This is a genomic window from Spirulina sp. LEGE 11439 (genome assembly GCF_059821285.1).
Window position 1 is genome coordinate 1 of the sequence record NZ_JCAMRX010000037.1, and the last position, 57,671, is coordinate 57,671.

Here is a 57,671-nt window from a genome sequence, read left to right on the forward strand (position 1 = left end):
TCTCAACCGCGCATTTACTAAGGTAGCCACTTTTTCTCCACTTGTCAACCCTTTTTGGGAATTTTTTCTGAATCTTTTTTCGGATTTCTCTGCATCCCTTATTGGATAGGCTTTTTCGGGTTTGGAAAAAACAAGACATTAAAAAATGACATTGGAATGCTAGGAATCCAATGTCATTTTTTTGAGGCAGGACTGACGAGGTAATGCTCTAGGGGGCTAAAGCATTACCTCGAAGCAGGCTTCCTAGGGTTTTAGCGGTAATCTTCATTTGGATGAGAGGATTGGCTGGGACGACAGTTTTATAGAGATAGCTGTCGAAGGTTAGACGTTGTACGTCTCGATCCGCACACATTTCGACGAAGGCTTCTCGGGTTGCATCGGTTTGGTAAAAGACTCGTTGCAAGAGATCGAGGACGAAATAGGTCATGCCATATTTTTTGTCCCATTGTTTGAGATATTGTTTGAGGTCGTTCTCTGTGGGGACACGTTGACCGTTGTTGCTGGTGGCGACAATGGTTTCGGCACACATTCGCGCGGATTTAGCAGCGAAGTAGATTCCCTCTCCGGATGATTTGGTTACGGTTCCGGCTGCATCGCCAACGAGGGCTACTCGGCCAACTACTCGCCTCGGTCTGGGATGTTCGGGAATGGGATGAGCCTCTACTTTGATGATTTGTCCTCCTTCCAGTTTACGAGCTGCTCGGGTACGAATTCCTTTTTGCAGGTCTTTAATGATGGCTTTATTGACCTTCATTGTTCCTGTTCCCACGGCTACGTGGTCGTATTTAGGGAAAACCCATGCGTAGAAGTCTGGAGAGACATCGTTTCCGACGTACATTTCGGCAAGGTCTTCATAATAGTTCATTTGACCTTCAGGAAGCCGGATTCTTTCTTGGAAGGCGATCGCATAGTTATAGTCCCCAGCATCGATCGCTTTGGCAATGCGAGAGTTGGCTCCATCTGCACCAACAACAACGTCAACCTGTAAGGTTTTCATCACCCCACTGGTGCTGCCATCGGAATGGTCGGCATAATGCAGGGTATAAGGTTTGCTTTGACTTTGAGGGATATCAAGTTTGTATACCGTTCCATTAATTAAATGAGCGCCTAATTCAACGGCACGATTTCGCATGAAGCCATCGAGGATTTCCCGACGACACATCCCAATATATTCTTCTTCTTTATTGATATTGATATCCACCTCAACATTAGAGGGTGAAATCATTTTCATTTTTCTTACCTGACGATCTATGATTTCTGGAGGAAGATCGAATTCATCCACCATACATAATGGAATTGCTCCACCGCAGGGCTTAGCATTATCTAGTTTGCGCTCGAATAAATAGGTTTCGATTCCAGCTTTGACTAATGTTTCGGCGGCTGATGACCCCGCAGGTCCTCCTCCGACTACAGCAACCCTTAATCCCACGACGTTTCTCCTTGTTTCTCAATTTATTGGTTTGCATACTAGCATGAAGAATTCCAGAGAGTTTGGACTCTCTCGAGCTTTACAGAATTTTGCAATAGACCTTAACAGCTTTCGTAATATCTTTTAATGTTTTAGGTCTTATTTTGTGCTTCTAAAATATTTCTGTTTGAGGATGATATCGATCGCATTTCTCGATAAATTTACCGATCCAGACTGCGATCGCGACTCGAAAAGTTAAGAAACATCCAAGCCTTCCCCAGATCAGAACAATTGCGTTACGATCCGAGGATAGATGTCCCCATAATCCTTGGAGATAAAAAAGACGAAATCTATATAAATTCTGAATGACACAGCAAAACCCCAACATCAATCCATCCCCGCTTTTCGTTGTATCTACGCCTTCAGAAGATTCAAGCCTTGCTCTTGCGCGTACCATTGCCGAAGCAGCCGACGATCGCAAAGCTGAAGAAATTCTTTTGCTCGGGGTAACAGAAATTTCTTACCTTACCGATTATTTCATCATTGCGACGGGTTTTTCTCGCGCTCAAGTTCGTGCGATTTGCAACTCAATTGAAAATGCGGTTGAGGAACAATACGAACGTCTTCCCGATCGCATTGAGGGCAAAACCGAAGGAAGTTGGATCGTTCTCGACTATGGCGATGCGATCGCTCATATCTTACTGCCAGAAGAACGAGAATACTATAATCTAGAAGCGTTTTGGGGTCATGCCGAACGCATTGATTATCAGTTCGATCGCGCAGTCGGAGAATAGACAGGAGAATCAATGAATAATGCCCAAATCTTCGGCTTCCTTTTGTCCTGTCCCGGAAGAACAACAACCTCTTAATGAATACGAACAATTAAAAGAGTCATGGTTATTTAATTGGGCGATACAAACTCCATTCAAATACATCCGCAAGTTAATCTGGGTTGGAGGATTGGGCAGTTTAATTTCCGTTCCCATTGCTGCAACGAGTTTTCCTCCCAGTAAACATCCCTTTTACTTTATTCTTGCTTCTGCGGGAGGAGCTTTGATTTTTGTCGTTCTTCTCCTTTTTCGCCTTTATTCGGGCTGGTCTTATATCTGCGATCGCCTCGATCGAGAAACTGTTACTTATGAGGAGTCGGGTTGGTACGATGGACAAACTTGGGAAAAACCCGCAGAAGTTCTCCAACGAGATCGGCTTGTGGTCACCTACCAAGTGAAACCAGTTCTCCATCGTCTAAAAAAGACCTTAGCAATTTTGGCAGCTTTTGTCGCCCTTGGTAGTGTAACGTGGATAATCGTCTGAAAAAAATATTATGACTCGAGGAATGCGAAATCACTCGCCAGAACTAGAAGTTCAACTTTTAAGAGAAGGGATTGTCGAATCCATCCATCGTATTACAGCAGTGGTCAGTGACGATCGCGGGCGCATCTTGGCTCTGGCTGGAAGTGTCGAGACCAGTACATTTATTCGTTCTGCACTCAAACCCTTTCAAGCGATCGCGGCGATTTCAACAGGAGCGATGGAGCATTACAATCTCAATGATAAAGATTTGGCGATTATGTGTGGCTCTCATCAAGGGAGTGTCGAACACGCCCGACAAGTTTTTAATATTCTCTGGCGCTGCGATATCGAAGCTGATGCCCTACAATGTCCAACTCCCAAAGGAAAAGAGAGTCGGCTTCAGCATAACTGTTCGGGCAAACACGCCGGAATGCTAGCAGTTTCTCAACAACGTCATTTTCCTTTAGATAATTATCTTCATCGTTCTCATCCGATCCAAAAACTAATTATTAGTAAAGTGGGAGAAATGTTAGGAATGCCCGGTGATGAATTTATTCGCGCCCGAGATGACTGCGGTGCCCCGACTTACTCGATGCAGATGGGACAAATGGCTTCTCTCTACGCCAAATTAGCTTCTGGGTCTAATCTGGATTTAGAACGAATTGTGCGGGCTATGACCTATCATCCCCGCATGGTAGCAGGAGAAGGTGCATTTGATACAGAATTGATGCGGTTGACCGAAGGGGAATTAGTAAGTAAGTCTGGCGCAGAAGGAATACAATGCGTGGGACGAGTGGGAGAAGGAATGGGACTGGCGTTAAAAGCTCGAGATGGCGCAAAACGAGCAAAATATGCAGCCGCTATTAACCTTTTATTACAATTAGGCTGGTTAACTCCTTCTGTCGCCGAGAGTTTGGCAGAGCAATTCCTCAAAATCGATGATTATAAGCGTTTAGAAGTTGTAGGAGAATTGTCAATGATCTAATCAGCGAACAATAATCAATTTTTGCGTACCAATTTTATATTTTTCAACTGCTTTTTCATTCCTTTGGCAGCTAATGCGTAACCTCCATCTGCACCATCCATAAAACCAACGTGATAGCCTTCTCCTGAAGCAACCAAGCAAGTCATTAAAGCGCGATCGGAAATATGTAAACCATAGACTAGATTGCCAAGTTGATATTGCTTTTCAAGATAACTTCTCAAATTTTCGATTTGTTCTGGAGTTGCTGAAATTATCATCCGCAAAGTATCATCAAATTTACGGTAATCAGCATCTGCAACTGTTTGTTCTTTTGCTTTTTTAAAGTCATTCGTTCCAATTTTGATATTAAAGTTAATCAAGACAAGAAATAATAAATTAATTGCTCTCAGTTGTAAAAGCTGTAGTTGGCGAATAAACCAATTTTTGGATTCTGCTTTAACTTTGGCAACGGAATATAAATTTTTGCCATTCAATGCGATCGCTAGATTATCTGCAGCAATGGGTTGAAAATTATCATTAAAGAGCCTTTGATTGTATTCAGCAAAATTATAATAGATTTGATTATTATCTTCTGTAGTTTTCCCAGTTGCTTTCACTAACAAACTAACAATCTTACCTTCAGAAGATTTAATATCTTGCCAAGGACAAACTAAACCAGAAAAATCAGCGTTTATATCGGTTTCTTCCTTTTCTGGTTGGAAAAGATATTGAGAACCGAGCATAGGATCTTTAATTAACGTTTCCGCATAGTCTAAGCCACCGCCAGAAAACATCGCTTGCTCGTATTTCTGAGAAAATCTAACTTTAGCAACTTGAACGGAAAAGCCCGCTTTTGTCACTAGAGAAGTGGGAATACTTCCTATTCGTAAATTTAAATTAAATTCTTCTTCGGCTAATTTTTTTGTAGCCAATAAACTTTTTCTTGCTTGAGATAAAAGAGATGCTGGAATCACAATCGAAGCTCCATCACCACCAAAAATAAAAGGGATTTTACGCTTTTCTGCGAGATTTAAAATCGCAATAATTGAACAAGCTCCAATAATATTAACATCTTTATAATGTCCTGATTCTATTGCTTGTGTAGAACTAATAACATCAGTCACTAAAATATGCCAATCATTAGGAATAGAAACAAAACAATCTTCGTGAGTAATAATCTGACAAAAATTGGTCGTTGCTGGCAAATCGCAATAAAAATTTTCGGTAGACATAATCAGAAATAGACTAAGAAGATAGCGATCGAATAATCGTCTATAACGCTTTACTCTCTCAAGCTGCCACTTTCAGGAAATTAATCGCTTGATAGGCAGGTAAAGGCTTAGCAAACAGATATCCTTGCACTAACTCGCATCCCAAGCGCCTCAGTTCTGCCAATTGGAGATGAGTTTCTACTCCTTCAGCAATAACATTGAGTTTGAGGTGATGTGCTAAGGTAATAATCGTTTTAATAATCGCGAGGTTTTCTTCATCTGTGAGGAGACTTGTTACAAAAGATTTATCAATTTTGAGCGTACTTAAAGGCAAACAATGCAAGCGACTTAAAGAAGAATATCCCGTTCCAAAATCATCAATACTCAGTTGAATCCCCCATATTTGTAATTGTTTCAGGCTGGCAATTGCACTTTCTTCATTACGCATAATTGCACTTTCGGTAATTTCCAGATGGAGCGAGCAAGGATCGATACCCGTAATTTCTAAAAGATGTTGAATGCAGGAGGAAAAATTCGGATTTGCGAGTTGTTTGCCGGATAAATTGACACTCACCCAATAAGAGGAATTAAGCTGCTGTTGCCATTGTTTGAGTTGTTGACAGGCAAGCAACAAGACTTTCCTACCTAACGCTACAATTAAATCGCTTTCTTCGGCAATGGGAATAAATTGAGCGGGATTCATCAATCCTCGGGTGGGATGATGCCAGCGTACCAAGGCTTCAAATCCGGCGATCGCTCCTGTTTCCAAAGAAACGATCGGTTGATAGTACAATTGCAGTTCATTGCGCTCGATCCCTCGTCGTAAATCGGCTTCAATCGCTAACTTTTCCAAACAGCGATCGCGCATGGCTGGCTCGAAAATAATCGATCGCGCTTTTCCTTCTGCTTTAGCTTGATACATGGCAATATCTGCATCTCGGAGAATTTCATCGCTGTTTTTATAACCAATAGAACTGGGTGCAATACCAATACTGGCAGTAGTCAACATTTCTTGCTTGGCAAAGAAAATAGGCTGTTCGAGAAGAGAATGAATCGCTCGGGAAGTATGTTTGATTTCATCCCAATTATCCAAATCCTTTAAAAGAATCGCAAATTCATCGCCACCGAAGCGAGCGACAGTATGAGGAGAGCAAATGCAACTTTGCAGACGAGAAGCAATTTCACATAAGAGTAAATCTCCTGCATGATGCCCCAAACTATCGTTAATCGCCTTGAAGCGATCTAAATCTAAAAAGAGAACGGCGAAGCGAATATCGGGGTTTTGCTTGGAACGGGCGAGAATGCCATAGAGTTCTTTGAGAAAGTAGGTCCGATTGGGTAAATTCGTCAAAGAATCGTGAAAAACGGCTCGGCGCAATTCTTCTTCTGCCAGTTTGCGAGCGGTGACATCTCGTTGAATGCCCAAATAGTGAGTGATTTCGCCGCGATCGCTACAAATGGGTTCGATATGCCACTCATTGTAAAATTCCGTGCCATCTTTGCGATAGTTGATGGTTTCTCCATAAAACACTTCTCCTGCTTCGAGGGTTTCTCGCATTCGTCGCAATAATCCGCGATCGGTTTTCGCTCCTTGGAGAAAGCGAGGCGATCTCCCGATAACATCTTCAGAGGTGTAACCTGTCAATTTTGTAAAAGCTGGATTCACAAAAACAATTTTGGGATGCGGTGCGTCGAGAACGGTAGTGGTAATAATAATGGAATCTTCTGCATGGTAAACTGCTGCTGCTAATAGCCGTAGCATGTTTGTTTCTTCTTCGGCATTGAGGGCGATCGGATTATGTTGCATCCAGTTTTCATACATGGGTTATTTTTCGAATAGAATTAAAATCTTTAGATTTTCTTTATATTTTAGCGGATATGCTGCCAGAATTTCCTTTTTTTTGTCTAAGTGAGAATGTTTCTTGTTTTTTTGATGATGCTCAAATAATTTTGACTGCGTTTGCTTTGTTTTAGGGATGCGGTGCGATCGCTGCAAATTCTCAAAGGATTCCTAGAAACTTTACTGGTTTTTCTGATTTGTACAAAACTATGTTTTTATTCAATATCCATTAACCGATGTCCTCGCCAACGCAGTAGAACAGAGGCTTGTGCTTTTCGTAACATAAATAGATCCACTTCTTTGCGTAATGCTGTTAATTCTAATTGTTCTTCATTGGCTAATTCTTCTTCACGATCGCGTTCCAATAAGTCATTATACCGAACTATCTTTTCTGGCTTTCTCTGAGAGCGAGCAATGTTCCGTAGTTTATCATCATCTAAACGATCTAAGGACGCTACATCTGCTTGAAATTCTTCAGGAACATCTATCCAGTCTGGAGGACTGCCAATTTCTAGGGCGCGTAAAATGATATCATTAAAAGGTTTTTGCATTCCTTCTGCCATTAGTACCAGTCGTTGATAGCTGCGATCGGGTATAGCAATAGTGATTGTTTTTGTCATGAAGGTTAGATTTAGAACCAACTCATTAAATTATGTTCTTTATTTTAGTCCTCTTGGTAACTTTACCAATCCCAACAGGCAAAAAAATTTAATTCTCTACTAGCTGTAAATGTACTTCCCATTGCTAAAGCGCTTTGCCAACTATCAATTTTAACGATCGCTTCTAATTCGTATTTTCTTGAACATAAGCCAAATAAGTTTGATATTCGATCGCTTTTTCTCTTGCCGTTTCGTATTGAGGATGATTTTCACTCACCGTATCCATGAGTTCGATTGCCCGAGTCCAATCTTTTTCTGCTTGACTCCACTCATCGGGAAAACGAGCAATTTGTGTGGAATTTACGGCGGCGATCGCCTGATTGATCGCCGCCCGAAATACCCCATCGGGATTCTGAGCTTGTTGGGTGGCATATTCGAGATAGCCCTGATATTCGATTACTTTCTTTTGGGCTACGGTGTAATAGTCATCATTCACAGGAACAACTCGCATCAGAGCGATCGCTTGCTGCCAATTTTGGCTCACGCGATCCCATTCTTCCGGAATTGCTGCAATTTGGGTTAACTCTGCCGCACTCATAGCATAGTTAACAGCGATCCGAAAAGCCTCTTTTTTAGGCACGCCAAGAGTTTCCTCAGAAGCGATCGCCCGTCCCGAAGGTGGGTTATTTGCTTCTGTCCCTCGCGAGAACGGATTCTCTTGCGTCCCGAAGCCAAAAAATGCTCCGATCGACCAGCCTCCGAGGGCGAGGGGAATCAGAGCCAGAAGGGCGGCTTCTCGAAGTCTCAAAGGCTTGTAACCGTGCCACGATTTAGCTGTTTTAATATTCACAGGTTCGGTGAGTTCTTCCGACTCGGCGGCGATTGCCTCAAAACTCACTGAATCTGAAACCTCGATCGCTTCTTCTTTAAGTTCCTCTATTTTAGGAGTAGACTCTTCTCGTGAAGGAATAATAATTTCGGGCAGATCGCAATCCGGCGAAAAATTCAACGAGGCAGACTCTTGTGCGATCTTTGCTTCTAACCACGCCTCAAATCGTTGAGCTAAAAGGCGTTGACGCAAAGCAGTATCAAATTTGGTGGGAATATAACGTTCCAAACGCGCGATCGCCACCCATTTTTCCACTCGAAACGGTGGGGAAATTTGTCCGGGTTGGGAAATCTGCAACATTTGAGCGAGTTTGGGATGGAGGTTTTGCAGTTCGATGGGTCCCACTAAGCCATGACTGTGAGCCTCTGGACCTTGGGAATATTGTCCGGCTAGCTCCCCAAAAGCAGCCTCCTCCTCTTGCAGGCGAAAATAGAGTTCCTGAATGACCTCTAATTCTTCGCTTTGAATGATGGAGAAAAGAACGCGATCGTATTTTTCCTTATTGCTGAGAAATTCTGCTTCGACTTGCGCTCCCCATTGTGCCTCTTTAAACTTTTCTAGCTTCAGTTGTCGCGCTGCAACTCGGGGGAGTTGTTGCCGAGAAATGTTGCGATTTTGAGGGTTTTGGGCAAACTGGCGACAAAACTTTTCTAATTCTTCTCGCGTGTGGGTAATCGACGCGATCGCCTGTTCGAGAATGACTTCGCGCAGGAGATGGGGGAGAATTTGGGGGGAAGTGAGTAAGGAAATGATTTGTTCGGCATCCAGTTGGCGATCGCCGACCTGTAGAACTGCACTCATAGCTAGAATTGATTTGGAGGCTCTGGGGTTCTACGGTAATTGTATGTCAGGTTTTCCGTTTTGGTAACAGAGAATTGGCCAAGGGGAAATCGGGGCAACATTTCCCGATCGCCCATTGACTTAATTCGATTTATAGGGCGGGATCAACACCCAACACAAGATCGGCGATAAAATCGCACAAGATCCGGCAATAATCGCGATCGCTAACAAACTGTGAATCATTTCTGCATTCATCATTTTTTCCTCCGCTTGCAAATGGGCGTATATTGAACGCAATTTCGCCCTCATTTCGAGCTTAACCAAAATATTTACGCTTCGTGTATTTTGTTACAGAAATTAAACTACTTTTATGAATTCTTGAAAATATGACAAAGTTATTGTTGAGTAATTTGCCTTGAATGTATTATGTTGGCGGTCGTTTACCTTTAAATGCTTCTAGTTATGTCGTGCGTCAAGCTGATGAAGAAATCTATCGGGCATTGATAGAGGGTGAGTTGTGTTATTTGCTCAATTGTCGTCAGATGGGCAAATCCAGTTTGCGCGTCAGAGCCAGCAAGCGTTTAATGGATGAAGGGATTGCTTGCGGTGCGGTAGATCTGTCGGGAATTGGCGGAGATCGCGTGACTCCTCAACAATGGTACGCCGAAATCCTTCGCGCCCTCACCCGTAGTTTTCGACTGCAAAAACAGATCGATCTCCACCGTTGGTTGGAAGAGCGTTTATCGCGATCGCCGATCGCCAGTTTAAGCGAATTTCTTAAGGAACATCTCCTCAGTTTAACCCAACGCCCGACGGTTATTTTTATTGATGAAATCGATATTACTCTCAGTCTTCCCTTTAATACCGATGACTTTTTTTCCTTGCTTCGTTCTTGTTATGAGTTAGAAGGACTGGCCTTTGTTTTGTTGGGAGTAACAACACCTGGAGATCTCATTGCCGAGAAAACTCGCACGCCGTTTAATATCGGTCGCGCCATTCAACTGCATGGGTTTCAACCCCACGAGGCACAACCCTTAATCACGGGTTTGCGCGATCGCGTCGAACAGCCGGAAAACGCTTTACAAGAAATATTGGCTTGGACGGGAGGACAACCTTTTTTAACCCAAAAAACCTGTTATCTCCTGCAAGAAGCATCGGCAGAGTTGGGAAAATTAAGCGATGGTGCGATTCCTCAACTAATAGAATCTCATTTAATCAATAGTTGGATGGCTCAAGACGAACCTCCTCACTTGCGAACGATCCGCGATCGCTTACTGAGAGACGATCGCCAAGCCGGAAGATTGTTAGGCATCTATCAGCAAATCGTGCGCCAAGGAGCAATAACCGCCGATGACTCCCCCGAACAAATCGAATTGCAACTATCCGGATTAGTGGTCAAAAAAGACGGACAATTGCAAGTATACAATCGCATTTACGAGCGAGTTTTCGATCGCCTTTGGATCGAGAAGCAACTCAATAACTTACGTCCTTATGCGGCAATGTTCTCGACTTGGATGAGCGGCGATCGTCAAGATACCTCTCAACTTTTGCGAGGTCGGATGCTAGAAGAGGCGCTAACTTGGTCGCGGGATAAAAGTTTGAGCAATTTGGACTATCAATTTTTAACTGCTTCCCAAGAATTAAACCAACAAGAAATGCAGACGCGATTGGAACTCGAACGAAGTCGGGAAATCGAGGCGCGACTGGTTCAAGAACAAAAAACCACTCGCATGCAAAGAATATTACTTGGGGTAGCGAGTGCAGCATTAGTAGCAATTTCAGGGTTGGGAATCTCTGCATTGTGGCAATATCGCCAAGCTGTTATTAGTGAAGTCAAAGCGATCGCACAATCTTCTGAAGCCCTCTTTGCCACCGACCGACAATTAGAAGCCCTCGTGACGGCGATCGAGGCGCAACAACGGTTACAACAATTGGGATGGGGAAATCCTACCGCCAAAATTCGCGTCGAAGATGCTTTGCGACAAGCTGTTTATGGCATTGTTGAATCCAATCGCCTTTCAGGACACGAGGATATCGTGTACGGAGTTGCCTTCAGTCCAGACGGCGAGATTATAGCCTCCGCCAGTCGAGACAAAACCGTTCGACTTTGGAATCGGGATGGAAGAGCGATCGCAACCCTCAACGGTCATCAGGATTTCGTACTTAATGTTGCTTTTAGTCCAGACAGTCAAACGATCGCTTCCGCCAGTCAAGATGGTACGGCAAAACTCTGGGATCGCGAGGGAACTTTATTGCAAACTCTAAAGGGACATGAATCCATTGTTCGTGATGTTGCCTTTGCGCCGGATGGTCAAACGATTGCTTCCGCAGGTCAAGATAGTGCCGTCAAACTCTGGCGACTGGATGGTAAGCTACAGGCGACACTTGCGGGACATCAAAATGGTGTAGAAACCTTGGCCTTCAGTCCTAACGGAGAGATATTGGCTTCCGGGGACGGAGAAGGAAATATTTGGCTTTGGACTCCAGAAGGAAAAGAAATTGCTCGTTTTCAGGGGCATCATTCTTATATTCGAACGATCGCCTTCAGTCCAGACAGTCAAAAGATTGTCTCGGTCAGTCCGGGAAATTCGCTGAAAGTTTGGGCATTGGATGGTACGTTACTCGCATCAATGGAGGAAAGTGGAGGGGGCATCTTTGCTGCGAAATTTAGTCCGGATGGCAAAGCGATCGCTTCGGTCAGTGCGAACGGAACTCTCACATTATGGACTCCTGATGGCGATCTGTTGACAAAAATCGAGAACAATGAAGGCTGGCTCTCGTCAGTTGCTTTCAGTCCCGATGGTCAAACTATTGCTGCAGCCAGTCGAGATCGAACTGTGAAGCTCTGGCAACCCGAGAGGCGCTTGCTAAGGACTCTCAAAGGGCATCAAAAGGCCATTACTAGGATGGCGATCGCGTCGAATGGTCAAAGGTTTACCACAACAAGTCTAGATGGAACCGTGAAAGTATGGAGTCGAGAAGGAACTTTACTGCATACTTTAGCTGGCGATCGCTTTTTTCCCAGCAGTATCAATATTAGTCCGGATAGTCAGCTGCTGGTTTCTGGCGGCAAAGATGGTCGGATTAAACTCTGGGATCGAGAGGGTCACTTATTAAAAACTTTTTCTGCTCATGGCAGTATAATTCGCTCCATTGTTTTTGCTCCAGACGGCGAGAAGTTTGCTTCAGCAAGTTGGGACGGGACTCTGAAATTATGGCGATCGGATGGTCAATTGCTCCAGAGTTTCTCAAGCGATCGAGTTGGCGTGACAAGTCTTGCCTTTAATCCTGACGGCACTCTCCTTGTTGCGGCGCATCGAGACGGTACGATGAAGCAATGGCAATTAGATGGGACTCTGTTGCAAGCTTTCCAAGCTCATCGCAGTGAAATTTATGAAGTCATATTTGCTCCCGCAGGAAAGACTTTCATTTCTGCCTCTGGAGATGGCACTGCTAAACTCTGGCAACTCGATGGAACGTTGCTGGCAACGATGGAACATCAAGGTAGGGTGAATAGTATTGCCTTTAGCCCCGATGGAGAGACAATTGCCTCGGCTGATGAAGATGGTAGTGTTAAGCTCTGGCAATTGGATGGAACGTTACGAATTGCTATGGAGGGACACGAGGATGCCGTGCAAAAGGTAGCATTTACTCCCGATGGTCAATATCTTCTTTCTGCTGGTACCGATCGCGCTGTCATTCTCTGGGAATTAAAACGGGTTCTTGATATAGATACGCTACTCGATTTTAGCTGCGATTGGTTGCGGGATTATCTGCGGACGAATCCAGAAGTAGAAGAACGCCATCGCCATGTTTGCGATCGCTAAAAAAAGGGACGCTACAACGAACGTCCCGACCAATAGATAGACAGTATGAAAAATTAATTATTTGCGTTTTGAGATAGAACGCACACCCAATAAACCAAGAGTCAGAAGACTCAAAGCCGTAGCGGGTTCGGGAATATCTTGTTCGGTAATGGCTGTAGTGCTTAATTCTACAAAATCGATCGCGAGATAAGGTTCTTTAGGTGCAACTAATTCTGCACTTAAAAAACCATCATAGCCATTACCATTATTGACAAAGATATCATCGAAGGTTAAATCAATAAAAGCCGATTGAATTAAACCATCATAACCGCGACTGTTATTTTGCTTGGTGAGGGATTTGGTAAATGTCGAACCATCAGCGCGAGTGAATTTTACTTCAGCTGGAGTAACATCGTAGTCTCCAAACACTAAGTTGAAAAAGAACGGTGCATCTTCCTTAACAGTATCCGCAGAAAAATCGAATACGAATAGACGTTCGGGAATTTTGTTGGCTTTTTCATAGCCTAATTCGACCAATTCATTCATTTTTGAGGTATAGCTAGTGGACAAAGAAATATCTGTTAAAACAGAGCCACTACTTCCTTTATCTGTAAAGCCGCGTCCGGTTAGATAGTTATTTCCGAGTTCGTTGTTGCGATTATCAAAATCATCCTTACTGTAAGTAGCAATCCTTTCTTTACGTTCTTTTCCTTGTGCGACAGTACTACCAAGATTGGGCAGGAATTCTCCAGATTCTAAAATTCCATTGCCGTTGGTATCGGCACTAACACCACTTGCGGATTTTAAGCCCGCAGGAGAAAATCCAAACCCATCAATGTCACCAATTCTAATTGTTTTAAAAGCAGCTGCTTCAGCAGCAGAAGACGATGCAAAAATCAAAGCGATCGCGGTGAATGTGGTTCCAATAGCAGTGCGAGAAAGTTGTTTAGGCACGGTAGTAACTCTAATTTTTTTAACCTACGCCATTATGCTAATTCGATCTAATTGAATGTCGCAATTTATTTGGGGCAACTTTATAAAAACAAGACTATTTACCTGATTTTTCCAGCAATTTGTTTATCGCATCTTCAAAAAACATATTTACTTTCTTGGCAATAAATAGATATTGCGTGCTAATACTTAAGCCAAATCAATTAAGTCAAATTCTCAAAATATCTTTAACTTTAAACTCTCGCTTTTTACCCACGATCGCAATAATTTTCTAGGAAACTAAACCACGCGATCGCGGAAATACTGACGATAGAGTTCACAACTCGGGAAGACGGCATCGCCTTGGATCGGTGCTAATCCCATACTATTGAGCTTGAATCTCAAAATCGGTTCTAATTCTATGGGTTCGGCGGAGGAGAGAACGCGATCGTAGGCGACGGCTAAATCGCGATGTTCTTGTAAATTGGCAAGGTGTTGGTGCAGGAGGGCACGATAGATGCCGCTATCGGTGGCTGCGGTTTGTATCAGTTCGGGCCAGATAATGTCCCCGATCGCGAGATGATAGAAAGCTAAGCGAACCAGATAGGGATGACCCCCGAGCAAGCTCATTAATTCCTCGAACTGTTGGGGGGAAAGGTGCAAACTGTGACGTTTTGCCAATATTTCCACCTGCGATCGCGAAAAAGTCTGTAATTCGCTGGCAACGCCGACATTAAAGGGCGATCGATTGGTTTCGAGAGGAAGGTAAACTTCAGTAGAATGAACGATAATTAAGCGTAAGGATTGCCAGCATTCGTTTCCCATTTCCCCATAGGTTGCTTCTTCATACCAAGAGCGCAATAAGCTAAAGAATTCTGCGGCGATATGGGGGTGAGAAAAAATTGCATCCAGCCAGTCTAGGGCTAAAACTAAGGGCTTATCGGTATTGGCCAATATATATTCTTCAAAATAAGCAGTACAGTTGCTCTTGCTGCCGTAAATTTCGCTCCAACACTCATCCACCGGGAAGGGTAATTTCAGTTTGCGGGCGATCGCGGCACAAAACCATTGCAGAAAGCGATCTAAGTCGTCAAACAATTGACTATCTGCTTGTCTGAGGTTAATTGATACCGTCTGATAGCCCTGTTGTTGGGCATGGGCAAGGATTCTTAGCATCAAGGATGTTTTGCCCATTTGTCTCGGTGCTTTGAGGCGAATCAGGCTTCCCGGTTGCGCGATCGCCGCTTTAGTTTGCGCTTCGAGGGGAGAACGTTCGATATAAAGAGGAGAGTTGAGGGGGACGGGGCGATTGGGAAATTCGAGAGGTTGGACGGGGACGAGTTTGCGATCGCCAAGGGATTGTTGTTCTTGCGAGTTGAGCGATCGTCGTTCTAAGATAACGCGCAGGGTCTTTTTGCTAATCGGAGTATCAAAAAATTTTGAGAGGAATGGCCACAAGCGAAAAGCCACTTTTTTTAAATAATCCTCGCCGTAGTGTAAGGTCGCAGCCATTTCCGCATAGGTTTGTCCCTCCCACGTTTGACGCAGCACGAGTTCTTGTAAAGTCGTCAATTCGTACTGTTTGGATTGGGTACGAATAAGATGGATAATTTCATCAACAGTCATGGAATGGATAATCTGTTCGCAGTTCAGGAGAGCTATTAATCTATTTTATCGAAGGCTAGAGAATATAAAAGTCACGCTTGCCTCTTGATAGAAAAACAATAATATGTATTGCAATTAGAGATTACTCGCTATCAATAGTTTGCAGAGGGAAAAAGGAGGCGATCGCGATGATTGTTCGGAAATGTTTCCTAATGCGATCGCTTTGGCCACCCTTTTTTACGATCGCGAGAGAAAAAAGTGACCTTTTCCCTCCGAAAACGCTACTTGCTCAATTCCCTAAAGGTAACTTTTTGCCTCTGGGTAGAATTTTTGGCGGCGGCTAAAAAATAGGTAAAGACTCTCTCAAAGTGTTTCTCATGGCTTCCAAACAGCGAGTATATCAATCTGCCTTATTGCGATCGCAACAGAAAACCAGTTCGAGTCAAAGTAGCTTGCAACGACGAAGCGTTTTTTCCAGAAAAGAAGAAGAACGGTTAGAAGTTGCCAACCCCCCAGAGAATGCCCCGAGCATGATGGATAATGTTATGCGATCGCCCGAAGCCAGAAAACAGCCTGCAACACCGCCGCGAGAATTTATTCAACCTAAACTTAAAATTGGTGCAGTCGGGGATAAATACGAACACGAAGCGGATCGTATGGCGAAAACAGTGGTACAGCGAATTAATGCTTCTCAAGCGTCAGAATTACCGCATCCCGGAGGAATTCAACAAAAAGCCATCCCTCGCGATCGGCGTGAAGAAATGCGAGAAGATAATGAAACAGTACAGCGAAAAATAGACGCATTTCAGCAAATTTGGCGCAAAGATATGCAGGTAAATGCGTTAAGTGAAGGAATTGCGAGTCAAGAATTCGAGCAAGAGTTGAGCAATGCTAAAGGAGAAGGACAACCTTTAAAACCCAAGATACAAGCAAAGATGGAAGCAGGGTTTGGGACGGATTTTAGCGGCGTGAAAGTGCATACAGACGGGCAAAGCGATCGCTTGAATCAATCGATTCAAGCCAAAGCATTTACCACCGGAACAAATATTTTCTTCAAACAAGGAGAATATAACCCCAATAGTCGAGGAGGGCAAGAGTTACTCGCCCACGAATTAACTCATGTAGTACAGCAGAACAGAGACTCAATACAGAGAATGAGAGAGAGCAAAGGTGAACAAGAATGTGTCCCTTTAGCGGAAAAAATAAAGGCAAAAGGCAAGGACAATATTCAAAGGTTGACCGTACAGAACACAGACTGGGATAAAGCGATTTCTGGATATGTGACGACAGGAAGCGGTAAAGGGGTGGCAATCATCTCAGATGGTACAACACCAGTGGTTGTAAAAGCAGGGGAAAGATTCGGAGATGAGATTATCGTTGCCGGAAATTTGATCGGAGCTGTCTTAAAACAAGGAGAAACAAGAAAAGGAAAAAAAGGGAAAAAAGGCGGGGAGACAACAGAGGCAAGAATGTTAGATAAGGATGAAAAGCAATCGGTTAAAGAAATAATTGAGAATTACATGATTATTAACGAAGATGATACTGAAGAAAGTGAGAAAAACCAGAAAAAAAATAAGTTTTTACAGGATATTCAACAGGATAAGTTTCCTTCAGTTGTATTTTCATTTACAGGAGCAAAAGATGTTCAAGACTATTTTGATCAAACGCCAAAGAAAAATAAACCTAATAAAAATATTAAACTGACGAAGAAGAATTGGTTCGGAAGGAGAAAGCTGAGAAAGACAGTAGTAAAAAGCATGATCAAAAACAAAACTACGATGAGAACACTAGGCAGAGTAGCAGCAGTCGATCTATTTATAGGAAATAGAGATCGAATCATAGGGTATATAAATCTGAAAAACTTTCAGTATCATGAGGAAGAGAAAATAATAAAATTTATAGATAATGTACATCGTATTGGTGCATCAACTCTGCATAATAATGATATTTTAACTCAGAAACAAGGGTACGAGGAATGGTGCACCCAGAACTATATGAAAGAATTCATTGAGAGACAAGAAAATAAAAAGGATAGCCTAACATCTTTTGTAAACAAGCAACTTACAAAGATAGGAAATTCGGAGATACAAGGCTTACGAGCAGAAGATGAGAACGTAGTGAAACAAGAATGGTCGGCAGGCGTGCCGTCAATGACTTCGTGGTTTATGAAGGGACTTAATGAAGGAAGAGAAGATTTATTGCAAGTCCTTGCCAAAGGAATAGCTCCCTTATTGACAGGAGCACACGATGAAAACAAGGATGAGATAATAAAAGGCATAAGTATAAGATATTTATGTTTGAAACAAGACAAGATATTAGATTATGATGAGGCGCTTAAAATGTTGCCTTCTGACAATGAGGCACTTGCAATATTTAATTCCGATGGAGAATGATAAGATAGCAATGTTTTGAGGAGAACTGTAAAGCGATCGCGTTCGCAAAGTTCGATTCGCGATCGCAGACTGGAATATAAAGGAAAGGCGATCGCGAATATTGTCGATTGGATTACGATATCGAAATCCGATTAAATCAACTAAAATATCTCTCAGTGTATAGAGATGAATGATGAGAAAAATTATTGTTTTGGGTTTATTCTCGGTTCTGGTTGCAAGCCCGATCGCAAAAGATGTATCTGCAAGATCGGATCGCTCACAAACTTTTGACACTTTTACAGATTGGTGTAAGAATCAAGAATATCTAACGCCAGAAGCTCGACATACAGTAGAAAGATTATTATGGATAGCAACAACTCAAGAATGCGATCGAGCCGAGGCTGAACTCGTCAATAAAACAGAACTTTATCTTGCTAATTATGAGATTGAAAATATCTCTCCTTTAGCAAGTTTGACAAACTTAAAATCTCTGAATCTGAATAACAATAAAATTGTAGATATTACCCCTTTAGCCGATCTTCATCATTTAACGGCGTTATTTTTGGGGAGTAATGCGATCGCAGATATTTCGCCTCTCGCCTATTCAAAAAACTTGACATCACTTAATTTTAGTAATAATGCGATCGCAGATATCTCGCCTCTAGTTAATCTAAATAACTTAACCGAATTGACACTGAGTAATAATGCGATCGTAGAAGTTCCTCTTTTAGATCGCTTAACTCAGCTAATTGTGCTGAAACTTGATGGCAATAATATCAAAAATGTGACTTCCTTAGCTTCTTCACTCTCATTAGATTCTCTTTATCTTAAAAACAATAGAATTGCAGATATTACACCTTTAGCGAGTATACTTAATCTAAGTTATCTCGATCTAGCTAACAATCAAATTAAGAATATTACTGCTTTAGAAAATTCAACGAATTTAAGAGAACTTGCACTAGCTGGAAATCAAATTGAGGATATTGACTCTTTAGCAAATCTAACGGATTTAAGATGGCTTGACTTAACAGATAATGACATTAAAAATATAACTATTTTAACCAATTTGATAAAATTAACAGCACTCACTCTTGATAATAATTCAATTAAAAATGTCTCTCCTTTAGCTAGTCTCATCAATTTAGAGCAGCTTTCTTTGAATGGCAATCAACTTGAAAATGAGTCTTCCTTAAGGAACTTGACCAACTTAAAAAACTTGGAAATACTATTTCTCGATCGCAATAAAATTAGAGACGTAACTTTCTTGGCGAATATGACCCATCTAGGGTTACTGTCCCTCACTGATAATGAAATTGAGGATGTAACTCCCTTGGGAAATTTAACTAACTTAATCTGGCTTAATCTGGCTCAAAATAAAATCAAAAATATTGTTCCTTTACAACATCTAAACATCCTGAATATGCTTATTCTTGCAAACAATGAAATTGATGATGTTACTCCGTTAGCAAATTTGACTCAATTACAAACACTAAATCTCAATGACAATCAAATTGAGGACATAATACCTTTATTAAATTTGAGACATTTGTTAGCCTTGGAACTCTATGGAAATCCTTTAAGCGATCGCAGTTGTCCGTCACAAATCGAGCATATTTGTAGATTTTAGGTTGAGAAAATAAAAAAGCTTGGTATGCGATCGTCTCGATATCAAGTTTTTCTTAAGCAAGTGTGGGATTGAAGATTGCCAACTGTACACGATAATCATCAATTTATCAAGATGCTATTCTATTAAATCAAAAATAGAAAAATAACGATCTTTTTCCAGTTCTTCTATTCTTTGTTTCGCATTTTGTATTTCTTGAGAAAGATATTTCATTTCTTCTAGATCGGCGATTGGATCGAGATTTTTCCATCGCGCCAAACAATAGTTAAGATTTTTCTCATAAGTCACTTTTTCTAAAGCTGCGATCGCGGCTCGAATCAGCAAAGGAACTCTCAAAACAATATCATCTGCTTGCTTTTCAGTTAAATGAAATAAATGCCCGATCTTATCAATTTGTTCGGGAAAATCCATGCTTAAATCTTGTAATCTTGCCATAAGATTCTGTTCTTGCTGGGAATAAGATTCAACAATTTTTTGCCAAACAAATCGATGTTGCGGCAAACTAAAAATTAAATCTTTGTCTTCTAAAGCATTGATAATAATTTCGCGATATGACGAACAATGCAGATAAATTTTCAATAATAATTCTTCAGCTTGTTTAAGAAGATTTTGCTCTGATTTTTTTTGCAAGGAAATAGACTCAGCTTCTGGTTCGTTTGTGTTCCTGTAAGAATTATCGTTTTTACTTTCTTTATTCTTTTGTCGTTTGATACTTTTTCTCAGTTTCCCCAAACTTGCCAAAAGATTTTTATTATAAACTGGCATTAACCTCCCATCACCTTGACTCAAAATCTCTGCACAATTTTGCACATAATGAGTCCGTTGATTACTATCTTCAATTTTAGCGAGCAATTTAACCATCGCTTTCGAGACTTTTTCAAAGCGATCGGCTTTCTTTAAATCCTCTCCTTTCACTAATTGTTGAATTTGCCAATCTAACCAAAGCGGTGCATTCTCTAATTGTTGATGATAAATACCGATCGCATCGTCCCTTGACTTCAGAAACTCATCTGCATCTTTCCCTCCGGGCAGATTTAAAATTCTTAATTGTACCTGTCCCGAATAGACTAACTTTTCAATCTCCCCGATCGCTCTTTGGGTCGCCTTCAATCCCGCCGCATCCGCATCAAAATTAAAAATAACTTGTTTCGATTCCGTATAGCGAGACAGCGATCGCAACTGTTCTTGAGAAAATGCCGTACCCAAAGCTGCCACCGCATAATCAATTCCTGCAGCATGAAGAGCGATCGCATCAAAATATCCCTCCACCACCACCGCCCGATCTTGCTTAGCGATCGCCTGTTTTGCCCGATCCAGCGCAAATAAAGTTTTCCCCTTACTAAACACCTCAGTTTCTGGAGAATTGAGATATTTCGGTTCATCATTCCCCAAAGTCCGACTGCCAAAACCAATAATTCTGCCTTGAATGTCAAGGATGGGAATCATCAAGCGATCGCGAAAATAATCATAATATCCCTCCCCCGTCTTACGCTTGCGAATTAACCCCGCCTGTTCCACCAACAACGCCGAATAACGTTTCGCTTCCACCAAATAACGATAGAGGGTTTCCCATCCCGCCGGAGAATATCCCAACCCAAAGGCTTGAATAGTTTCCTCTGCAAACCGACGCTTTTCTTGCAAATAAGTTAACGCCACCTCCCCTTGAGGTTGCCGCAAAGCGTGTTGATAAAAACTTCCCGCCACCGCCAAAATTTCATATAATTGTTCCTTCAGCGTTAACTGGCGTTGAAACTCCCGATACTCTTCCGGTGCTTGGGTTTTGACAGGGATTTGATAGCGTTGCGCCAAATGCAAAACCACATCAGCAAAAGATTGCTTGCCCGCTTCCATCAAGAACTTAACCGCATTGCCTCCCGCTCCACAACCGAAGCAATAGTACATTTGCTTGGACGGACTGACGCTAAAACTGGGGGTTTTTTCTTCGTGAAACGGACATAATCCCAAATAGTCCTTGCCTCGTTTTCGCAACACCACCCGTTCCGAAACAATATCGACAATATCGGCCCGTTCTTTGACTGATTCAATCGTATCTGAGTGCAAGCGCGGCGTATTCATGGGAGAAAAACGAAATAAAAAGCGAAAAAAGCCAGAGAAAGACGTAAATTGCGGCAAAAATTATCGTAAAGTAACTAGAGCGACTTTATATTCATTATCGTCGAATTGCCGCTATCATTCAGTCGAGATCGTTAGGAAAAGAGCAATTATGGGTAGGATATTCGTTTCCGCAGGTCATGGTGGGACAGAAGGAGGACGCAACGACCCCGGAGCGATCGCAGGGGGAACGACAGAGGCTCAACAAATGATCCTGCTGCGGGATGTCATCGTTCCGGAGTTGCGATCGCGAGGCTTGGAAGTGTTTTCCGTTCCCGATACCCTCAGTTTGCGCCAATCGATCGCTTGGATTAACGCGCGGGCAAAACAAGGAGACGTAGCGATCGAAATTCATGCCGATGCCGCCCCTAACCCTGATGTACGCGGCGCAACTGCATTTTATATCTCCGGGAACAGCGAGCGCAAAAAACACGGCGATCTCGTTCTCCTCTCCCTCATTCGTCGTCTACCTCAACTTCCCAGTCGCGGTTCTCGCCCCGATACCGCAACTGGAGTGGGACGCTTGGGCTTCTGTCGCGATGTTTCTATTCCCTCCTTGTTGCTGGAAGTGGGCTTTATGACCAGCCCCGAGGATCGCGGACTCATTATCAATCGCCGTCGGGATATGGCTTTAGGGATTGTAGACGGTATCGAGGCTTGGAGCCGGGAAGTATCGGGAATTAACACCCCCACCAACCGCTATGCTTCGATCGGTATTCGCATTAACAACCAAACTTACGGCGAACAAGGCATTCTCATCAATAATAACGCCTTCATTCCCATCGATCTTGTCGATCGCCTCGGCATCGAACTCAGTCAAGTCAATCGCTTGCGCTTGGTAGACTACCAAGGAGTCGTTTACGTTAAAGCCGCAGAACTGCGCGAGTTTACGATAACTGTCGGCTGGGATAACGATACCCGTAGCGTAGTCTTGAGTTCCATTACCCAAATTTGCCCTGGTACCATCGATCGCATCATGGGGCGAGGTCATACTTCCGAGGTGCAGTTGATCATGTTCCTGAAAGCCAATCATGAAAATGCGATCGACCAATTCCCCGATCTTCCCAAACTCTATCGAGAAGAAGCTTCCATCGAAGGCGTAAGCTATGATATTGCCTTCGCACAAATGTGTTTGGCGACCAATTTTCTGCGCTTTGGCACTAATGTCAACTCCTCCCAAAACAACTTTGCTAATTTAGGTGCCGTTGGCGGTAGCGGGACGGCAACTTTTCCTAGCGCCCAACTTGGCGTTCGCGCTCACATTCAGCACCTTAAAGCCTATGCGAGCTTAGAACCCCTCGTCCAAGAAACGGTAGATCCCCGTTTTCGCTTTGTCACCCGAGGCGTTGCGCCCTTAGTCGAACAGCTATCGGGGCGTTGGTCTTCCGACTCCGAATACGGTCGCAAGATTCTTGCCATTTTACGCCGCCTTTACGAATCGGCGGGTTTAGCCTAACCAGTTTAGCCTAATAAAAAAATGAAGAATAGGGATGCGGGTAAAATGCCTTCATCCTTCATCCTTCATTTTTTCTAAATTCTTTCTACTTTTCCCTTTTGTCTTTTTACTTGCTCCGATGGAAAAGAGAGCAACTTGGGTATTTTCGACTGATATTTTGATCTCTCGAGCAATGCGAAGTTTCGCGATCGGTTCTTCGATCAGGGAATGTGCTGTAATAATTCTTTCGGCAATGTCGCGATTCCAACAACGAACGTGCAGAACCCCCCAACGCCGAAAGACTTTACATTTTGCCAATAATTGGAGACTTTGCAGTTCCGTGGGATTTTCTCGGTAAAAATCCCAAATCAGGCGAGTGAGTTGTGAAGGTCGCTTCCTCATGGCAATTTCCTACAGTTGCTATCTCTATTCCCCATTCAATCGCAATTTATTCAGAGATCCGACAAGTTTGCAAAAAGATTTAACGAGATGCTAACCCTACTCAAATTCGCGGCTATAGCGGTTAATCCTAGGGATAGTCAGGCATTACAGGATTTTATTTCTTTTGAAAAAGGTATTTTTTGTAACAAACTTGTTATATTATTTGATATAATGATATAAAAGAATAAAAAAAAATAAGTTGAATCGAATTGACTCAATTCATGTTATTGATTCAAGACAAAAACCTATTAAGTAACAAAATATACAGATTTAAGACTCAGAACTTATTTATAAGGGAAATATTAAGAATTGCAAATTTTAAAGATCAATTGAACTGAATTGTCAAAAAAGTCGCTTCTGAAAGCGTCAATTCTAACTTTATCAGTTTGGTTTTAATCGTAATATCTTGATGAATTGATTAATACTCCTGTCTGAAATGTTATTGAAAATGATTGAATTGGCGATCGCGAATTAAATAACTTGCTGATAAAGATCGCTCAATTGAATTTCTCAATTCCATAACATTGAGGTCGTTCGGAGGGTGCAGATACGCAAAACTAAAATTACTACTGTTTTTCAGGGAATATCCCAAACCGATAATCTATTAATGTTGCAAATGAGTTTGGACGGGCAAAGTAATACTGATATGGGGAGACATTTTTGGACGCAATCGGAACTCAAGGCGTTGAATCTTTTGCGATCGCCGATCTGGATTGTCGATACAGACCAGCATAAAATCTGCTGGGGTAATGATGCCGCACTCAAACTCTGGGAGATTCAGCATCTCAAATCCCTGAAATACTGCAATTTTGCCAGCAAAATCCCCTCGCAACTTCCTTCCCAATCCGACTTTCAGTCTAAATCTCAACACCAGAAATATCGTTTCAGACGCAAAATTATCAACACAATTATCGATTGGACATTTGAGAGGCAAGGATGTTCCCTGAGCCTGCGCTGTCGCTGCTCGGCTATTCACACGACTTTCACAAAACGAGCCATTTTAGTAGAAGGGATGTTCCCGACAACTGACGAAACGGATAAAAGAAAAAATATCCGTAAAAATATCCGTCAAAACCTATCTCACTCCTTCGCTCACCTCGTTAAATTTTTGCGAGATAGCGAACAACGCAATCGACTCCTCGCAAATCAAGCCACGAACTTGATTTCTCGTCACGTTACGAAAGATAACATTCTTGCTGCTTCTGTAGATTGTCAAGGAATCGGGGGGTACAACCCCGAAGAATTCGTTGAACTTTCCCCTCCAACCATCATCCCTCCTCGAGACATTGCCTCGCTCAAAAAATCTTATCCAGCGATCGCCAAGCAGCCGACAAGTTCCCCCATAACCTATCAGATGCGACACAAAACCGGGCATTACCGACAGGTGGAAACCTCAAGTCACATGGGACGAGATGTGGGAAAACAGCCAGAAATTCTAGCCATATCCAGTTCTATTTCCAAGCCTGTTTCTGAGTTGATTGACGATCGCACCACCTTCACCCCTGACATTTTTGCCCGTCAACAGCAAATCATTGCAGCCATTGCCACCGATCGAGAGATTGAGGAAACATTAACGCTCCTATTGCAGGCGATCGAGGAACAACTTAAAGGCCGTCAAACTGCGATCGTTCTCCTTGATGAAACCGGAAAACCCATCTTAGAAATTAGAAATCCCAAACCAGAAAAGCGTAGTCAACAAAACTGGCGCTCGACCCCCATTATCGATCCTCACGGGACAATCTTAGGACTCTTCCTGATTGAAGATCCTCTCCCTCGCATCTCTCTCTCAGAGAAAGTACAAGTAGAAGAACAACTCATTTCCTTTGCCATCCATCTTGCTGCGATCGCGATCGAGCGCAAGCGTTCGGGACAAAATTTAGAACGCGCTGAAGCCCAATATCGCAGCATTTTTGAGAATAGCCCCGTCGGTATCTTTCAAACCTCCCCCGACGGTCACTATCTCAATGCCAACCCCGTCTTGGCTCAAATCTACGGCTATGAGTCCCCCAATGCCCTGATTGTCGCCCTTACCGATGTTGCCCATCAACTCTATATCGATCCCCAACGTCGCGCCCAATTCATTCATCTCCTGCAACAAAACGACATCATTGTCAATTTTGAATCCCAAGTTTATTGCCGGGATGGGAGTACGATTTGGATCTCGGAAAATACCCGTGCCGTCCGCAACTCAAATGGCGACCTCCTCTATTACGAAGGAACGGTACAAGATATTACCGCTCGCCGCCAAGCCGAAGAACAATTGCGCTATCTCGCCCTCCACGACGACCTCACTCAATTGTCCAATCGGCCTTGTTTTCTCAAACATCTCGAAGCTGTTATCGTCAATAATCATCACGCCAGCATCCCGTTAACTTATGCCGTTCTGTTCATCGATCTCGATCGCTTTAAAGCCATCAACGACAGTTTAGGCCATTGGATCGGCGACGAACTCCTCAAAGCCGTCGCCAAGAGACTGCGAGAGAACTTGGCTTCCCGCCATAAGATCGCCCGTTTTGGCGGAGATGAGTTCGCCGTCTTAGTGCAAGGGATTGCGGGAGTTGAGGAAGCCAGAGAAATTGCTTGTTCCTTACTCGTCAAACTGGAGACCTCCTTTCAAATCGAGACCGAGGAACTATTCGTCCGAGCCAGTATTGGGATTGTGATGGGAAATGCTCATTATACTCACCCCGAGAACTTGTTACGAGATGCGGATATTGCCATGTATCACGCCAAACTCCAAGGTAAAGGACGTTATGAAGTCTTCGATCCCCAAATGCAAATTCAAACCCGAGAGAAATTGCAACTTGAAAACGACCTGAGACGAGGACTCGAACGGGAAGAATTTTGTTTGTACTATCAACCTATTATTTGCTTGTCAACAGGAGCATTGCGAGGATTTGAAGCCCTTGTGCGCTGGCATCACCCCCAACGAGGACTTGTCTCTCCCGAAGAATTTATTGCCCTTGCCGAAGAAAACGGCGCGATCGAACAGTTAGGGTGGTTTGTACTGGAAACTGCTTGCCATCAGTTGCATCAATGGCAAGACATCATGGGAGATTCTCGCCATGATTTTCAGTTAAATGTCAACCTTTCTCCTAAGCAACTCGAACCCGTTGATTTTGTTGAGAAACTCGAGCAAATTTGTTTGGCTGCTCGCATCGATCGCTCGCAATTAAAATTAGAAATTACCGAAAGCTGCTTGTTGAAAACCGATGTCCCGCGCGATCGCTTTCAACAACTCAAAGCCTTGGGATTCGGCTTGTGTATTGATGATTTTGGCACGGGTTATTCTTCCTTAAGTCGCTTGCATGAATTTCCAATCGATACGATCAAAATTGATCGCTCTTTTATTGGTAACTTAAAAAAAGACTCTGACTCTCTTGCGATTGTGAAAACTATTGTAACTCTCGCTCGTGGCTTAGGTCTGGATTTAGTCGCAGAAGGAGTCGAAAATCTCTTTCAGATTGAGATGCTCGAATCTTTGGAATGTGAGTTAGCGCAAGGTTATTTTTTCTCTCCTCCCTTCGCGATCGAAACTGCCACTCAATGGGTTATTTCAATGAACAATAAACAATGAACAATTACAGTTCTTATCGTTAATCTCTTTGAATCATTCTGCAAATCCTCAAATCGCGATCGCCTTTGAGGTAAAATAATGCCGACGGAATTCTCCAAATTTTTTAGTTTTTCCTGAATGAAGCGCTTTCAACAACCCCAACGCAAGGCGATGGGGATTGCGAGACAAATCGTAGTTTAAACGTTGAATACCGCATTGAGTCTTGATTCGGTATAGACCTCCGAATGCTTCTCTAGTTCGGAATCACTCTAAGGCAATTTGTCTTGCCGCTATTCAGTTAGGACATCTGAGTCAAGATGCGGGAAGAGACTAATGACTTTCACTTGCGAGGTTTATCACCATGCAGCGAGTACCAGTATTATCACCCGATGGCAAACCATTAATGCCCACCAAAGCCAGCCGCGCCCGACGGTGGTTGAGAGAGGGAAAAGCCAAAGTCGTCTACAACAACCTCGGCACTTTCTGCGTTCAACTTCTACAACAACCGTCAGGAGAAGAAACACAACCCATTGGCGTTGGGTTAGACCCCGGCAAGCACTATTCTGGCATTGGCGTTCAATCTGCCAAAGCAACCCTATGGACAGGGCATTTAATTCTGCCTTTCAAAACCATTGTCGAGCGGATGGAATTGCGTCGAGTGATGCGCCGAGCCAGAAGAGGAAGACGGATTAATCGAAAACTTCCCTTTGAACAACGATGCCACCGTCAAAAACGTTTCAATAATCGCAGAAAAGGAAAGCTACCGCCGAGCATCCGAGCCAATCGCCAACTCGAAGTTCGAGTCATTAGAGAATTATGCCAAATCTATCCAGTGAGCGTCATCCATTACGAAAAAGTGATGGCAGATGTTGACCGAACCAGTGGAAGAAAAGGGGCAAGATCGGGTAAAGGCTTTTCCCCAGTCATGGTAGGCCAACAGAAAATGCTCGAATGGCTGTCCGAACTTGCTCCGGTCAAGGTTCATCAAGGTTGGCAACGAGATGGCAATGGTACGAGTCAGTTGCGGAAACGGTTGGGTTTGGAAAAGAACAAAACCGACAAATCCAAGCCGGAACCCGCGACTCATGCCGTAGATGGAGTCACCTTGGCTGCATTCGAGTTCGTGCAATGGCGCGAATGGCATAGCCACAATGCCAAGCACGGTGCATGGGTCGGCAATGCCCAAATCACTCTCGCACCCTTTAGTATTATTCGCCGTCCTCTCATTTCCCGTCGCCAATTGCATTTGTGCGTCCCCGCCAAAGGGGGAAAACGGCGCAAATACGGTGGTACTGTGACCCGGCATGGATGTCTTGGTCAGCATTCCCTTGCGTCAGGCACCGACGCGGGGTCTGACCGCTTTCGCAAGGGAGATTTAGTCCGAGCTACCCAAGCCGGACGAGTCTACATCGGTTGGTGTTCGGGGGATACGGCAAAAGCTGTTTCGGTGTCAGATATCAACTCGAAGCGGCTCGGTCAGTTCACTGCATCCAAAGTGGAGTTGCTCCACCGCTCCACAGGTTTAATTTGTCAACAGGGAACGAAATTCGCTGGAGCAACAAATATTTGTTGATGCTCGTTTCCTCCCCAACCTATAGAGAATTGGGGTATCCACTCGCATATTTTCTGATGAAAACTGAAAAGCCCGATCGCGCTAATGAGACCAATAATCCTAGAGATTCCCAAAACGCGATCGCCTCAACTCCTCCATTAGCAGACAAAAAAATAATTCCTAAAAAAATAATTAACAAAAACAAAAACGATTTTCGTTATCTTTCTAGAAAGAATAATACTTTATGGTTCTTTATTTTAGGGGTTGCCTTAATCGTTGGCGGGATTGGACTTTGGGCCCTGTCTCGCTTACAAGACCCTGTTCCCCAAGAAGCCGAAGCACCTCCATCGCCTCGAGCCGAAGCCGCTCTACCCGTTAGAGCCGTGCAAGCCACGCAATCCCCCATTCAGGCTTGGGTTTTTGGTGAAGGATTGAGCCGCGCCGTGCGTTTTAAGCATCTCACCTTTAACTCTCGCGGTACGATTACTTACGTCAAAAAAATCAATGGTCGGGATTTAAGGGAAGGGGATTTTGTCAGAAAAGGAGAGCTTTTGGCCTTAGTCGATCGCCGCTCTTCCAATGCAGATTTACGAGTAAGTCGAGCGGGGTTGATCGAATCGCAAACCCAAGTCGCTCAGGCTCAAGCCAGTTTGCAACAGGCGATCGATGCGAAAGCTGAGGCCGACGCGGGATTAGAACAAGCTCGAGCGGCCTTAGTCGAAACCAAAGCCAATTTGCGTATGAAGGAAAACGATCGCGTGTTTGCCGAGAGAGAATACCTGCGTCGTAAAGAGTTACACGAAGAAGGGGTCGTCACTAAGAGCGAATTAGACAGCTATGAAACCAATTTTAAAAATGCCATTGAAGCGATCGATGGTACTAAAAGTCAAGTTCAATCCGCCGAAAAACAAGTCGAAGCGGCCAAAGCGCAGGTGCGATCGGCAGAACAACAAATTGAATCCAATGCCGTAGGGGTGCGATCGGCGGTTTTTGGAGTCGATCGCGCCAATGCCGAATTGCAGAAAGTACAAGTCGATCGCGAAGATACTGCCATTGTTGCGCCTTTTGATGGCGCGATCGCCCATTTGAACATTCGCGAGGGAGACTACTGGACTCCTGATGTCGTGCAAGCGAGTTCGAGTTACGAGACCATCATCGAACGCATTCCGATGGTGATTATCGACCCCCGCAGCTTTGAAGTGGAGATTGAGTTACCTGTCTTCCAAGGAGAGCAAGTCAGACCGGGACAGCGTGCCTACATTATGGGAGATTCCGAGCGCAGCAACAACAAAACCATGACCAATGAAGACTTGATGCGGCAAGCTAAGGCCTCCGGGCGCGTCTTTTCTGTGAGTCCTTCGGTTTCCCCCGGGGTTCGTTCCATGAGCGTGATCGTTCGCATCGATCGCGGCAATACCAATGTTGTCAATAACGAACGAGTAGGGGCTTGGATTGCGGTAGAAGATAAAAACAATGCCGTGGTCGTCCCTTGGAATACGCTGCTTTATCGCGATCGCATTCCCTATCTCTTTGTGGTCAAAAAGCGAGAAGATGGCACGGAAATTGCAGAACAGAGGGAAGTAAAACGCGGTATTGTCGGACTGACCCTCCAAGAAATCCCTAACAATCTCAAGCCCGGGGAATGGGTTGTGACGGACGGAAAAGAAAATTTGGTCAATGGCGCACCCATTGATGTGGTCAAAAGAGAGAGAGGACTGACAGAATGAATGAGGAATTTGAGACAGAACCGATTTCTCCCTCCTCAGAGGAGAGAGAGCATGAAGAACCAGAGCAGGTTCATGACAAGTCCCATGAAGTGAAAAAAGCCTCGGTATTTGAGGAGTTCTTTTTCCTCAAACAAATTTTTGCTCTCTTACTGGCGATTCTCCTTTGTATGGGGGGATTCATTGCCATTGGAGGCATGGTCAAAGAAGGAGATCCCGAAATCAAACAGGCGATCGCAGATATCACCACGGTTTGGGTGGGTGCCGACCCGGAAACCATCGAAAATCAAATTACCGACAAACTGGAAAAAGAACTCAAATCCCTGCGCGGTCTGGACGAACTCAGTAGCGCCTCTTTTAGCGGCATCTCCAAAATTCAGGTGAAGTTTCGGGTTGAAGCCGATGTCAGCGATTCCATCGCCCGGGTTCGCGCCGCCGTCAATAAAGCTGAAGCCGACTTACCCGATCGCGCCGATCCTCCCAAAATCACCGAAATTTCCTCCCAAGATACCCCCATTTTGACCCTCGGCCTCTACGGGGTCAATCAAACCGTCCTCAGTCGCGTTTCTGAAGACATTCAAGACCTCCTCGAAAAAGTATCGGGGGTGCGAGAAGTCAATTTGATCGGCCAGCGCAAAGAAGCGATCGTCGTACAACTCCGACCCGATCGGATGCTGCAAATGGGAATTGCTCCCACCCAAGTCGCCAACGCGATCCAGCAAGGTAACCTCGACATGCCTTGGGATAGCATCGAAAGCGATGAAATTGGCGCTCGGGTGGGCTTTTACGGGCGCTTTCGCAAGCTGGAAGACCTGTTAGTCTTGCCCGTGGCTCGCATTGGCGATCCCGGTTATGCTACCAATGACGGGCGCGTCGTCACCCTCGAGGAAGTCGCAGAAGTGCGGCGAGATTTGGAGAGAGAGAAAACCCGCGCTTATTTGAGTAGTGAAGGAGAACCGTTTCAACCTCTCATTACCCTCGAATTAATTAAAGTTCCCGGTTCCGATGCTATCCAAATTATCGATCGCGCCCTCGCTACTCTTGATGAAGCAAAAAACAACCCCGATATTTGGCCGAGTGGCATGGACTATCAGGTGATTGTCACCCAAGCAGATGAAATAACCGAAGATTTAAACAGTGTTACCAGTAATGTGATTCAAGGCTTGGTGGGAGTCTTCGTCATCCTCTTTTTTGCCTTGACTTGGCGAGAAGCGCTCATCGCCGGGTTGTCTATTCCCCTCACCTTTTTAGGGGCGTTGGCGATTCTCTTTGCGTTTGGCTATACCCTCAATAATCTAGTACAAACCGGGATGATTCTCTCTTTGGGGTTATTGGTGGATGTCTTTATTTTAATGATGGAAGGGATGCACGATGGGATTTACGTGGAGGGCTTATCTTGGTCGAAAGCGGCTTTAAAAACCGTGCGAACCTATTCTGTACCTGCCTTTGCCGGGCAATTAACTACCATTCTCGCCCTCGTCCCTCTCTTAGCCATTAGCGGCACGATGGGACAGTTTATTCGCTTCATTCCCTTAACCGCGATCGTCTGTTTGCTCACCAGTTATTTTCTCGCGTTAATTATTGATATTCCCTTGTCTTATTACTTATTGGGTCGCGTGACAGGAGAATATAAAAAGACCTTTATTGACCAAATAACCGAAGTCGCATCGGCAAAATATGCCAGTTGGACGCTTAATGTCACGGTTGCGTCGAAAACTGCTGCCAGTTTTTGGGTTTTCGGGGCCTTGGCTCTCTTTATTTTCTCGACCATTCTCATCGGGACGGTACCGGGAGAACTTTTTCCCAAAGCAGACGGCCGCAGATTGAGTGTTAACTTGCGTTTGTCTCCTACCACCACTCTCGACAGTTCTCAAGCTGCAGCCGACGACTTAGGGGAACTTCTCCGCAGCAAACCTTATTTTGAGAGTGTCATTAAACAAGTTGGCTTGCAAAGTAATTTAGTCGCAGAAAGCGGTATTAGACCCAATGAAGCCGATTATTACGTAGGCTTCTCCGCAATGTTCGTTCCCGAAGAAGAACGGGAAAAATTTTCCTTTGACTACGCTCGAGAATTGAAAGAAGAATTGCTCCCCATTGTTCGCAACTATCCGGGGACGACGCTAACGGTTAACTATCAAGGGGTTGGCGAAGGCGGCGATCCGATCCAATTACAGATTAGCGGTTCAGATATGGACGTATTGCGCCAACTGTCCCGCGAAACACAATTAGCATTGCGACAGATTCCGGGTGCAACGGATGTGAGAGACGATCTCGGTCCCAAAAATCCGGAAGTGAAGGCAATTCCTCGTCGGGAAGCCTTAGATTTTTATGGCTTTTCCTCGAACGAATTGGCGGATCAAGGTCGTTACTTAATGACCGATAATGAAATTGGGGATTTTCCGATTGGAGGAGGAGAAGAAGATTTAAAGATCTATTTAAGTACCAAATGGCCATCTCGAGAAGGAGCGATCGGCGGTCCGACGAATTGGAGCGAAATTTTTAGAATGCGCTTTGTGAAATCTGACGGGGAAACGATTATTGGTCCGCAGGTAATCGAAACTCAAAGAGGAGAAGCACCGATTTCTATTACCCATCAGGAAGGACAGCGCACGGTAACGGTACTGGCCAAAACGGAAGGACGAACTTTGGGAGAGATTTGGACGGACTTGCAACCCGAACTCGATCGCCAGAAGGAAAATTGGCCGTCAGGGTACAACTACAAGTTAGCAGGAGAAGCCGAAACTCAAGCGGAAACCTTCGGATCGGCGGGACAAATGGCAATTGTTGCAGTATTTCTCATTTTTTCCGTGTTGGTGATTCAGTTTGGCTCTTTCTTGCAACCTTTAATTATTATGATGTCGATTCCTTTGGCGGCGATCGGGACATTTTTGGGCTTTTTCTTCACTCAAACTCCTGTTTCTTTCCCGGCACTGATCGGGATGATTTCCTTAACGGGAATTGTGGTGAATGATGCGATCGTCATGGTAGAAATGATGAATAAATATCGCGATCGCGGCGTTCCCATTCGTAAAGCGGCAGCAGAAGGGGCAGCAGCACGGTTGCGGCCAATTTTAACCACCAGTATTACCACCATTGTTGGGGTTGTTCCTTTAGCTTTGAGCGATCCCGTTTGGTTTCCTTTGGCAGGTGCGATCGGCTTTGGCTTGGTAGCGGCTACCTTAAATGCTTTGTTGATTATTCCTTGTTTGTATTTGTTACTCACTGGTCCCAAAAAAGAAATTGTTCATTAATGGCAATTGGCAAATTTTTGAGGAGGGAGAGTGGCAAATATAGGCTTAAAATAGATCGGAAAAATGAGGAGAATATCTTGAAAATGGACTTAACAAAATTTCACGAATTTTTCGAGCATTGTGTCGGAAAGTGGACGACAGAACGAACTTATCATTATCTGACCCATCAAGAAATCGAGCGATCGCATACAGAATTTAAAATACATCCCCTCGCTTCTGCCGTAAAATTAAAAGTCGTTGCTGACAATCAATATATTCCCCCGGCTCAAATCGAACAGTTACCCGGATTTTCTCTGGCTTTTCATACCATTTCAGAAAAAGGGGAAGAAGTTTCTCAACAACTGAATTTGCTTTTCGTGCCTAAAATCGAACATAGTTCGCTCCTCGAAGGAGACTATCTCAGAGATAAAGCCTATGAGGAATCGCGTCCCATCGTCTCTCATTTTTGTTTTGACAGCAATACTCGCGAATTATTAATGACAACTCGTTACACTCGCGTTATTTCCATTGATTCTATTACCCTCATCAATCCTAACCTGCGAATTCGTCGTATTTATAATTATCAACGTCCTCCTGAAGGCCAACTCTTGGAAAAAATGATCCTTGTTGGTTTTGGCGTAGAACAAAAAGAGCGGTAAAATCAATGAGGAATCAATAACGAGCAACGAGCAGATTTTAGGAGATCGCAACATGAAAGGGATTAAAGATGCGGGAGAATTCTTTCAGCAGAGTGCCGGTCAATGGCTCTCTCAACGCACGACCCATCATTTACCCTTTCGTCGTGCTGAAAGCGGCGGTTCTGATATTAAGGTAGAATTTCTCTCTCGAGAACATCCTAAAATTGCCGAAATTTGTCAAATGCACGAGATCGATCCGAGTTTGGCGATCGGTGGGGCTTTTGTCTGCTGGGATGGAGCAATGGCATGGGATAAAGAAGGAGAAGATCATAAAGGAGATACGGTTTTTGCTCTCATTCCCGATCCCGAAAATCCTCGCCAAGGACGGTTGTTACGGGAAAGAGGCTATGCGGAAATCGTTCCCGTTGCGGGTCATTATGAGATGGATGAAGAAGATGGCTTAAATTTAATCACCGATTATGACACCATGAATGTCACCGAACGGTTTTGGTTTGTCTCTCCAGATTTACGCTTGCGGACAAGTACGGTGAAGCGATTTGGGGGTTTTAATACCGCCACATTCTGCACGGAATTTCGCAGGAGAGAATCCTCTGAAGGGGAAAAATCTGGAGAGGGAGAAGAAGCGATCGCCGCAATTACAGGCTGGTAGTTTCCTACTTAAATCGGCATTCTTAAATCGGCATTTCATCGGTAATTTGCTCGGGGGAAACCAGCGAAATTTGCGGGGCATTTTTAAATAATCTTAATTCTCCCGTAACATAAGCATAACTCCGACGCAGATAAGCGCTTTCTTGGCTAATATAACGCGAGTTCAGTAAAGCAACAATTGTCTGTCCGGTTTCAGAATCGAGATTGGGCAAAAATAAACTAAATGGCTGTTGAACTGAGCCAATTTTTATTAAGCCACTGTGTTGGGAAATGCGTCGGATCGATCGCAATTCCGTAAAAATTGTCACTTGCTTTTGCTGTTTTGCATTCTCCATTAAAATTGGAAAATCCAAGCGAGAATTAAATAAATTTTTGTGCAAAGGTTTAATCCGACGATATTCGTCAATAATTTTTGCTCGCAATTGCCACCACGTCCCCAATGCTGCATAATTTTGTATTTCTGCTTGATTAACGGCAATTTGATTCCATATGCCAATATTCCTTCGTTGTGCCTTGCGTTCTGCTTGAATATATCGCTGATGCTTATCGGGAAAAATTGCATGACCGTATTTAACAAAATAGGGACTATATCCTTCTGCGATCATTGTTTCTTGAAAATCAACCCCTTCTTTGTGAAGGAAAACCAACAAGCGTCCAAAATTCCCGCGATATCGTTTTAAGCAAGTTTCAATCTCTTCATTTCCCGGAAATTCAAGGGTTACAGTATCATTGGGTTGAAAAAATTCTTCTGCTCGTTCTTTAGCGCGATCTCCCCAAGGTGTAATCGCTTTATTACTGCCTATATTTGATTCTTCCGTATCGATCGCGAGAAGGCGAAGAGATTCATCTTTCTCGATACCGGGAAGAAAAACGCGCACTGTATCTCCATCAACAACTCGATTGACCGTAACTTCAATTGCCGTTCCCCGAATCATCCGAACCTCCCTTTTTTTCGGATTGCCTGAAAAATCAAAATTATGCGCGATCGCTTTCGATTGCGATCGCAAAATCAAGACTTATTTTTGACACAAGTATTGTAAAAGAATACAATATGAATATGTTTTTGTCCAATTGAAGGCTATCTTGCATTTTATCGTCAACATCTCTGGAATGAAAATTGCGAAGATATTGAGAATTTCCCCTAGACATTAAAATTCAACCCAGAAAGAGGTTATGAAAAAGAATTCCTTATTCTTCAAGTTGATTTTCGCAACAATGGCGATCGCGATCGCTATTGGTCTCAGAATCAATTCCTCTCCAGACTATGATTCTACTCCTTCTCATTCTTTCTCTCTCAATCATCTCGAAAACCCTTCTCTGGCCTACAATCCTGTTGCAGTCTCTTCTCCAGACTTATATGCTGCTGCGGGTTGTTCCAACATTGACTGCTCTAACTTAGCTTTTCGGCATATTCGCGATCGCCACTGTACCGCCAGTTGTGCAACTGACAATAAGAGCATTTTTGTTGCTGATTACTGTGGTAGTGAAACCAATATGCGAAATTTTTGTCGTGCCATTAAAAATTCTAGCAATTGTCGTCAAACAACCCAGCGTAACGGACGGATTAAGGCAGTTGCAACCTTAAGCAGTAACGTGGGAACAAATCGAAATAATGGTTGTAATTTGACCCAGACGGGAAGTGTAATTTACGATCCAAGTGGCAATATTATTGTGACTCAGTTCCCCGGACAATAAATCAAAAAACATAGAACTATGCGAGATATTTATATTTGCGACGCACAAGGAAATCTTCTCAAACAAGAAGGATATTGCGGACTACCAGAATCAATTTGGACGGCTACATTTAAGTGTATTACAGAACAATATAAATCTCAAATTTTAGCCAAACTCTGGCAATACTACTACGGTCAAAAAGGAGATAATTTCTTATCTTCAATAGAGGTAAATCTTCTCTTAAAAGATATTCAGAATTTGCAGCCACTCTTAAGCAATATTGAGGTCTCAGAAATCAAAGCTGCAGAAACAGATATTCAGACAATTGAGATATTTTTTGCTGACTTACTGAATTTATGTCAAAAAGCACTATCTTGCGATCGCTCATTAAGATTTGTGGCCGATTAATCTGAGACAAAAAAGAAGTTTTAAAATCTTTGAGATCGCGTTAAAATCGATCGCAGATTAGACAGGATTTTGCTTTAATACACGATTGAGTTTGCCACTTTGATATCCTTCAAGATCGAGAGTGACATAGAAAAAACCTAACGCTTGAAAAGTCGTCACTAAATTCTCAAGATCGGTACTCGCAACAAATTCCTTAATTTGGTCTGGGAGGAGTTCAATTCTCGCTGTATCCCCATCCGATCGCACCCGCAGATTTTTCCAGCCTAATTTTCGCAGATAAACTTCCGATCGTCCGACACGCTGCAATTTTTCGCTGGTAATTTCTTCCCCATAAGGAAAACGAGAACTCAAACAGGGTTGCGAAGGTTTATCCCACCACGGTAAATCTAACATCTTGCTGAGTTCTCGCACTTCTAGTTTACTCATTCCTATCTCGGCTAAAGGCGATCGCGCACCTCGTTCTTTTGCGGCTTGAATTCCGGGACGATAATCTTGGAGATCGTCGGCATTCACCCCATCAATAACATAAGGATAGCCTCGATCGCGAGCAATGGGTTTGAGTGTATCGTGGAGTTCACTTTTACAAAAATAACAGCGATTGACAGGATTAGAAGTATAATTAGAATTCTCCATTTCCTGAGTTTCTATAAGTTCGTGATTGATTCCAATTGCGGCGGCTTGAATTTTGGCATCTTCCAAATCTTCTGGTAGCAGAGAAGGAGAAATTGCCGTCATTGCTAAAGCACGATCGCCCAAAACATCATAAGCAATTTTTGCGACTAAGGTGCTATCAATACCTCCAGAATAAGCAATTAAAGCGCAATCGATGTCTTGAAATAAAGTTTTCAGTTTTTGCAATTTTTCCGCGATCATCATATACCTCCAAGTTTTGCCCTGATAACTGTTTACTGATAACTGATAACTGTCAAAGGGGTAGATAAAATGTAAAACAACTCCCCATTTCTAGTTGCGAACTTACATTTAAATCGCCACCATGAAGTCGAGCGAGTTTTTTCGATAAAGCCAAACCCAAACCCGTTCCTTTATACCTGCGTTGAAGGCGATTTTTGATTTGAGAAAAAGGCTTAAAGAGTTTCTCAATATCTTCTTCTGCAATCCCAATTCCCGTGTCAAAAACTGAAAATTCTAAACGATTTTGAGTTTGACACACTTGTAGCGTTACCGAACCGGACTCTGTAAATTTAATCGCATTTGAGAGCAAATTAACTAAGATTTGCTTGAGACGGCGTTGGTCAGCCATACAAGTTGTTAGATCGGGAGCAATTTCTAAGTTTAACCCTAAAGATTGAGAATGAGCAAGGTGTTTGACCATCGATACCGAAGCAAGACAAACTTCTTCAATTGATAGTTTTTCTAAGTATAATTCTTCTCGATTAGCTTCAATTCTGGCTAGGTCTAAGAGATCGTTAATTAGCTCGAGGAGATGTTCTGAAGAAGAAGCGATCGCGCTAATATATTCCGTTTGCTTGGGGTTGAGATCGCCATAAATGCGATCGAGCAACATTCTCGCAAAACCCAGAATTCCAGTTAAAGGAGTTCGCAGATCGTGGCTCATCATAGAAAAATGCTCGCTTTTTTGACGATTTTCTCGTTCCAGTTTCGCAGCAATTTGCTGCTGTTGTACTTGGCTGAGTGCAATGGCAATTCTACGAGCGATATCGCCTAATGTTTTGATTTCTATTTGGCTAAATGTCCGCTCTTGGCTAATCGTTTGTATGCTCAGTCCTCCATAGATTTTTCCACGAAATATACTGGGAACGCTTAATAGAGAGCGAGGGTTTTCTTTCTTGAAATTTTGAACGCTATGGCTTTGATCTTGACAATATTCTGGATAATTAACAGCGAGAAAATAATGTCGTTCTCCTAGTTTTTCGGTTTGAGTTAGTTCCTTTTGCCAAGCAGAAGCGGCCAATTTAAGACCCAATAAAGAAGAAATTTCTTCGCGATCGCGCCATTCATATTTGACCCAAACATCTGTCTTATCAACTGTTAAACCCAGTACGCGTTCGACATTAAAGAAAATACCAATTTTTTCGAGAACTGTTTGTAAAATAGTATCAATTTCTTCGTCGCTATCAAATAAGCTATCAATGCGATCGAGAAATTTTTCTCGTTCTTTTTGTTGTTGTAATTGCTGTTCGATCTGTTCTTGATATAAAGCGATCGCGCAATTTCGGGCGATAGTATTGGCAATATTAATTTCTCGTTCGTTCCATTGACGACTGCTCTCACAATCCTGTAAAATCAAGACTCCAAAATTGAGATTGTGATAGTGCAAAGGAATTTCTAAAGTTGCAGGAATTAATGCTGAATTAGAAACCGAGTGAATTATTTTGGGTGCATTCTCATGATGAGAAAGCGTAGTCAGATGCCGATCGTTGCAGGCAGAAAATTCCTCGAAGAAACAACAAGAAGGTACAGAAGAGCCACGCTGCAATGTTGGCTGAGAGATATAGCGAACAATAGATTTTCGATCGCGATCGCGAAGCATAATACAACAACAGCTTACATTCAGAATTTCATGCAAGATATTAATATTTTTATTGATACAACTATGAGAAGTATAAGTGACTAAATGTTCGGAGCGATCGCTATTACGATGGTGAAAATCAAAATATTCTTGCTTCAATTTCTCGAGACAATCGGTGAATTTTTCCCATCTTGCATATCCGGTAAATCCCAAACTCAAATAAGTATCAATCAATTCCTCTCGGTGAGATTTTGAGAGGGCTACTAAAGGAACTGAATCTTGAAATTGTTTGCAAAAGGAAAGAAAGCGAAAAAGTTTCTCTAAAGGATTTTGAGAAAAATCCCGATCGGGATCGAGCCAAAGAATTCCCTGATATTGTTTGGCTTGGAAGCAGTCGAGATATTCTTGTTCTCCAATAGCAAGATCGTAACTGAAAAACAAAGAATTCGCTTCTAAAACTCGAGTTAGCGGAATCGTGTCAGAACGATCTGTCGCAACGATCAGTAGATGTAGGATGGATGTTATTGCCATCTTTTGTCTTTTTCGCCCCAGTATGCGCTATTGTAATTAATTTCCCCCAAATCGAACCTAAAAATAAAGTTCAAACTGAAATTAGCTGGTTAGTCGGTACGATTAACTCAAATACGATTAACTCAAACACGATTAACTCAAACACGACCAACTCAAACACGATTAACTAAAACTGACGGCGAGAAAAAATCAGAATTGCGATCGCCAAAAAAAGAATGATATAAACAAAAGCATAAAGCGCATTCTGAAAAAGTTCTGATGGTGAAGGCAATAAGCCATAAACGGCTTCATTTCTTAAATTTAATCTTGACAGATCGGGCAAAACAAGGTAGAGATTTTTCGCAATCGCCTCAATTTGAGGATTTTGACTGAGCTTTCCCAATACGACCAAATCTTGACTGGAATGCCCCATCAAATAGATACCTAAAGATAGTATAACAGCAACCAAAGAATTGGTAAACGTACCAAACATCAGAGCGGCAGCCGCCAAAACTCCAATTTCTAAAACTAAAAATGCGAGGACGAGGAAAAAGTTTCCCAAGGGGAAATCACTGCCATCAACCCCTAAAACAAGACGATACACAATACTCATACCGATCGCGATCGCGCCGACAACACCCCACAAACCCAAATGTTTGCCCGCGATCGTTTCCGCCCGACTGACAGGTTTTGATAAAATCATCAACACCGTGCGCTTTTCGATTTCCTTGTTCATCAAACCGGTGCCGATAAAAATTGCCGCGATCGCACTCAATCCGGCGATCGTCGCCAATCCCAAATCGATAAACATTTTGGTTTCGGTACCGGCAGCAACTTCTGGCAGCCATCGCTTGGCGACAACCAGAAATAGGGCAACAATACCGAGGAAATAGAGAACCCGATCGCGCAGAGTTTCGCGAAATCCATTGGCAGCGATCGCTAAAATTCTACCCGCATTCATTGAATTTGTTGTGAGTTGTTGTTCGTTTTGGAGCGGGCGGTAAGAGATTCCGACCGTTAACAAACTGTTAACGTTTTATATCCTATCAAAATACGTTGCTATTGCTGCGAGATTATGCACCTCTGACCCGAGTTTCTCCCGCATCTAATGAGCGGAGTCTCGCAATTTCGAGTAAATTAGTTAAGTTGACTGCATCTTAAAATTCGTTATTTATAACGATGCGACGATCGCACAGCCGATCGCCTATACCTCCATTACCAATTATCCGTCTCCCATTGTTCATGTCTCAATCCCCAAAATTATACGAAGGTAAAGCAAAAATCTTATATGCCACAGAGGATGCAGAAAGTTTGCTTGCGTACTTTAAAGATGATGCGACGGCTTTCAATGCCCAAAAACGAGGAAATATTCAAGGCAAAGGAGAGGTCAACTGTACCGTATCGTCCGTACTGTTTCAATACCTCGAAGAAAAAGGCATTCCCACCCATTATCTCGAGCAAACCGCACCGGATCGGATGCGAGTTCGAGCCGTGAAAATTTTTCCCCTCGAAGTCGTGGTGAGAAATATTGCGGCGGGAAGTTTGTGCAAGCAAACCGGTCTGCCCCTCGGGATGCAGCTCCCAACTCCTCTGGTGGAGTTCTACTATAAAAATGATGATTTGGGCGACCCCTTACTCACTCGCGATCGTCTCTCGTTAATGGAACTTGCTTCTCGGGTGCAAATCGAAGAAATGCACAATCGCGCTTTACAAATTAATCAATATCTGACAACGTTTTTTGAAGATTGCGGAATTACATTAGTTGATTTCAAAGTCGAGTTTGGTTTAGACCATCAAGACCAAATTCTTCTTGCCGATGAAATCAGTCCCGATACTTGTCGCTTGTGGGATGCGACCGAAAGCGATCCCCAACGACGAGTCATGGACAAAGACCGCTTTCGTCACGATCTCGGACAAGTTGAATCAACTTATCGGGCTTTGTGCGAAAGAGTCCTCAAAGCGTCTGGAATCGGGAACTGATAACCGAGTAACCGCTCGAAACCCTTGAAAACCTCATTAAATTGGTGTGTGGAAGTGCTGAACCGAACTAAAAAAATGCGCCTATCCCTCGTTCCCATCGTCGTCCTGACGGCTTCAACAACTTTAAGTGCGGCAGATTCCGCCCTCGCGATCGCCGAGATAATTGCCGAAGAGAGGACTTCCCAAACCGAAGATCCTCAGATCGCCGATCCCCTCGAGCAAGCGACGAGTTTGCCCCCCCACAAAACCAAAGAAAAATCGATTGTCACCCTCGAGCGACCCCCAGAAGCACGCTTATCGGAAGACTGGCCTCGGATTCCGGGCAGTGAAATTCCCTTAGCCAACTTGGAGATTCAAGAAGAACTGTTTCCAGAGATAGAGCCAACTTGGGAAATTCAGCGCTTAGAAATTTTGGAAACCCCCTCAGCCGGAAGAATCACCCCGCAAATTGAGGAATTGACGGAGTTAGCGGGTATTCAAGAAGCGGATTCCGCCTTAGAAACTCCCTCATTCCCCGAGATTGCGCTACCCCTCGCCCAGTCCGATCCCGGCTTAGAAGAAGAATTGGGGCAAAATTTGCCAGATTCTCCTTTAGACACAGATATTCCCACCGCCCCGCCTACGGATGCAGAACCGCAAGTTTTGGTTTCAGAAGTTGCGGTGGAAGGCAGAAGATTGACTCCAGACCTCGAAGAACTCGTTTACGATACCATCAGTACCCAACCCGGACGAACGACCACCCGAGGACAATTGCAAGAAGATGTGAATGCCATCTTTGCGACGGGTTTCTTTGCCAATGTCACCCAAGTGCCAGAAGATACGCCGTTAGGGGTGCGAATTACCTTTCGGGTGGAAGTCAATCCGGTTTTAAGTCGCGTAGCGGTGCGGAATTTGCCACAAGGAATTGGCGAACCCGCGATCTCTCAAGAAGCGATCGATGAAATTTTTGAAGCGGGATACGGCGAGACCCTCAATCTCCGCAATTTACAAGAAGGGATTATCGAGTTAAACGAGTGGTATCAACAAAACGGTTACGATCTCGCTCAGGTCGTAGACAGTCCCAATGTGAGCGATGATGGTGTTGTCACCCTTGTCGTGGCAGAAGGGGTAATTGAAGAGATTCGCGTGCGCTTTTTTGATGAAGAACAGCAAGAAGTAGATGGGTTGACCCGCCCATTTATCGTAACGCGAGAAATGCAGCTTGCCCCGGGGACAGTGTTTAAACGAGAAACCGCCCAAGCCGACTTGCAACGCGTGTTTGGTTTGGGATTGTTTAAAGATGCGCGTTTATCGTTTTCTCCCGGGAGCAATCCTTCCCAAGTGGTGGTGAATGTCGATGTAGAGGAAGGCAATACGGGATCGATCGCGGCAGGGGCGGGGATTAGTTCCTCTACCGGATTCTTTGGCACCTTGAGTTATCAACAGCGCAATGTGGGGGGCAATAACCAACAATTAACCGCCGAGTTACAAGTCGGAGAACGAGAAATTCTCTTCGACCTTAGCTTTACCGATCCTTGGATCGCGACGGATGCTAATCGCTTGTCCTATACCCTGAATGCGTTTCGGCGACAATCGATTTCCTTGATTTTTGATGGGGGCGGGACGGAAATTCGCCTGCCCAATGGCGATCGCCCACGAGTGGTCCGCACGGGAGGAGGAATCACCTTCAGCCGCCCTCTTTCTCCAGATCCCTTCACTAAGCCCGAGTGGATTCTCTCGGCAGGATTCCAGTATCAAGGGGTTTCCATTCAAGATGCTGATGGCGATCTCTCTCAGTTTGATAGTTCCGGCAATCTGCTCTCATTTTCTCCGGGAGGACACGATATTTTAGCGCTCTTGCAATTTGGTGCGGTGCGAGATTTACGCAATAGTACCCTGCAACCAACAGAAGGCTCTCTCTTACGTTTGGGGATGGATCAAACGATTCCTGTCGGGGCGGGAACCATTTTGTTCAATCGCGTGCGAGCCAGTTACAGTCATTACTTTCCCGTAGATTTTATTAACTTTACTGAAGATCCCAATGCTCCCCAAACCCTTGCGTTTAATTTGCAAGCCGGAACGGTTATTGGCGATCTACCGCCTTATGAAGCGTTTAGTATTGGGGGGGCAAATTCCGTGCGTGGGTTTGCTGAAGGCGATTTAGGGAGCGGTCGTTCCTATTTTCAAGCGACTGCCGAGTATCGCTTCCCGATTTTATCGTTTGTAGGGGGGGCCTTGTTCGTGGATTACGGGACGGATTTAGGTACGGGAAATGACGTGCCTGGAAATCCTGCTGTTATACGAGGCAAACCGGGCAGTGGCTTTGGTTACGGGGTTGGGGTTCGCATTCAATCTCCTCTCGGACCGATTCGGGTTGATTACGGCTTTAATGATGATGGAGATAGTCGCTTGCATTTTGGCATTGGCGAACGGTTCTAATCAATGAGCAATGAACAATGATCGATGAACAATTGGGGATGGAAAGAACGTTAGAAAATTCTTTTGAGCGATCGGGGGTTGGGCTGCATTCCGGTCAAATGACAACGGTGCGGGTAAAACCTGCCGATGTGGGTTCGGGGCGTTATTTCGTGCGGACGGATCTGCCCGGTCAACCGCAGATTCCCGCTTGTTTGACAGCAGTAGAACAAACGACTCTATCAACAGAGTTGGCCGGAGAGGTTGGTAAAGTTCGCACGGTAGAACATTTGCTGGCGGCTTTGGCGGCAAGCGGCATCGATAATGCTTGCATTGAAATTGATGCGGGAGAAGTCCCTTTGTTGGATGGTTCGGCGCGAGAGTGGCTGGAGGCGATCGCTCATTCGGGCTACCAAGAATTCCCCACTCAGTCCACCCCCAATATTCTCGCTATCCGCGAACCGATTTCCGTGGCAGAGGGTGATGCTTTTGTCACGGTGATGCCTGCCGAGAAAACTCGCTTTACCTATGGCATCGATTTTGCTTATGCTCCCATTGGCAATCAATGGTACAGTTGGAATCCCGAAGTCGAAGAGTTTGCCAATGCGATCGCTCCTGCACGAACGTTTGGTTTTGCCGACCAAATCGAGCAGTTGCGTCAAGCCGGATTGATAAAAGGGGGAAGCCTTGATAATGCTTTGGTTTGCGATCGCGAAAAGTGGTTGAATCCGCCTTTGCGATTTGCAAATGAACCAGTACGGCATAAACTTTTAGACTTAGTAGGCGATTTAAGCCTATTGGGAAAATGGCCGCGAGGACATTTTCTCGCTTACAAAGCCAGCCATCACCTGCACGTCCGACTCGCTAGGGCGATCGCGCAATGCTGACGCACTATCCGCGTCCTGTAAATTTGTCCCCATCCCGTTGGCGTTAGGAGTTCAAGAAATAAGAGCAAGAATAATGACAATCGCAACTGAAACAACCCCTAAAAAAAGCACCGTACCGGAAACGCAGAATCAAAATTGCGACTCGGAGCGACAGACCGAATCGCTCGGTATGGGAATCGAAGATATTCAAGACCTCCTGCCTCATCGCTATCCTTTCGCTCTAGTCGATCGCATCATCGAATTCGTTCCGGAAAAAAAAGCTGTCGGCATTAAAAACGTCAGTATTAATGAACCGTTCTTTCAAGGTCATTTTCCCGGTCGCCCCATCATGCCTGGGGTGCTGATCGTTGAGGCCATGGCCCAAGTGGGGGGAATTATTCTCAAAAAAATGGATGCCAGTAATGGTTTATTCGTTTTTGCCGGCATTGATAAAGTGCGCTTTCGCCGTCCGGTCATCCCCGGCGATCGCTTGGTGATGACGGTGGAACTCCTCCGCGTCCGAGGGGGTCGTTTTGGCAAAATGCACGGTCGTACGGAAGTGGACGGTCAATTGGTCACAGAAGGCGAAATGATGTTTTCCTTGGTAGACTAATTCCTGAATGATGCAAGCTGAATTTGCCGGAGTAACTCTCTTGAAAACCTTAATTCATCCGAGTGCTGTCATTCATCCCCATGCCGAACTGCATCCCACGGTTCGGGTCGATCCCTATGCCGTCATTGGTGAAAATGTGAAAATTGGTGCGGGAACTCGTATTGGCGCTCATGTCGTCCTCGAAGGTCCGACGGAAATTGGCGTAGACAATCACATTTTTCCGGGGGCGGCGATCGGACTCGAACCCCAAGACTTAAAGTATAAGGGAGGATCCAGTTGGGTAAAAATTGGGGATGGCAACCGCATTCGGGAATACGTTACCATCAACCGCGCGACGGCAGAAGGAGAAGCGACGACGATTGGTAGCAATAATTTAATCATGGCCTATTCTCATGTCGCTCACAATTGCAAAATTGGCGACAAGGTGGTCATTGCCAATAATGTTGCCTTGGCCGGCCATGTGGAGATTGAATCAAAAGTTGTTATCGGGGGCGTGTTGGGTATCCATCAATTCGTGCGGGTGGGGACAATGGCGATGTTAGGAGGGATGAGTCGCATCGATCGCGACGTTCCTCCCTATATGTTAATTGAAGGCAATCCCGGACGGGTGCGATCGCTAAATTTAATTGGTTTAAAACGAGGCGGCCTGAGAGGAGATGAGCTAAACCTATTAAAAAAGGCGTTTCGGATGCTCTATCGTTCGGATCGGTCTTTTACCCAAGCTCTTGAAGAATTAGATCGACTCGAAGATAATTCCTATTTAACCCATTTGCAGAAGTTTCTCCACGCCTCTCTCTCCTCCGATCGCCGCGGACCCATCCCAGGCAGTCAAAAAGCAAAACGTTGAACTGTTATCAATTACCAAGTATCGATTGTAATGCGTATTTTCATCAGCACGGGTGAAGTTTCGGGAGATTTACAGGGTTCTTTATTAATTAAAGCCCTCAAACGTCAGGGACGCGATCGCGGGGAAGAAGTAGAGATCGTTGCTTTGGGAGGCGATCGCATGGAAGCGGCAGGAGCAAGTTTGATTGCGAATACCGCGCCGATCGGTTCATTCGGAATATTTGAATCTCTACCTTTTATTTGGGACACGATCAAAATTCAGCGCCAGGCGAAGCAATATTTACGCGGTCATCCTCCAGATCTGGTGGTTCTCATCGATTATCAAGACCCAAATTTAGCGTTGGGTTCTTATTTGCGAGAACATTTTCCCGAGGTGCCGATTATTTTTTTTATTGCGCCGCAAGCGTGGATATGGTATCCCCTTGCCAGTAAAGTCGAAACGCTAGTTCGCATTACCGATCGCGTCTTGGCCATTTTTCCCGCCGAGAAGAAATTTTACGAACAGCGTGGAGTTCCGTCCCATTGGGTGGGTCATCCTCTCATCGATCGCATTCAAACGGCACCAACGCGAGAAGCGGCAAGGCTGCGTTTGGGAATCAAACCCGAACAAACCGCGATCGCTCTCGTTCCTGCCTCTCGCCGACAAGAAATTCAATATCTCCTCCCGCCGATTTTGGCGGCGGCTCGCAAATTGCAAGATCGAATCCCCGATGTTCATTTTTGGATTCCTTTGTCTTTACCACGATATCGCGATGCGATCGAGCAAAAAATTCAAGAATATCAATTACACGCAACTTTATTAGACGGTCAAACATTAGAAATTCTGGCGGCTGCAGATCTGGCAATTACTAAATCAGGAACGGTTAATCTAGAAATTGCCTTATTAAATGTTCCCCAAGTGGTGGTTTATCGCCTCCATCCTTTGAATGTTTGGATTGCGCGGAAGATATTTAATTTTTCCGTTCCTTTTGTGTCTCCCGTTAATTTAATGAATATGGAAGATATTGTCCCAGAGTTCTTTCAGGAAAAGGTAACATCGGAAAACATTTTCCAAGAAGCGATGGACTTGTTGACAGATCGGCAAAGATGCAATTCTATTCTCGCGGGCTATCAAAGAATGCGAGCCAGTATGGGAGATTTAGGCGTTTGCGATCGCGCCGCTACAGAAATTTTTAACCACATGACTCATCATAATTCGCCTTTGCCCTCTCTGGCCAAGGAAGGGAAATAATTAATAATTAATCACTAATCACTAATGTCAAAACGCTTAGTCTCTCTTGATGTTTTCCGAGGAATTGCGATCGCCAGCATGATTCTCGTCAATAATCCCGGTAGTTGGAGTCATGTTTATTCCCCATTACTCCATGCAGAGTGGAATGGTTTTACTCCCACAGATCTCGTATTTCCAGCCTTTTTATTTATTGCCGGGACGGCAATGGCGTTTTCATTACGAAAATATCTCGATACAGAAACAAACAATTCCGAACAAATTACAGCTAAAGTGTATTGGCGCATTGGTCGGCGTTGCGGATTATTATTTTTACTGGGCTTACTATTAAATGGATTTCCTAATTATGATTTACCCGAACTGCGAATTATGGGAGTTTTGCAGCGAATTGCTATTGCTTATTTTGGTGCAGCGATGGCAGTATTACATTTATCCCGGAAATGGCTATGGGGATTATCCGCTTTAATTTTAATCGGTTATTGGTTAATGATGACTTTTATCCCCGTTCCCGGAATTGGTGCAGGAGAATTAACGCCCGATGGGAATTTTGCCGCTTATTTGGATCGTTTCGTCTTAGGAACGCAACATTTATACAAACAACGTGCTTTCGATCCAGAAGGTTTATTTAGTACTCTTCCGGCTATTATTACTGTCTTATTTGGTTATTTTACGGGAGACTGGTTGCGTTCTCAACCACAAAAATCAAAGACGAGTTTGAGTTTAGTTGCTTTTGGCATTTCCACCTTATTATTGGGATCGTTATGGGGAACATTTTTTCCCATTAATAAGCAACTTTGGACGAGTTCTTATGTTTTGTATAGTGCAGGATGGTCATTATTTTTATTAGCATTTTGTTATGAACTCATCGAAGTTCGCAAGATTAAACGCTGGGGATTTCCCTTTCAAGTCATGGGACTCAATGCAATTTTTGTCTTTGTTATTTCGGGTTTTGTCGTCCGCATTCTTTATCGAACCAAAATCGGGAATGGAGACGATGCCCCGAGTACCTATACTTGGTTATATCAAACATTCTTTGAACCTTGGGCAGGCTCTTTAAATGGATCTTTATTATTTGCGATCGCCAGCGTTCTCTTTTGGTGGATTATTCTCTATTTTATGTACCGAAAACGCTGGTTTATTAAAATTTAGTTTGTTATTTGGAGATCGTCCCGTGGAACAAATAATAACAGATAACTAAATCCAATATCCTTGTTTAACCAGTTCTTGCAGTACGGGAAAATAATTTGTTGGAGAGTATTTAGCGGTTTTCATCAAAGGAGTAGCATCAAAATTCACGATCTTTTCGTGTTCTTCGGAAATGGGTTTAATGCCGCAAGGACTCCGATCCCATTCAAGAATTTGACAGAAGCGAGTTAATACTAAATCTTCGTAATTGTAAATATTAATCAATTTCCCCTCTAATCTCGAAGCAGCAGCAGCCCATTTTCTCACAGCATCTCGCCGAATTGTTCCTCCGAGAAGCAAAACATTATTGAGACGAATTTGTGCTTCCGACCAATCTCTCATGGTATAATAAGCAACGCGAGCGCCAACAGAAAACCCCAGCAAAGAAACAGACTCTAACGCATTTTCCGAGATGAGTTTGGGAATGTAACTTTTACCAACTCTCCTCACATAATTTTTGTGTTTGTGCCAGTGGACGATCGCATCGGTTTCCAATTGTGCTAGAGATTCCAAAGAAGGACTGAAATTGGAGCGATCCCACCAAAGCGCATAAATCGAACCCCGCCATCCCACTTGGCGAAGGACTTGCCACCACTGGCGATTATCTTCGGGGTTGTCGAGACGTTCAGAAAGAGAGCCATCAATGAAAATTAATGCCTCGGGGTTTCCTAAAGATGGCTCGATCGGAATTAAGTAAGGTTTCTCCATACTTAAATTTTATCATAACTTTCCCACAACTCTCATCAATGAAATATTGGCTTGAAAGTTTTGCCGTCACTCATCGAATTTTAACGGAATTATTGCGCCGTCGTCGGAGTTTGTGGTTTTGGCTTTTATTTCCCGTAACTGTTCTTTTATTAAATGGTTATATCTTAGCAGAACGCGCTCAATTACCGCTTTCTATGGCTCTGAAATTTGCTGCACCTTCTACGCTGATCGGTGCGGCTTTCTTTTTTAGTTGTGTGGGGGGGACTGTTGCCGTTATTGTCTCAGAACGGGAACAACAAACCCTCAAACGCTTATTTTTATCGCCCTTAAGCGGAATATCTTATTTTTTGGGAATTTGTGGGGCGCAAGGCGCGATCGCGATCGGGCAAACTCTCGTTATTTATTCTTTATCCGTAGTTTTAGGTGCGCCCTGTACTGGCTCTTTATTCCTTGCCATTCTCATTCTTTTTCTCAGTATTATAAGTTATGTTGGTGTCGGCTTTATTTTAGGAACGCAGCTAGCACGAAGAACGGAAGATGTCAATACATTAATTGCTGCTTTTGGTGTTCCTTTATTAATTATTGGCGGCGCATTTTTTCCAACTCTAATTTTTCCCGACAAACTTTTACAAATTGCTCGTTTTAATCCCATTTTTCACATGAATGAGTCTTTAGTGAAAGTTTGGGCAGATGGTGCTAATTTAGTGGGAATTGGTGGACATTTTGGCTTACTCTGTGGTTTTGCTGCGATCGCGATCGCCTGTGGTTGGTTATCCTATCGACGAATGCTAACTAAAGAAAGAAGATTGTAATAACATTAATCATTCCTCAATATCTTCAAACAGAATAGTATTGAGTAAATTTAACTCATTAGAAATCATAAAATAGCGATTGTCAAAAATAGTATCAAGTTGAGATAAAACCGGACGACCCGCAACCGCAGCCCAAGGAAAACGCTTATAGCGAGGAATAGCAGGAAGGGCAATTCCATGAGAAATAAGGGAACGAGAAAGAGACTGATGCCAGATTTGCGGGTCTTCTAATTCTTGTTTCCTGCGATATTCATCTCCTTCTTTTTCATCTTGTAAAAAATAAGGATAGTCGAGAGGAAGCGCGATCGCAAGAGTCCGAGTATTCATATCCTGCAATGTTGAATATTCTCGCATTTCTTCAGTTTGTTCGAGATTTAATAATTGGTGAAGTTCTCTGGCCAAACGGCGCAGTTTGTTGTGAATTCCTCGTGTCTGGCTGACTCGATACAAGAGAGAAATAAGAAGTTTATGATTATTTTGACTACCGATCGTACTCCCTTGAAAATTATATTTTTCTCGGATCGGGCGATCGCACCAATTTTCTAACCAAAAAGGTCCGATACAAGCGATATTTTCTGGGATAATTCCCGTCAAGTCATTAAGGTTGGGTAACAAGCGATTGGTAGGGGAAGAAGTGCTTTTTGTCAAGCCCTCTAATGTTTGATAATCGACATAAGTAGGAGTATTTTCTTCTGGAGGAAGACCGAGTAAATTCAAATCACCAAACTGTTCTTCCACTAATTCTATCGCATTTTTAATGCTACCTTTATGACTTTGGAAATGTTTATCGCGCATAAAAACCCGCGCTTCTTTCAGAAATCCTTGTACATCCTTGGCAATTAAATTCAATAATTCGTCACTTCTCACCCCTCCTACGGGAACGAAAGCGATCTGTTTTTGTTGTAGTCCTGCATCGCCTTTAATGCGGGTGTAAATCGTCGATCGCAGCATTAATAATAACGTTAAAATATCGCTAGCCTGTCGCAACCATTGACGGTTATCGATTTCTACTTCTCGATCTTCGATAATAAAGAAATCGTGAATAAAAAAGACCAAGCGCCGCGATCGCTTATCTCCAAATCGTTTTTCTTGAGTGTTGGGATCGGTATATTCCCCGCGTCCTCGATAAATTAATTGGGCAATTTCCATCAAAGACGATTCAATATTAAAGCGAGGAAAAGAAGCAATAATCCAATCTGCTAAAGGAAAAGAAATTCCTCGGGAACCCGAAGAAGTCATTAAGAAAATACGAATTTCATCGCGTCTCGGTTCGCTAATTAATTCCTGTTTAATTGTTGCGGGAACGCTTTGATCGAGAACTTCAACGAGATCGGGAGAGAAAAGTTTTCCCTCTCCTTCCGTTAATTTAGTCTGCAATTCTCGTAAAAAGGCTTTATCTTGAGCAAAAAAGATAATTTGTCCGGCTTTATTTTTCACAGCGCGTTGAATTTCTCGATAAGAATTCTCTAAAGATAAATCCTCAGATTGTTCTCGAATTGCTCTTGCGATCGACTGTTTTCGTCCATTGCTATCAAGTGCGGGAGAAATAGGAGAAAGACGAATGCGATAATCAATGTCTAATGTTGTTGCAGGATAACTATTGGTCATCACGTGCAACGTTGGATAAGTTCGGTTTCCTAGCTTCAAATGAGATCCTGTAACTCGAAATGGTGATTCTCCTTGGCTGCGACTGATGAGTATTTTATCGGGAACGCGATCGCTAGATTTACGACCCGAATTAATGAAATTATCCAGAACGATTTCATTGCTCAAAGACGCATCTGCAAGCACGAGAATCACGCGAAAAGGAGAAATTTTTCCCTCAAACGGATCGATAAATTGTTGATTTAAAAAGTTAGCAATTTCACGAACAAATAATGCTCCTGCACTATCTCCTGCAATTTCATCAATCATAACAATAATTGTTGAAATTCGACGAGAAAATTCTTGACGTTCTGTAATTCCGGGTTTTTTATCAAATGAATTATTAAATAAGTTTCCTAATGCTTTAATAGTGGTTTTTTGGTCTAATTTGCGATAACCTTGAGTAGCAGCAGTAATAACAACGCGATCGCATTGAGGATTCTCTGCTAATAACAAACGAGCCGATTTTGCTAAAGTTCTTAAAACCCCCGGATTTTGTTTAGTTTCCATCATGTATTCTCGTTCGTTGACCGATTTTTGTCGGCGACGAGGATCGATGATTTTATCATCAATATCTCGCTCTTCTTCAGGGGTTACAAAGAGAATATTACTTTCTAGCTTGTTTAAATTCTCTATTCCATCAACCACTGCGATCGCATCAACAAATCGTTTACTTTTCTCATTTTGAGATTGGTGATATTTTTTTGCTAATCCGATTAATTTTGCACTGCTAGTCAGGGTCAAAATTCCCGTACATTCTCCCTCTTCTCGAGCTAATTTTTGCGTCACATCGCGGTTAATAGCTACGCGAGGACTAACATAGAGAAATAAAAAGCCTTCGGTTTGCTTTTTCAGATAAGAAACAACTGCAGTTGTTTTCCCAATTCCCGGATTTCCTTCTAAGGCGATCGCATTGACACATCCCTTTTTAGCTGTAGTTAAACCGGCCTCAACGGTTGCTGCGTGAATCGATCGCAACGGGAGAGAATCTTGCTCTAAAAACTCATTAATAGACTTCCGAGGAGAATCGCGAAAAAACGCTGTTAGCGCCTCTGTCTCCTCAATAGATCGTATAATGGTAGCGCGATCGAGAGGCTGCATGGGTTGAAAATAATTCTCAACCGTTTCATGAAAATGATAATCGATATCGTGAGTTAAACTCGGTTTATTGAGTAATGGTTTAACTTGTTCTTTAAACGCTTTAGGAAGAGCCATTAAAAGTTTTTTAAAGGCTAATTTAATCTCGCGATCGAGGTCTTGGGGATCGTCATCTCCTAGTTTGTGCATTTCTTGATAAGCTACACCAAGCGATCGCAATAACTGAATGCGAGAATCTGACTCGGGAGAGTTCCCGGTAAAATGCACCGCCAAACTTTCCAACCCATTAGAAGTAATCGCCATTGCTCTCGCGTCACAGGAATTTTGCAAGCGTTTTTGGCGATATAATAAAGTGATTAAGCGATCGGTATAAGAAGAAGCTTGACAGAGTTTATAAAGCGGTTTATCTCGACTGCTAAAGGCAATGAGATGATTTTTTAATCTCGCACTAAAATTAAGTTTATCATCCTTCACTTCCGCACAAATTCGCGAGAAACTCCCGCGAGAGTCCAAATAACGAGTATAACGCGCAATCTCTTCGCAATGGGAGATTTCCCGACCAAAATCTTTAAATTCTCGCAAAGCATTATAAGAAAATTCAAAACATAAAATATAATCATCTTTGCGTCTGTTTGTCTCTGAAAATATTGGCGATAACCACAATAAAAAATCTGCTCTCGCCGGATAACCTTTCTTGACCATAGAACGATCGGTTGTTGAGAGTTTAAAGGCTTTGTGAAAAGCTACAACTGTTTTTTGTCGTTCTATATTTTTAGGATCTTCTGCAAATCTTGGATCGTCAACTCCGGGTAGGGTTAAAGGACACCAAATCGCCTCTAATTGCATTTTTCGCAAAGAGGTTTTAGATTTAAATTGATGCTGAAAACATTCTCGTAAGGTCGTCCACCCCAAACCATAGCCAAAAATAAGAAGATAGCGGACATATTCTCGAATCCATTGTTTAGAATTTTCATCCGTGACTTGCAAAACAAGAATAAGTTTCTGTGTTAATTGATTGACTTTTATTTCCTTCCAGTCTGAAAACTGAGGATGATCTCGATCTAACAATTGGGAATAAATTAAATACGCTAAAATCCCGCGTTGTACGGAAATTTCAAAGACTCTTCCCCAAACTGAAGTATTATTTAAACTGTTATTTTGCATCTCTAATCCTCCTTATTCAAAACACTAGAAATATGAGTTAATATCGCTCGATAATTCAATAAAACATCTCCTTTTCTTCGCGAGTGCATGATTTTAACTTCTCCCGCAGCTTCTACTGTGTTGGGAGAAATCCAACCAAAGGGATCGAGGACGGGGAGATATTGTTGCTTTTGGATTCCTTTTTCTGCTTCAATAAAATGCAGTCCGCGCAGTACGCTCAAAAGACAAGGATGAATAGGAGAATTACCTTCTGGGTTGATAAGATGCTGGCGCGATCGCTCAGTTTGGTTAATATTTCCAGTGCTGCGATCGGAGACTAAAAAATAGATACAAAATCCCGATTGAGGGCGTTGATTAGGTTCGATCGCATGTAAGGTTGCAAAGGTATAGATAGGAATAATATCTCGTTGGTGACTCTCTGCAAATGTCTTGGAAAAATCGCCATGATCGCTAGCGCGTACAATCTCAAATGCAGCTTCTTTTGCATCTCTTTTATGCAGGCGCGTTGCGGGAAAAACATCCCGCAAGAGAGTATAAAGTGTTAAGTTAGGGAAAGTTTGAAATAATTCGTGCAGAAATTCTTTCGTAATGAGAGGCGTATTGTCTTCAATCACTTTATTAATGCGACGACTTTTATAGGAATGAGACAACAAAATAATATGTTCGCAACCTTGTTTTTGTAGGTATGCGATCTCTTCTCTCACGAGTCTCTGTTTTTTCAGTTCTGCATCTGAATAGACAATATCCGATTGCATTCTTTCCGCTTTTAATTCATAACCGATAAACGGTTTATCAACGGAATTTGCAATATAACTTTGACTGAGAAAGAGGTTGTTTTTCTTTTTCTCATGGGGACTTTCATCGCAAGGACGCGCAATATAAGAGATTAACCCAATCTGAGGAACTTCTGGTTTTTCAGGAGTGGAAACGACTAAAGGAAATGCACTCAATAACGCATTGAATGTACCTTTTCTGACATAGCTAGAATTATTACCTTGCAAATTCTCTAAAACCATCCCTTGCATCCGCATGGGAAGTTCTCGTGCTAATATGGCTTCGAGCGCTTGTGCTGCTGCATAAACATATCCTTCTCCACTGCGATTGTCTGTCTCTCGATTATCTTGAAAGCGCAACATTAAAGCGGTTAATGCAGAATTATCATCTGTCGCGAGTTCTTGAATTTGCTTGATAATTACCCAAAGACAACAGTAAATTAAAATCGGAAAAGCTGTAATTGCAATGGTGTGGATTTGTTTTGCTTCTTCATTCTTCTTATTATTTGTTTGATTCTTGTTTCTTTTTAAGGTTCTCGTTTCATATTCAATTTGAATATTTGACGAAGCAGTCCATCCTGTCGCCTGTTTGAGAGATTGGGAAGGCTGATATTTTTTGACACTATCTTCCTCTATTGCCGATTTTTCATACTTGTAAGGAGTCCAAAGAATTTGCAATAGTTTTGAGGATAGTTGTCGCTGTAATTTTATTGTTGTCTCTTCTTCTTTGACAGCTAAGTTTCGTTCTGATAGCTCAATATTAACTTTAATTGAAAACAACAAATTAGGAACGTCTGGGCTTGTATCGATCTCAATTTGTTGAAACCATTCAATTTCTTTCTGTAATAAATCTTTAGAGCCGATTTCTGCTCCTCGCAAGCGATCTAAATTGAGAATATCTCGTTTCACGCAAATATATTTTTGAGAGGTTGTTTTGCGAACTCGTGAAATAATTTTATTACCTTTATTGCGGATAACAGTAATTAAAGCATTAGCAATTTGATTCATTGGAACAGATCGCTCTTTTCGTAACTTTTCGATTAAGTCTTTAATCTTCGCTTGACCATGCTTAATAATGTTTTTGAGTGTTTCCATCCCTTTCCAAACTTGTTCTTTGCTGAGTTGAGTTTGAGAATCGCTAGGGACAACAACTGTGAGAAAAAACAACTCTATTAGACAGCGATTAATTCGCGACAGAGACATAAAAAACCGCTCTTTTTCATCAGAACAAAGATGTTCTTCAATATTATCTAAATGTGCTTCAAAAGCAGATTTTTTCAGTTCTGGATTTTGCCCATTAATGCGAAAACGATAGGTAACATCGCGAACAATTTCACTATTCAAGGTTTCCTCTTCAAAAATTTGTGCATTCCATTCCGGCCAAACCACAAGATTCCAAAAAAAGGAACTATTATTCACATATTTTAAAAAGTTAATATCTGCTTTATCGCCATAAACAGCTGTTAAATCGAGATTAAACCCTTTCTCATTCACCAGTTCGATAAAATAGTCAATACGCCGAATATATTCCCCTAAAAGTTTTTCATTAACTGTCGAACTGTTGGTGATAGTTTGCCCGATCGCAGCCATAATTTGGCGACTGACTTGCGCCCGCACTCGCGACATGGCTTCATCATTAAGAAAAGCAAGAAAACCGTTGATTTCGCTATCAGAACTGCGATATTCTGCTTCTAAACTCGCGATCGCATCCTCAATTTCTTCCTCATCCCAACCCAATTGATTTTCTGTATAATCTTCGATCGCAGCACACATCTTCTGAAAATAATTTCCCGCTTCAATCGTTTCTCGGGCAGAAATCAATTTAGCGACTTTCTTCGCTTGTTGTTTCTTGTCTGGTAAATCTTCCTCAAACATTAAAGAAGATAAATTAGATTCTCCAGTTGCTGCATTCAGCGAAGTCTTAACTTGACGGGCAATTTTTCTTAATTCTTGGTTTGCATCGTTACACACTAAATCCGTCAGAGAAACTTCATCCGGTAAAACCTCATCAAGTTCTTCTGTAATCACTTGTTTTAAACTCGCGATCGCTTTGGGAAGTTTTTCTTTATTTCCCTCAGTGAGTTGTCCTCCCAGACGGCTGCGAAATTTATATCGAGGTGGATTAAAATTTTGTATGAATTCGCGTCCGGGTTCTAACTTAAATGTTCGTTCTTTATTTAATAAAGAAAAGAGCCTTAATAATACTCCAGACGTACAAACTCGCAAACACTTCTTCTTGTTATTATTATCGTACCTAAAAAGAGAGCGATTTCTGGGATTCTTCGCATCGGGAGAATTATTGTCATCGGCGATCGCTTTAGCAAGTAAAGTAACGAGAGAGGCTAAATCGATCGATGCTTGTTTGGGCAATGCCGTTAAATCGGCACCGCGATCGCTAGCGGGCATAATTTACAGTCTCCTAATTTATCCGTCATTTGACAGCTTCACCCTCGAAGATTGACTAACTCTTCGATAATGGAATGCAAAAGTATTGTAGCGAAATTTAGAGACTCAGACAAAATAGGTTAATATTTGTTCACCGAGAATAAAAACGATCGCTTTCAGTGCATTGCTAGACACCAAAAGACTCCCCAGCCCA

Annotated in this window: 40 protein-coding genes (1 of these 40 running past the window's edge); 24 read left to right on the forward strand and 16 right to left on the reverse strand. The window is 43.2% G+C overall.

Annotated elements, in window-relative coordinates:
- Nucleotides 1-208: 208 nt before the first annotated feature.
- Nucleotides 209-1,429: a geranylgeranyl reductase gene (gene chlP / locus AC6RV6_RS20815; RefSeq protein WP_500242796.1), complete on the reverse strand. Its 1,221-nt coding sequence runs from the start codon at nucleotides 1,427-1,429 to the stop codon at nucleotides 209-211.
- A gap of 344 nt (nucleotides 1,430-1,773) precedes the next feature.
- On the opposite strand from chlP, the gene rsfS reads away from it, so the two are divergent.
- Genes rsfS through AC6RV6_RS20830 form a run of 3 tightly spaced genes read left to right on the forward strand, consistent with a single transcriptional unit; the run spans nucleotide 1,774 to nucleotide 3,686 of the window.
- Entirely contained in the window at nucleotides 1,774-2,202 is a 429-nt protein-coding gene (gene rsfS, locus AC6RV6_RS20820; RefSeq protein ID WP_500242797.1) for a ribosome silencing factor, read from the forward strand.
- A gap of 19 nt (nucleotides 2,203-2,221) precedes the next feature.
- A complete protein-coding gene (locus AC6RV6_RS20825; RefSeq protein ID WP_500242798.1) occupies nucleotides 2,222-2,722 on the forward strand; it encodes a CGLD27 family protein in 501 nt (166 codons plus the stop codon).
- A 10-nt stretch (nucleotides 2,723-2,732) separates the two neighbouring features.
- Nucleotides 2,733-3,686 carry an asparaginase gene (locus AC6RV6_RS20830; RefSeq protein WP_500242799.1) on the forward strand — a complete coding sequence of 318 codons (954 nt, stop codon included), beginning with the start codon at nucleotides 2,733-2,735 and terminating at the stop codon, nucleotides 3,684-3,686.
- Nucleotides 3,687-3,700: 14 nt separating this feature from the next.
- Here the strand turns inward: AC6RV6_RS20830 and AC6RV6_RS20835 are convergent, their stop codons facing one another.
- The 4 genes from AC6RV6_RS20835 to AC6RV6_RS20850 form a co-directional block, all read right to left on the reverse strand.
- Entirely contained in the window at nucleotides 3,701-4,897 is a 1,197-nt protein-coding gene (locus tag AC6RV6_RS20835) for a DUF3095 domain-containing protein (protein WP_500242800.1), read from the reverse strand.
- Nucleotides 4,898-4,955: 58 nt separating this feature from the next.
- Complete coding sequence (locus AC6RV6_RS20840; protein ID WP_500242801.1) at nucleotides 4,956-6,698, reverse strand: putative bifunctional diguanylate cyclase/phosphodiesterase; 1,743 nt, start codon at nucleotides 6,696-6,698, stop codon at nucleotides 4,956-4,958.
- 233 nt (nucleotides 6,699-6,931) lie between these two features.
- Nucleotides 6,932-7,336, reverse strand: a complete 405-nt coding sequence (locus AC6RV6_RS20845) for a hypothetical protein (RefSeq protein WP_500242802.1) — start codon at nucleotides 7,334-7,336, stop codon at nucleotides 6,932-6,934.
- A gap of 163 nt (nucleotides 7,337-7,499) precedes the next feature.
- Complete coding sequence (locus tag AC6RV6_RS20850; RefSeq protein WP_500242803.1) at nucleotides 7,500-9,005, reverse strand: peptidylprolyl isomerase; 1,506 nt, start codon at nucleotides 9,003-9,005, stop codon at nucleotides 7,500-7,502.
- A gap of 398 nt (nucleotides 9,006-9,403) precedes the next feature.
- Here AC6RV6_RS20850 and AC6RV6_RS20855 point away from each other — a divergent pair, with 398 nt between their 5' ends.
- Nucleotides 9,404-12,811 carry a WD40 domain-containing protein gene (locus tag AC6RV6_RS20855; RefSeq protein ID WP_500242804.1) on the forward strand — a complete coding sequence of 1,136 codons (3,408 nt, stop codon included), beginning with the start codon at nucleotides 9,404-9,406 and terminating at the stop codon, nucleotides 12,809-12,811.
- Between the two features lie 57 nt (nucleotides 12,812-12,868).
- Here the strand turns inward: AC6RV6_RS20855 and AC6RV6_RS20860 are convergent, their stop codons facing one another.
- Together AC6RV6_RS20860 and AC6RV6_RS20865 are read right to left on the reverse strand one after the other, a co-directional pair.
- Nucleotides 12,869-13,744, reverse strand: coding sequence for a PEP-CTERM sorting domain-containing protein (locus tag AC6RV6_RS20860; protein ID WP_500242805.1), 876 nt, complete (start codon nucleotides 13,742-13,744; stop codon nucleotides 12,869-12,871).
- A 276-nt stretch (nucleotides 13,745-14,020) separates the two neighbouring features.
- Nucleotides 14,021-15,346, reverse strand: a complete 1,326-nt coding sequence (locus AC6RV6_RS20865; RefSeq protein WP_500242806.1) for an AAA-like domain-containing protein — start codon at nucleotides 15,344-15,346, stop codon at nucleotides 14,021-14,023.
- Nucleotides 15,347-15,702: 356 nt separating this feature from the next.
- Here AC6RV6_RS20865 and AC6RV6_RS20870 point away from each other — a divergent pair, with 356 nt between their 5' ends.
- Nucleotides 15,703-17,718 (forward strand): eCIS core domain-containing protein, encoded by a 2,016-nt coding sequence (locus AC6RV6_RS20870; protein WP_500242807.1) that lies wholly within the window; start codon nucleotides 15,703-15,705, stop codon nucleotides 17,716-17,718.
- A 169-nt stretch (nucleotides 17,719-17,887) separates the two neighbouring features.
- Complete coding sequence (locus tag AC6RV6_RS20875; protein WP_500242808.1) at nucleotides 17,888-19,324, forward strand: leucine-rich repeat domain-containing protein; 1,437 nt, start codon at nucleotides 17,888-17,890, stop codon at nucleotides 19,322-19,324.
- A gap of 114 nt (nucleotides 19,325-19,438) precedes the next feature.
- Here the strand turns inward: AC6RV6_RS20875 and dnaG are convergent, their stop codons facing one another.
- Nucleotides 19,439-21,397, reverse strand: a complete 1,959-nt coding sequence (gene dnaG, locus AC6RV6_RS20880) for a DNA primase (RefSeq protein ID WP_500242838.1) — start codon at nucleotides 21,395-21,397, stop codon at nucleotides 19,439-19,441.
- Between the two features lie 148 nt (nucleotides 21,398-21,545).
- Between dnaG and tftA the strand changes: the two genes are divergently transcribed.
- Complete coding sequence (tftA, locus tag AC6RV6_RS20885) at nucleotides 21,546-22,889, forward strand: hormogonium tapered terminus morphoprotein TftA (protein ID WP_500242809.1); 1,344 nt, start codon at nucleotides 21,546-21,548, stop codon at nucleotides 22,887-22,889.
- 51 nt (nucleotides 22,890-22,940) lie between these two features.
- Here tftA and AC6RV6_RS20890 read toward each other — a convergent pair whose 3' ends face one another.
- Nucleotides 22,941-23,270, reverse strand: coding sequence for a hypothetical protein (locus AC6RV6_RS20890; RefSeq protein ID WP_500242810.1), 330 nt, complete (start codon nucleotides 23,268-23,270; stop codon nucleotides 22,941-22,943).
- A gap of 580 nt (nucleotides 23,271-23,850) precedes the next feature.
- Between AC6RV6_RS20890 and AC6RV6_RS20895 the strand changes: the two genes are divergently transcribed.
- The 6 genes from AC6RV6_RS20895 (at nucleotide 23,851) to AC6RV6_RS20920 (ending at nucleotide 34,679) form a co-directional block, all read left to right on the forward strand.
- Nucleotides 23,851-26,886 carry a sensor domain-containing protein gene (locus AC6RV6_RS20895; RefSeq protein ID WP_500242811.1) on the forward strand — a complete coding sequence of 1,012 codons (3,036 nt, stop codon included), beginning with the start codon at nucleotides 23,851-23,853 and terminating at the stop codon, nucleotides 26,884-26,886.
- 340 nt (nucleotides 26,887-27,226) lie between these two features.
- Nucleotides 27,227-28,438: an RRXRR domain-containing protein gene (locus AC6RV6_RS20900; RefSeq protein WP_500242812.1), complete on the forward strand. Its 1,212-nt coding sequence runs from the start codon at nucleotides 27,227-27,229 to the stop codon at nucleotides 28,436-28,438.
- A gap of 56 nt (nucleotides 28,439-28,494) precedes the next feature.
- Complete coding sequence (locus AC6RV6_RS20905; RefSeq protein ID WP_500242813.1) at nucleotides 28,495-30,144, forward strand: efflux RND transporter periplasmic adaptor subunit; 1,650 nt, start codon at nucleotides 28,495-28,497, stop codon at nucleotides 30,142-30,144.
- Nucleotides 30,141-33,392: an efflux RND transporter permease subunit gene (locus AC6RV6_RS20910; RefSeq protein ID WP_500242814.1), complete on the forward strand. Its 3,252-nt coding sequence runs from the start codon at nucleotides 30,141-30,143 to the stop codon at nucleotides 33,390-33,392. Before AC6RV6_RS20905 ends, AC6RV6_RS20910 begins: the two co-directional genes overlap by 4 nt.
- Before the next feature lie 83 nt (nucleotides 33,393-33,475).
- Complete coding sequence (locus AC6RV6_RS20915) at nucleotides 33,476-34,030, forward strand: phycobiliprotein lyase (RefSeq protein WP_500242815.1); 555 nt, start codon at nucleotides 33,476-33,478, stop codon at nucleotides 34,028-34,030.
- A 52-nt stretch (nucleotides 34,031-34,082) separates the two neighbouring features.
- Complete coding sequence (locus AC6RV6_RS20920; RefSeq protein WP_500242816.1) at nucleotides 34,083-34,679, forward strand: phycobiliprotein lyase; 597 nt, start codon at nucleotides 34,083-34,085, stop codon at nucleotides 34,677-34,679.
- A gap of 22 nt (nucleotides 34,680-34,701) precedes the next feature.
- Here AC6RV6_RS20920 and AC6RV6_RS20925 read toward each other — a convergent pair whose 3' ends face one another.
- Nucleotides 34,702-35,613: a thermonuclease family protein gene (locus tag AC6RV6_RS20925; RefSeq protein ID WP_500242817.1), complete on the reverse strand. Its 912-nt coding sequence runs from the start codon at nucleotides 35,611-35,613 to the stop codon at nucleotides 34,702-34,704.
- 238 nt (nucleotides 35,614-35,851) lie between these two features.
- Here AC6RV6_RS20925 and AC6RV6_RS20930 point away from each other — a divergent pair, with 238 nt between their 5' ends.
- The gene (locus AC6RV6_RS20930) at nucleotides 35,852-36,373 is read left to right on the forward strand and encodes a hypothetical protein (RefSeq protein WP_500242818.1); all 522 of its coding nucleotides are present in this window, start codon (nucleotides 35,852-35,854) and stop codon (nucleotides 36,371-36,373) included.
- An 18-nt stretch (nucleotides 36,374-36,391) separates the two neighbouring features.
- Nucleotides 36,392-36,760 carry a hypothetical protein gene (locus AC6RV6_RS20935; protein WP_500242819.1) on the forward strand — a complete coding sequence of 123 codons (369 nt, stop codon included), beginning with the start codon at nucleotides 36,392-36,394 and terminating at the stop codon, nucleotides 36,758-36,760.
- 57 nt (nucleotides 36,761-36,817) lie between these two features.
- Here the strand turns inward: AC6RV6_RS20935 and larE are convergent, their stop codons facing one another.
- From larE to AC6RV6_RS20950, 3 genes are all read right to left on the reverse strand, one after another.
- Complete coding sequence (gene larE / locus AC6RV6_RS20940) at nucleotides 36,818-37,636, reverse strand: ATP-dependent sacrificial sulfur transferase LarE (protein ID WP_500242820.1); 819 nt, start codon at nucleotides 37,634-37,636, stop codon at nucleotides 36,818-36,820.
- Nucleotides 37,637-37,685: 49 nt separating this feature from the next.
- A complete protein-coding gene (locus AC6RV6_RS20945) occupies nucleotides 37,686-39,782 on the reverse strand; it encodes an ATP-binding protein (RefSeq protein WP_500242821.1) in 2,097 nt (698 codons plus the stop codon).
- 166 nt (nucleotides 39,783-39,948) lie between these two features.
- Entirely contained in the window at nucleotides 39,949-40,722 is a 774-nt protein-coding gene (locus AC6RV6_RS20950) for an ABC transporter permease (RefSeq protein WP_500242822.1), read from the reverse strand.
- 281 nt (nucleotides 40,723-41,003) lie between these two features.
- Here AC6RV6_RS20950 and purC point away from each other — a divergent pair, with 281 nt between their 5' ends.
- The 7 genes from purC to AC6RV6_RS20985 all read left to right on the forward strand — a co-directional run bounded on the left by purC (nucleotide 41,004) and on the right by AC6RV6_RS20985 (nucleotide 48,837).
- Nucleotides 41,004-41,741: a phosphoribosylaminoimidazolesuccinocarboxamide synthase gene (gene purC, locus AC6RV6_RS20955; protein ID WP_500242823.1), complete on the forward strand. Its 738-nt coding sequence runs from the start codon at nucleotides 41,004-41,006 to the stop codon at nucleotides 41,739-41,741.
- Nucleotides 41,742-41,816: 75 nt separating this feature from the next.
- The gene (locus AC6RV6_RS20960) at nucleotides 41,817-44,159 is read left to right on the forward strand and encodes a BamA/TamA family outer membrane protein (RefSeq protein WP_500242839.1); all 2,343 of its coding nucleotides are present in this window, start codon (nucleotides 41,817-41,819) and stop codon (nucleotides 44,157-44,159) included.
- 38 nt (nucleotides 44,160-44,197) lie between these two features.
- Nucleotides 44,198-45,022, forward strand: coding sequence for a UDP-3-O-acyl-N-acetylglucosamine deacetylase (gene lpxC / locus AC6RV6_RS20965; protein ID WP_500242840.1), 825 nt, complete (start codon nucleotides 44,198-44,200; stop codon nucleotides 45,020-45,022).
- A gap of 73 nt (nucleotides 45,023-45,095) precedes the next feature.
- Nucleotides 45,096-45,614 carry a 3-hydroxyacyl-ACP dehydratase FabZ gene (gene fabZ / locus AC6RV6_RS20970; RefSeq protein ID WP_500242824.1) on the forward strand — a complete coding sequence of 173 codons (519 nt, stop codon included), beginning with the start codon at nucleotides 45,096-45,098 and terminating at the stop codon, nucleotides 45,612-45,614.
- Between the two features lie 7 nt (nucleotides 45,615-45,621).
- Nucleotides 45,622-46,461, forward strand: coding sequence for an acyl-ACP--UDP-N-acetylglucosamine O-acyltransferase (gene lpxA, locus AC6RV6_RS20975; RefSeq protein WP_500242825.1), 840 nt, complete (start codon nucleotides 45,622-45,624; stop codon nucleotides 46,459-46,461).
- A 30-nt stretch (nucleotides 46,462-46,491) separates the two neighbouring features.
- The gene (lpxB, locus tag AC6RV6_RS20980; RefSeq protein ID WP_500242826.1) at nucleotides 46,492-47,691 is read left to right on the forward strand and encodes a lipid-A-disaccharide synthase; all 1,200 of its coding nucleotides are present in this window, start codon (nucleotides 46,492-46,494) and stop codon (nucleotides 47,689-47,691) included.
- Nucleotides 47,692-47,715: 24 nt separating this feature from the next.
- A complete protein-coding gene (locus tag AC6RV6_RS20985) occupies nucleotides 47,716-48,837 on the forward strand; it encodes an acyltransferase family protein (protein WP_500242827.1) in 1,122 nt (373 codons plus the stop codon).
- Nucleotides 48,838-48,882: 45 nt separating this feature from the next.
- Here the strand turns inward: AC6RV6_RS20985 and AC6RV6_RS20990 are convergent, their stop codons facing one another.
- Nucleotides 48,883-49,581, reverse strand: coding sequence for a DUF726 domain-containing protein (locus AC6RV6_RS20990; RefSeq protein WP_500242828.1), 699 nt, complete (start codon nucleotides 49,579-49,581; stop codon nucleotides 48,883-48,885).
- A gap of 38 nt (nucleotides 49,582-49,619) precedes the next feature.
- Between AC6RV6_RS20990 and AC6RV6_RS20995 the strand changes: the two genes are divergently transcribed.
- Complete coding sequence (locus tag AC6RV6_RS20995; RefSeq protein ID WP_500242829.1) at nucleotides 49,620-50,393, forward strand: ABC transporter permease; 774 nt, start codon at nucleotides 49,620-49,622, stop codon at nucleotides 50,391-50,393.
- Between the two features lie 9 nt (nucleotides 50,394-50,402).
- Here the strand turns inward: AC6RV6_RS20995 and AC6RV6_RS21000 are convergent, their stop codons facing one another.
- Together AC6RV6_RS21000 and AC6RV6_RS21005 are read right to left on the reverse strand one after the other, a co-directional pair.
- Nucleotides 50,403-54,299, reverse strand: a complete 3,897-nt coding sequence (locus AC6RV6_RS21000) for a helicase (protein WP_500242830.1) — start codon at nucleotides 54,297-54,299, stop codon at nucleotides 50,403-50,405.
- A gap of 2 nt (nucleotides 54,300-54,301) precedes the next feature.
- Nucleotides 54,302-57,478, reverse strand: a complete 3,177-nt coding sequence (locus AC6RV6_RS21005) for a hypothetical protein (RefSeq protein ID WP_500242831.1) — start codon at nucleotides 57,476-57,478, stop codon at nucleotides 54,302-54,304.
- Between the two features lie 163 nt (nucleotides 57,479-57,641).
- On the opposite strand from AC6RV6_RS21005, the gene AC6RV6_RS21010 reads away from it, so the two are divergent.
- Nucleotides 57,642-57,671, forward strand: partial view of a hypothetical protein gene (locus tag AC6RV6_RS21010; protein WP_500242832.1) — the start only. Its footprint extends 783 nt past the window's final position; only the first 30 of its 813 coding nucleotides appear in the window; its start codon is at nucleotides 57,642-57,644; its stop codon lies beyond the right edge, outside the window.

Excerpts from the sequence above, each read along its gene's own strand:
- AC6RV6_RS21000 (WP_500242830.1), bottom strand. The coding sequence starts at position 54,299 with ATGCAAAATAACAGTTTAAATAATACTTCAGTTTGGGGAAGAGTCTTT.
- AC6RV6_RS20925 (WP_500242817.1), bottom strand. The coding sequence starts at position 35,613 with ATGATTCGGGGAACGGCAATTGAAGTTACGGTCAATCGAGTTGTTGAT.
- AC6RV6_RS20985 (WP_500242827.1), top strand. The coding sequence starts at position 47,716 with ATGTCAAAACGCTTAGTCTCTCTTGATGTTTTCCGAGGAATTGCGATC.
- fabZ (WP_500242824.1), top strand. The coding sequence starts at position 45,096 with ATGACAATCGCAACTGAAACAACCCCTAAAAAAAGCACCGTACCGGAA.
- AC6RV6_RS20865 (WP_500242806.1), bottom strand. The coding sequence starts at position 15,346 with ATGACTGTTGATGAAATTATCCATCTTATTCGTACCCAATCCAAACAG.
- AC6RV6_RS20845 (WP_500242802.1), bottom strand. The coding sequence starts at position 7,336 with ATGACAAAAACAATCACTATTGCTATACCCGATCGCAGCTATCAACGA.
- AC6RV6_RS20990 (WP_500242828.1), bottom strand. The coding sequence starts at position 49,581 with ATGGAGAAACCTTACTTAATTCCGATCGAGCCATCTTTAGGAAACCCC.
- AC6RV6_RS20850 (WP_500242803.1), bottom strand. The coding sequence starts at position 9,005 with ATGAGTGCAGTTCTACAGGTCGGCGATCGCCAACTGGATGCCGAACAA.
- tftA (WP_500242809.1), top strand. The coding sequence starts at position 21,546 with ATGGGTAGGATATTCGTTTCCGCAGGTCATGGTGGGACAGAAGGAGGA.
- AC6RV6_RS20855 (WP_500242804.1), top strand. The coding sequence starts at position 9,404 with ATGTATTATGTTGGCGGTCGTTTACCTTTAAATGCTTCTAGTTATGTC.
- AC6RV6_RS20905 (WP_500242813.1), top strand. The coding sequence starts at position 28,495 with ATGAAAACTGAAAAGCCCGATCGCGCTAATGAGACCAATAATCCTAGA.
- lpxC (WP_500242840.1), top strand. The coding sequence starts at position 44,198 with ATGGAAAGAACGTTAGAAAATTCTTTTGAGCGATCGGGGGTTGGGCTG.
- AC6RV6_RS20915 (WP_500242815.1), top strand. The coding sequence starts at position 33,476 with ATGGACTTAACAAAATTTCACGAATTTTTCGAGCATTGTGTCGGAAAG.
- AC6RV6_RS20870 (WP_500242807.1), top strand. The coding sequence starts at position 15,703 with ATGGCTTCCAAACAGCGAGTATATCAATCTGCCTTATTGCGATCGCAA.
- AC6RV6_RS20825 (WP_500242798.1), top strand. The coding sequence starts at position 2,222 with ATGCCCAAATCTTCGGCTTCCTTTTGTCCTGTCCCGGAAGAACAACAA.
- AC6RV6_RS20935 (WP_500242819.1), top strand. The coding sequence starts at position 36,392 with ATGCGAGATATTTATATTTGCGACGCACAAGGAAATCTTCTCAAACAA.
- larE (WP_500242820.1), bottom strand. The coding sequence starts at position 37,636 with ATGATGATCGCGGAAAAATTGCAAAAACTGAAAACTTTATTTCAAGAC.
- AC6RV6_RS20945 (WP_500242821.1), bottom strand. The coding sequence starts at position 39,782 with ATGGCAATAACATCCATCCTACATCTACTGATCGTTGCGACAGATCGT.
- AC6RV6_RS20950 (WP_500242822.1), bottom strand. The coding sequence starts at position 40,722 with ATGAATGCGGGTAGAATTTTAGCGATCGCTGCCAATGGATTTCGCGAA.
- AC6RV6_RS20930 (WP_500242818.1), top strand. The coding sequence starts at position 35,852 with ATGAAAAAGAATTCCTTATTCTTCAAGTTGATTTTCGCAACAATGGCG.
- lpxA (WP_500242825.1), top strand. The coding sequence starts at position 45,622 with ATGATGCAAGCTGAATTTGCCGGAGTAACTCTCTTGAAAACCTTAATT.
- AC6RV6_RS20910 (WP_500242814.1), top strand. The coding sequence starts at position 30,141 with ATGAATGAGGAATTTGAGACAGAACCGATTTCTCCCTCCTCAGAGGAG.
- AC6RV6_RS20960 (WP_500242839.1), top strand. The coding sequence starts at position 41,817 with ATGCGCCTATCCCTCGTTCCCATCGTCGTCCTGACGGCTTCAACAACT.
- AC6RV6_RS20890 (WP_500242810.1), bottom strand. The coding sequence starts at position 23,270 with ATGAGGAAGCGACCTTCACAACTCACTCGCCTGATTTGGGATTTTTAC.
- AC6RV6_RS20920 (WP_500242816.1), top strand. The coding sequence starts at position 34,083 with ATGAAAGGGATTAAAGATGCGGGAGAATTCTTTCAGCAGAGTGCCGGT.
- AC6RV6_RS21005 (WP_500242831.1), bottom strand. The coding sequence starts at position 57,478 with ATGCCCGCTAGCGATCGCGGTGCCGATTTAACGGCATTGCCCAAACAA.
- dnaG (WP_500242838.1), bottom strand. The coding sequence starts at position 21,397 with ATGAATACGCCGCGCTTGCACTCAGATACGATTGAATCAGTCAAAGAA.
- AC6RV6_RS20830 (WP_500242799.1), top strand. The coding sequence starts at position 2,733 with ATGACTCGAGGAATGCGAAATCACTCGCCAGAACTAGAAGTTCAACTT.
- AC6RV6_RS20995 (WP_500242829.1), top strand. The coding sequence starts at position 49,620 with ATGAAATATTGGCTTGAAAGTTTTGCCGTCACTCATCGAATTTTAACG.
- lpxB (WP_500242826.1), top strand. The coding sequence starts at position 46,492 with ATGCGTATTTTCATCAGCACGGGTGAAGTTTCGGGAGATTTACAGGGT.
- AC6RV6_RS20840 (WP_500242801.1), bottom strand. The coding sequence starts at position 6,698 with ATGTATGAAAACTGGATGCAACATAATCCGATCGCCCTCAATGCCGAA.
- purC (WP_500242823.1), top strand. The coding sequence starts at position 41,004 with ATGTCTCAATCCCCAAAATTATACGAAGGTAAAGCAAAAATCTTATAT.
- AC6RV6_RS20835 (WP_500242800.1), bottom strand. The coding sequence starts at position 4,897 with ATGTCTACCGAAAATTTTTATTGCGATTTGCCAGCAACGACCAATTTT.
- AC6RV6_RS20875 (WP_500242808.1), top strand. The coding sequence starts at position 17,888 with ATGATGAGAAAAATTATTGTTTTGGGTTTATTCTCGGTTCTGGTTGCA.
- rsfS (WP_500242797.1), top strand. The coding sequence starts at position 1,774 with ATGACACAGCAAAACCCCAACATCAATCCATCCCCGCTTTTCGTTGTA.
- AC6RV6_RS20900 (WP_500242812.1), top strand. The coding sequence starts at position 27,227 with ATGCAGCGAGTACCAGTATTATCACCCGATGGCAAACCATTAATGCCC.